Origin of the sequence: Rahnella sp. BIGb0603 (assembly GCF_024808755.1) — a bacterium.
GTDB classification, from domain to species: domain Bacteria; phylum Pseudomonadota; class Gammaproteobacteria; order Enterobacterales; family Enterobacteriaceae; genus Rahnella; species Rahnella contaminans.
Map to the genome: position 1 here is coordinate 458,397 of NZ_JANUEX010000005.1, position 57,671 is coordinate 516,067.

Annotated in this window: 47 protein-coding genes and 2 pseudogenes (2 of these 49 cut by a window edge); 21 read left to right on the top strand and 28 right to left on the bottom strand. The window is 53.4% G+C overall.

Going from position 1 to position 57,671, the window contains the following annotated elements; translation table 11 throughout:
- The 5 genes from M2403_RS16215 to M2403_RS16235 all read right to left on the bottom strand — a co-directional run.
- Positions 1-70 carry the start of an ABC transporter permease gene (locus tag M2403_RS16215; RefSeq protein WP_259230071.1) on the bottom strand. It extends 905 nt beyond the left edge of the window, so the window shows 70 of its 975 coding nt (coding positions 1-70); it begins with the start codon at positions 68-70; its stop codon lies beyond the left edge, outside the window.
- Positions 67-1,017, bottom strand: a complete 951-nt coding sequence (locus M2403_RS16220; protein ID WP_259230073.1) for a nucleoside hydrolase — start codon at positions 1,015-1,017, stop codon at positions 67-69. Before M2403_RS16220 ends, M2403_RS16215 begins: the two co-directional genes overlap by 4 nt.
- A gap of 4 nt (positions 1,018-1,021) precedes the next feature.
- Positions 1,022-1,972, bottom strand: coding sequence for a nucleoside hydrolase (locus M2403_RS16225; RefSeq protein ID WP_165059876.1), 951 nt, complete (start codon positions 1,970-1,972; stop codon positions 1,022-1,024).
- Positions 1,969-2,853, bottom strand: coding sequence for a dihydrodipicolinate synthase family protein (locus M2403_RS16230; RefSeq protein WP_152326722.1), 885 nt, complete (start codon positions 2,851-2,853; stop codon positions 1,969-1,971). Before M2403_RS16230 ends, M2403_RS16225 begins: the two co-directional genes overlap by 4 nt.
- A 98-nt stretch (positions 2,854-2,951) precedes the next feature.
- The gene (locus M2403_RS16235) at positions 2,952-4,514 is read right to left on the bottom strand and encodes an ABC transporter substrate-binding protein (protein WP_152326721.1); all 1,563 of its coding nucleotides are present in this window, start codon (positions 4,512-4,514) and stop codon (positions 2,952-2,954) included.
- Between the two features lie 141 nt (positions 4,515-4,655).
- Between M2403_RS16235 and M2403_RS16240 the strand changes: the two genes are divergently transcribed.
- On the top strand, positions 4,656-5,543 hold the full coding sequence (locus M2403_RS16240; protein ID WP_165059880.1) for a LysR family transcriptional regulator: 888 nt from the start codon (positions 4,656-4,658) through the stop codon (positions 5,541-5,543).
- A gap of 421 nt (positions 5,544-5,964) precedes the next feature.
- Positions 5,965-8,442, top strand: a complete 2,478-nt coding sequence (locus M2403_RS16245) for a membrane-bound PQQ-dependent dehydrogenase, glucose/quinate/shikimate family (RefSeq protein WP_259230075.1) — start codon at positions 5,965-5,967, stop codon at positions 8,440-8,442.
- A gap of 80 nt (positions 8,443-8,522) precedes the next feature.
- Here the strand turns inward: M2403_RS16245 and M2403_RS16250 are convergent, their stop codons facing one another.
- Together M2403_RS16250 and M2403_RS16255 are read right to left on the bottom strand one after the other, a co-directional pair.
- Positions 8,523-9,818, bottom strand: coding sequence for a type II toxin-antitoxin system HipA family toxin (locus M2403_RS16250; RefSeq protein ID WP_208950719.1), 1,296 nt, complete (start codon positions 9,816-9,818; stop codon positions 8,523-8,525).
- 3 nt (positions 9,819-9,821) lie between these two features.
- Entirely contained in the window at positions 9,822-10,073 is a 252-nt protein-coding gene (locus tag M2403_RS16255) for a helix-turn-helix domain-containing protein (RefSeq protein ID WP_152326717.1), read from the bottom strand.
- 207 nt (positions 10,074-10,280) lie between these two features.
- On the opposite strand from M2403_RS16255, the gene M2403_RS16260 reads away from it, so the two are divergent.
- Complete coding sequence (locus tag M2403_RS16260) at positions 10,281-10,991, top strand: GntR family transcriptional regulator (protein ID WP_152326716.1); 711 nt, start codon at positions 10,281-10,283, stop codon at positions 10,989-10,991.
- On the opposite strand, the gene M2403_RS16265 is transcribed toward M2403_RS16260, so the two are convergent.
- Positions 10,988-12,187 carry an enolase C-terminal domain-like protein gene (locus M2403_RS16265; protein WP_259230078.1) on the bottom strand — a complete coding sequence of 400 codons (1,200 nt, stop codon included), beginning with the start codon at positions 12,185-12,187 and terminating at the stop codon, positions 10,988-10,990. The two genes, M2403_RS16260 and M2403_RS16265, sit on opposite strands and share 4 nt — an antisense overlap.
- A 322-nt stretch (positions 12,188-12,509) precedes the next feature.
- On the opposite strand from M2403_RS16265, the gene M2403_RS16270 reads away from it, so the two are divergent.
- Positions 12,510-13,898, top strand: coding sequence for a PTS transporter subunit EIIC (locus M2403_RS16270; RefSeq protein WP_259230179.1), 1,389 nt, complete (start codon positions 12,510-12,512; stop codon positions 13,896-13,898).
- A gap of 2 nt (positions 13,899-13,900) precedes the next feature.
- Here the strand turns inward: M2403_RS16270 and M2403_RS16275 are convergent, their stop codons facing one another.
- The gene (locus tag M2403_RS16275; protein WP_259230079.1) at positions 13,901-14,752 is read right to left on the bottom strand and encodes a fumarylacetoacetate hydrolase family protein; all 852 of its coding nucleotides are present in this window, start codon (positions 14,750-14,752) and stop codon (positions 13,901-13,903) included.
- A gap of 158 nt (positions 14,753-14,910) precedes the next feature.
- On the opposite strand from M2403_RS16275, the gene M2403_RS16280 reads away from it, so the two are divergent.
- Entirely contained in the window at positions 14,911-15,834 is a 924-nt protein-coding gene (locus tag M2403_RS16280; RefSeq protein ID WP_259230080.1) for a LysR family transcriptional regulator, read from the top strand.
- Positions 15,835-15,862: 28 nt separating this feature from the next.
- Here the strand turns inward: M2403_RS16280 and M2403_RS16285 are convergent, their stop codons facing one another.
- The 10 genes from M2403_RS16285 to M2403_RS16330 all read right to left on the bottom strand — a co-directional run bounded on the left by M2403_RS16285 (position 15,863) and on the right by M2403_RS16330 (position 29,320).
- On the bottom strand, positions 15,863-16,828 hold the full coding sequence (locus M2403_RS16285) for an ABC transporter ATP-binding protein (RefSeq protein WP_152326818.1): 966 nt from the start codon (positions 16,826-16,828) through the stop codon (positions 15,863-15,865).
- Between the two features lie 14 nt (positions 16,829-16,842).
- Positions 16,843-17,847, bottom strand: coding sequence for an ABC transporter ATP-binding protein (locus tag M2403_RS16290; RefSeq protein ID WP_217152783.1), 1,005 nt, complete (start codon positions 17,845-17,847; stop codon positions 16,843-16,845).
- Positions 17,844-18,791 carry an oligopeptide ABC transporter permease gene (opp4C, locus tag M2403_RS16295; protein WP_259230081.1) on the bottom strand — a complete coding sequence of 316 codons (948 nt, stop codon included), beginning with the start codon at positions 18,789-18,791 and terminating at the stop codon, positions 17,844-17,846. The genes M2403_RS16290 and opp4C overlap by 4 nt, the downstream gene beginning before the upstream one ends.
- Positions 18,791-19,750, bottom strand: coding sequence for an ABC transporter permease (locus M2403_RS16300; RefSeq protein WP_152326710.1), 960 nt, complete (start codon positions 19,748-19,750; stop codon positions 18,791-18,793). The genes opp4C and M2403_RS16300 overlap by 1 nt, the downstream gene beginning before the upstream one ends.
- A gap of 51 nt (positions 19,751-19,801) precedes the next feature.
- A complete protein-coding gene (locus tag M2403_RS16305) occupies positions 19,802-21,421 on the bottom strand; it encodes an ABC transporter substrate-binding protein (RefSeq protein WP_244370450.1) in 1,620 nt (539 codons plus the stop codon).
- 407 nt (positions 21,422-21,828) lie between these two features.
- On the bottom strand, positions 21,829-22,815 hold the full coding sequence (locus tag M2403_RS16310) for a replication initiation protein (RefSeq protein ID WP_104925214.1): 987 nt from the start codon (positions 22,813-22,815) through the stop codon (positions 21,829-21,831).
- Between the two features lie 1,369 nt (positions 22,816-24,184).
- Positions 24,185-24,394: a plasmid partition protein ParG gene (locus M2403_RS16315; RefSeq protein WP_101078106.1), complete on the bottom strand. Its 210-nt coding sequence runs from the start codon at positions 24,392-24,394 to the stop codon at positions 24,185-24,187.
- The gene (gene parA / locus M2403_RS16320) at positions 24,391-25,017 is read right to left on the bottom strand and encodes a ParA family partition ATPase (RefSeq protein ID WP_014341720.1); all 627 of its coding nucleotides are present in this window, start codon (positions 25,015-25,017) and stop codon (positions 24,391-24,393) included. Before parA ends, M2403_RS16315 begins: the two co-directional genes overlap by 4 nt.
- A 1,410-nt stretch (positions 25,018-26,427) precedes the next feature.
- A complete protein-coding gene (locus M2403_RS16325; protein WP_165059893.1) occupies positions 26,428-27,513 on the bottom strand; it encodes an ABC transporter ATP-binding protein in 1,086 nt (361 codons plus the stop codon).
- 250 nt (positions 27,514-27,763) lie between these two features.
- Positions 27,764-29,320, bottom strand: a complete 1,557-nt coding sequence (locus M2403_RS16330; RefSeq protein ID WP_235937399.1) for a PLP-dependent aminotransferase family protein — start codon at positions 29,318-29,320, stop codon at positions 27,764-27,766.
- Positions 29,321-29,465: 145 nt separating this feature from the next.
- Here M2403_RS16330 and M2403_RS16335 point away from each other — a divergent pair, with 145 nt between their 5' ends.
- The 8 genes from M2403_RS16335 (at position 29,466) to M2403_RS16370 (ending at position 38,917) form a co-directional block, all read left to right on the top strand.
- Entirely contained in the window at positions 29,466-30,734 is a 1,269-nt protein-coding gene (locus tag M2403_RS16335; RefSeq protein WP_259230092.1) for a 4-aminobutyrate--2-oxoglutarate transaminase, read from the top strand.
- Positions 30,735-30,742: 8 nt separating this feature from the next.
- Positions 30,743-32,197, top strand: a complete 1,455-nt coding sequence (locus M2403_RS16340) for an NAD-dependent succinate-semialdehyde dehydrogenase (protein WP_152326706.1) — start codon at positions 30,743-30,745, stop codon at positions 32,195-32,197.
- A 269-nt stretch (positions 32,198-32,466) separates the two neighbouring features.
- Positions 32,467-33,495 carry an ABC transporter substrate-binding protein gene (locus M2403_RS16345; protein WP_152326705.1) on the top strand — a complete coding sequence of 343 codons (1,029 nt, stop codon included), beginning with the start codon at positions 32,467-32,469 and terminating at the stop codon, positions 33,493-33,495.
- A 170-nt stretch (positions 33,496-33,665) separates the two neighbouring features.
- Positions 33,666-34,931 (top strand): ABC transporter permease, encoded by a 1,266-nt coding sequence (locus M2403_RS16350; protein ID WP_259230095.1) that lies wholly within the window; start codon positions 33,666-33,668, stop codon positions 34,929-34,931.
- Between the two features lie 12 nt (positions 34,932-34,943).
- On the top strand, positions 34,944-35,783 hold the full coding sequence (locus M2403_RS16355) for an ABC transporter permease (RefSeq protein WP_371819750.1): 840 nt from the start codon (positions 34,944-34,946) through the stop codon (positions 35,781-35,783).
- A gap of 86 nt (positions 35,784-35,869) precedes the next feature.
- A complete protein-coding gene (locus tag M2403_RS16360) occupies positions 35,870-36,604 on the top strand; it encodes an SDR family NAD(P)-dependent oxidoreductase (RefSeq protein WP_152326703.1) in 735 nt (244 codons plus the stop codon).
- Positions 36,597-37,664: a phosphotransferase gene (locus M2403_RS16365; protein ID WP_259230097.1), complete on the top strand. Its 1,068-nt coding sequence runs from the start codon at positions 36,597-36,599 to the stop codon at positions 37,662-37,664. The genes M2403_RS16360 and M2403_RS16365 overlap by 8 nt, the downstream gene beginning before the upstream one ends.
- Positions 37,658-38,917, top strand: a complete 1,260-nt coding sequence (locus M2403_RS16370; protein WP_259230099.1) for an aspartate aminotransferase family protein — start codon at positions 37,658-37,660, stop codon at positions 38,915-38,917. The genes M2403_RS16365 and M2403_RS16370 overlap by 7 nt, the downstream gene beginning before the upstream one ends.
- A 2-nt stretch (positions 38,918-38,919) precedes the next feature.
- Here M2403_RS16370 and M2403_RS16375 read toward each other — a convergent pair whose 3' ends face one another.
- Entirely contained in the window at positions 38,920-39,591 is a 672-nt protein-coding gene (locus M2403_RS16375; RefSeq protein ID WP_259230101.1) for a GntR family transcriptional regulator, read from the bottom strand.
- Between the two features lie 292 nt (positions 39,592-39,883).
- Here M2403_RS16375 and M2403_RS16380 point away from each other — a divergent pair, with 292 nt between their 5' ends.
- Genes M2403_RS16380 through M2403_RS16395 form a run of 4 tightly spaced genes read left to right on the top strand, consistent with a single transcriptional unit; the run spans position 39,884 to position 44,605 of the window.
- Positions 39,884-42,265 (top strand): DMSO/selenate family reductase complex A subunit, encoded by a 2,382-nt coding sequence (locus tag M2403_RS16380; protein ID WP_259230103.1) that lies wholly within the window; start codon positions 39,884-39,886, stop codon positions 42,263-42,265.
- Positions 42,262-42,882, top strand: coding sequence for a DMSO/selenate family reductase complex B subunit (locus tag M2403_RS16385; protein WP_152326699.1), 621 nt, complete (start codon positions 42,262-42,264; stop codon positions 42,880-42,882). The genes M2403_RS16380 and M2403_RS16385 overlap by 4 nt, the downstream gene beginning before the upstream one ends.
- Before the next feature lie 2 nt (positions 42,883-42,884).
- A complete protein-coding gene (locus tag M2403_RS16390; protein WP_152326698.1) occupies positions 42,885-43,733 on the top strand; it encodes a DmsC/YnfH family molybdoenzyme membrane anchor subunit in 849 nt (282 codons plus the stop codon).
- A complete protein-coding gene (locus M2403_RS16395) occupies positions 43,733-44,605 on the top strand; it encodes a 4Fe-4S binding protein (protein WP_259230105.1) in 873 nt (290 codons plus the stop codon). Before M2403_RS16390 ends, M2403_RS16395 begins: the two co-directional genes overlap by 1 nt.
- A gap of 33 nt (positions 44,606-44,638) precedes the next feature.
- Here the strand turns inward: M2403_RS16395 and M2403_RS16400 are convergent, their stop codons facing one another.
- Positions 44,639-46,111, bottom strand: a complete 1,473-nt coding sequence (locus M2403_RS16400) for a sugar porter family MFS transporter (RefSeq protein WP_152326815.1) — start codon at positions 46,109-46,111, stop codon at positions 44,639-44,641.
- A gap of 345 nt (positions 46,112-46,456) precedes the next feature.
- Between M2403_RS16400 and fabV the strand changes: the two genes are divergently transcribed.
- The gene (gene fabV / locus M2403_RS16405; RefSeq protein ID WP_259230107.1) at positions 46,457-47,653 is read left to right on the top strand and encodes an enoyl-ACP reductase FabV; all 1,197 of its coding nucleotides are present in this window, start codon (positions 46,457-46,459) and stop codon (positions 47,651-47,653) included.
- Between the two features lie 73 nt (positions 47,654-47,726).
- On the opposite strand, the gene M2403_RS16410 is transcribed toward fabV, so the two are convergent.
- Together M2403_RS16410 and M2403_RS16415 are read right to left on the bottom strand one after the other, a co-directional pair.
- A complete protein-coding gene (locus M2403_RS16410) occupies positions 47,727-48,032 on the bottom strand; it encodes a hypothetical protein (RefSeq protein WP_259230108.1) in 306 nt (101 codons plus the stop codon).
- A 323-nt stretch (positions 48,033-48,355) separates the two neighbouring features.
- Positions 48,356-48,724, bottom strand: coding sequence for a hypothetical protein (locus M2403_RS16415; RefSeq protein WP_259230109.1), 369 nt, complete (start codon positions 48,722-48,724; stop codon positions 48,356-48,358).
- Between the two features lie 94 nt (positions 48,725-48,818).
- Between M2403_RS16415 and M2403_RS16420 the strand changes: the two are divergent.
- Positions 48,819-49,408, top strand: a pseudogene (locus M2403_RS16420) (sodium/glutamate symporter); the annotation flags it as partial.
- Positions 49,409-49,493: 85 nt separating this feature from the next.
- Here M2403_RS16420 and M2403_RS16425 read toward each other — a convergent pair.
- The 3 genes from M2403_RS16425 to M2403_RS16435 all read right to left on the bottom strand — a co-directional run bounded on the left by M2403_RS16425 (position 49,494) and on the right by M2403_RS16435 (position 50,858).
- Positions 49,494-49,796, bottom strand: a complete 303-nt coding sequence (locus tag M2403_RS16425) for a TM2 domain-containing protein (protein ID WP_152326695.1) — start codon at positions 49,794-49,796, stop codon at positions 49,494-49,496.
- 197 nt (positions 49,797-49,993) lie between these two features.
- Entirely contained in the window at positions 49,994-50,299 is a 306-nt protein-coding gene (locus tag M2403_RS16430; RefSeq protein WP_165059914.1) for a DUF1471 domain-containing protein, read from the bottom strand.
- A gap of 298 nt (positions 50,300-50,597) precedes the next feature.
- Positions 50,598-50,858, bottom strand: coding sequence for a helix-turn-helix transcriptional regulator (locus tag M2403_RS16435; protein ID WP_259230110.1), 261 nt, complete (start codon positions 50,856-50,858; stop codon positions 50,598-50,600).
- A gap of 741 nt (positions 50,859-51,599) precedes the next feature.
- On the opposite strand from M2403_RS16435, the pseudogene M2403_RS16440 reads away from it, so the two are divergent.
- Positions 51,600-52,131 (top strand): annotated as a pseudogene (locus M2403_RS16440) (ferritin-like domain-containing protein).
- A 48-nt stretch (positions 52,132-52,179) separates the two neighbouring features.
- Complete coding sequence (locus M2403_RS16445; RefSeq protein WP_152326692.1) at positions 52,180-52,695, top strand: ferritin-like domain-containing protein; 516 nt, start codon at positions 52,180-52,182, stop codon at positions 52,693-52,695.
- A gap of 78 nt (positions 52,696-52,773) precedes the next feature.
- On the opposite strand, the gene M2403_RS16450 is transcribed toward M2403_RS16445, so the two are convergent.
- Both M2403_RS16450 and fhuE read right to left on the bottom strand, forming a co-directional pair.
- Positions 52,774-56,496 (bottom strand): autotransporter domain-containing protein, encoded by a 3,723-nt coding sequence (locus tag M2403_RS16450; protein WP_259230112.1) that lies wholly within the window; start codon positions 56,494-56,496, stop codon positions 52,774-52,776.
- 390 nt (positions 56,497-56,886) lie between these two features.
- Positions 56,887-57,671, bottom strand: partial view of a ferric-rhodotorulic acid/ferric-coprogen receptor FhuE gene (gene fhuE / locus M2403_RS16455; RefSeq protein ID WP_259230114.1) — the 3' end only. 1,417 nt of this gene lie beyond the right edge of the window; only the last 785 of its 2,202 coding nucleotides appear in the window; the start codon falls outside the window, past its right edge; its stop codon occupies positions 56,887-56,889.

Consider the following 57,671-nt stretch of genomic DNA (forward strand, 5'->3'; position numbering starts at 1 on the left):
ACACCAGCAGCGACATCACAAACAGCGTCAGTAACGTTTGTCCGAACCGGCCGAGCAGATATCGGCTCATTTTAGGGCAGTACCATAGCGGGAAATCACGCGGCGCAGCAGGCTGAAGAATCCGTATTCATCGACGGTCTGCATGACGTGCGCATTGGGCGGTGTCGCCAGTTTTTGCCAGAAATCAGCATAGGTATAACCGGCGGTTTTGCCGGAGATCTCAACGCCCACGCGGGCAGGTAAACCATCGAACAGCCCCGGCTGTAGCAGCCAGGCGATCGCGGTGGCGTCATGAACCGGCCCGCCGTCCCGGCCAAAACGGCGTAAATCGCTGCGATCAAACGCGCCCAGCAGCGCCGCAATAGCCTGCCCCGGAAGGCCGCCATCCTGTTTCAGGGCGTCAATATCATCGGTGCCAATCAGCGCCTGAAACGTCATATCCAGCGGCATGATCACCAGCGGAACGCCGCTGTTAAACACTTTTTCCGCCGCGTGCGGATCGGCGTACACGTTAAATTCAGCCCAGGGCACGCGGTGCCCGAGCGCGGTAAACGCGCAGCTCATGGTGACGATTTGTTTAATGCCTCGTGCCACGTCCGGGTGCATCCCGAGCGCCAGCGCAATATTGGTCATCGGGCCAATGACGCACAGAGTCACCGGGTCGTTGTCTCCGGCAGCTATTCTCAGCGTGCGCACCAGAAAATCGACGGCGTGTTCCGCCTGTGGTTGCAGTTCGCAATCCGGCACCAGCTCATTTCTGAACGCGCCGATATGTGCGTATTTGCCGTAAACCTGTTCACGCACCAGCGGACCGGGCGCACCGGCAAACACCGGCGTCGCAGTTTTTCCCGAGAGCGCGACAATTTTGCAGGCATTCTGTACGGCGTCTTTCAGCGCCACATTTCCGGCGACCACCGTCACGCCGAGCACGTCCAGTTCCGGCGAAGCCAGCGCCAGCCACAGCGCAATGGCGTCATCCACGCCCGGATCGGTATCAATAATGATGCGCTGCGTCATAGGATTATTTCCCGGCATAGCGTGAGAGCAGTTCGTAAAACAGCGCGAAGACTTTGTTCGCATCCACGCGTGTCACAATATCGACGTTCGGGGTTTCGCCCGATTTTCCGTACCAGTCGGCGACGGTCTGCCCCAGACATAACTCACTGTTATGTTCGATAAAGACCCGTGCTTTTTCCGTGCCGAACAGCTCCGGCGCAAGGACATACGCGATCACCAGCGGATCGTGCAACGGCCCGCCGCGGGAACCATAACGGCGCACGTCGTTGCGATCCCAAAACGCCATCAGCTCACCGAGTTGCGCAGAAATACGGCCGGAAACTTTCACAAACTTCGCCACATGTTCCGGCGTCAGAATAACCTGATGCGTCGCGTCGAGCGGTAAAACCGTGATGTTAAGCGGGCTGGAAAAAACGATATGCGCGGCGTGCGGATCGGCCAGCATGTTGAATTCGGAAGTCATGGTGCGGTTACCGGCTTCGCGGTACGCGCCGCCCATCAGCACCACGCGGGAAATACCGGCGGCGATGTGCGGTTTGATGCGCAGCGCCGTGGCAAGGTTGGTCAGCGGCCCGAGTACGCAAAGCGTCAGCGGCTGATTATCCGCAATCGCCTGCTCGCAGCTGTCGATAAGGAAATTAACTGCGTGCTGAGTTTCAGGCTGCTTTTTGGGTGCCGGAAACGCGGTATTCCCCAGGCCGTTTTCACCGTGGAACTGGCCGTGGATGGGCGCGCGCAGCATCGGCTGATGGCATCCGGCAAATACCGGAATGTCCACACGATAACCCAGTTCGGTAATTTGCAGCGCGTTGCGGGTGGTATTCATCAGCGGCTGATTACCGCACACCGTGCAGATGCCGAGAATGTCCAGCTGCGGTGCAACAAAAGCACTGAGCAGCGCAATGGCATCATCGATGCCCGGATCGCAGTCAATAATCACTGGCAGAGTTTTCATAAGGCACCGACCGAACGCAGGACTTCTGCAATTTCCTGACGCGCAGAATCATTGAGCGGAATTTGCGGCGGGAGCGGATCACCGACTTCAAATCCCTGCAATTGCAGTGCGGCTTTGATGCATCCGGCAATCGAATATTTGGCGAAGATTTCGTTGATGCGCCACAGCGGCCGTTGCAGTTCCATGGCTTTTTTCCAGTCGCCCTGGCGTGCGGCTTCATAAAGCGCGAGGCTCTGTTTCGGGACAATACAGGCCGGTCCGGCCATCCAGCCCACGCCACCAATCATCATCACACACACCGGAATATGCGCCGACGCGGCAAAGACCTGCATCCGCCCTTGCGTGCGTTCAATGATCGACAGCAGCCGCCCGGTGTTGGTCGACGCATCTTTAATATAGTTAATGTTTTCAACATGGCTCAGCCGCTCAATCACCGGCAGGCTGAGATCGGAACGCTGGAATTGCGGATTTGTGTAGAGCACGACGGGCAGTTTTCCGGCGGCCAGCGCGATGGCGCGGAAGTAATCTTCCACGCCCTGTTCGGGCACCGGGAAATACGCCTCCAGGATCGCCAGAATACCGTCGGCACCCAGAGCGGCGTAGCGAGCGGTTTGCGCGACGGCGTCCTGGATGGTGGTGGCTGCGACTCCGGCGATTACCGGAACGCGGCCCCGAGCGGCTTCGACGACGGTTTTGACTATCTCAGTGCGCTGCTCTGCGCTGAGATAAGCAAACTCACCTGTACTGCCCAACGGCGTCAGACCGTGCACGCCGCTATCAATCAGATGCCCGACCAGTGCCGTGAGCACCGGTTTGTCTATCTGGCCGTCGGGGGTAACCGGCGAAACCAGATAGGGATACACACCGCTAAAAGAAGTCATAGCTTCTCTCTCTTTTCTTAGAACAACCCTGGTGTTGGTGCTCTATTCCCGCCTTGGTTCGGTATGCACGTTGTCCGTGTTCTTATGCCGCTGAACACTTACTTTTGATGGACAAAGTACGGCAATGTGTAGCCATCAGATCGGCCGGTGTAGCTGTAAGGGGTTTTCATCGCCCAGGTATACGAGAGGAACAGCAGCGGAATGGTGCCTTCGTCCTTCATCGCAATCTCTGTGGCCTGTTGCAACAGCTTTTCGCGCTGGCCGTCGTCGAGGGTTTCCCGCGCTTTGGCCAGCGTTTGATCAAATTCAGGATTCGAGTAACGCCCGCGGTTACCCTGCCCGCCGTTCGGCCCGAAAGTTTCGAGCAACGGCCCGAGTACACCGGACGCCTCACCGGTTTCGATCGCCGCACCGCCCATAATCAGACTGAAATCGCGTTTGGATGCACGCGAAAAATACACGCTGCCCGGCATGGTCACGACGTCGGTTTTAATGCCAACGCGGCTGAACATCTGACCCAGCGCCTGCGCAATTTTAGAATCGTTCGGGTAACGATCGTTTGACGCGTGGAACGTCAGGGTAAACCCGTCCGGATATCCGGCCTGCGCGAGCAGCTGTTTGGCTTTTGCCGGATCATAAACCGGTGCGGCAATCGACGGCGTGTAACCGAAATACCCTTTCGGCACCAGCTGTGACGCCGGAACGCCCTGCCCGTCCATAATGCGGTCAACGATTGCCTGACGATTAATCGCCAGCGACATCGCCTCACGCACTTCCCGTTTTTTCAGCGGATTGCTACCGTCCGGCCCTTTGGCAAACGGCGACACATCGCGATCCTGATCCGGGTGTAAATACAAAATGCGGTTACCGGCGACAGATTCCAGACGCAGGCTGGTTTGTTTCGCCAGATCCCGCCCGTCCGCCGTCGGCACGCTTTCAATTAAATCCACGTCACCGGAACGCATCGCGGCCACGCGTGCGCTCGGGTTTTTGAAGACGCGCAACGTGACTTTGTCCCACTGCGATTTTCCGCCCCAGTACTGGTCATTGCGCGCCAGCACCACGTTGTCGTCCGGCGTCCAGCTGACAAATTTGAAAGGCCCGGTACCAATAACGTCTTTCCCTTCGTTCAGGGTTTGCGACGGCACCGTTTCCAGACGTGCCGGTAAAATTGCCACGCGACTCAGGTTGTTAAGCAATAAAGGTGTAGGCGTTTTGGTGACAATTCTCACCGTTAACGGGTTCACTTCGGTGACGTCAGCAATGTCGTTGACGTAAGGCGTGTAGGCGCTTGGGCTGTTTTTAGACGCCAGTGCCACGCGTTTGATGCTGGCGATCACGTCTTTGGCGGAGAAGTCACTGCCGTCGTGGAATTTAACGCCGGGACGCAATGCGAATTCCCAGGTGGTGTCGTTGATAACTTTCCACGAGACGGCAAGTGCAGGCGAAATGTGTTGTTTTTCGTCCTGATTCACCAGGCCGTCGAAGATGTTGCGGGCCATCGCGCTGTTGGCACCACCCACGTAAAACTGAGGATCCATCGAAGTCGTTGACGCAGCAAGACCAATATTCAGGTCAGCAGCTTGTGCCGCAAAGGTTTGAAACCCTGAAATGGTGGCCAGCGCCGAGGAAAACACTGCGGCCAGAACGGACTTTCTCATGCATTTAACCCTTAATTTTTTTAGATTTTCAGGCAATGTGTGACAGATCGTAAATTGGAGTCTAGGGGGTGGACTTCTGGATTGAAAATTGTATTTTGTGTTACATCCATAAACAAATGTTATGGATTCTGAGGAAATATTATGAAAATTAATCCCCGACAGGTCGAAGCCTTTCACAAAGTGATCCTCACTGGCGGGATTACGGCGGCGGCGAATATGATGAATATCACGCAGCCCGCGGTCAGCAGGCTGATCCGTGACTTTGAATATGCCATCGATCTGAAGCTGTTTGACCGCGACGGGCGCGGGCTGATTCCGCGCGACGATGCCATCAAGTTGTACCGTGAAGTCGAACGTCTTTACCTCGGACTTGAACATATTTCACGTATCGCCGACGAAATCCGTCATTCAAAAGGCAGTGTTTTGCGCATCGGCAGCGTCGCGGCGCTTTCGCCGTTGTGCGTCGAACACGTTCTGCCGCCGCTGATTGAAGAGATTGCGGATATCTCGCTGTTTCTCGATATCGAAAGCACGACGCACATTATGGATGTGGTGACCGGCAACCAGTACGACGTAGGGTTTATCTTCGGAAAGCCCGATGTGAAAGGGCTGGAAGCCGAGATGCTGGCAACCGCCAAAGCCGTGGCCGTGATGTCGCCGAGGCATCCGCTGGCGAAACAGGATGTGGTCACCGCCATGGATCTGACCCGCTATCGCCCCATTATTCCCGGCCGGAAAACGCCGCTGCGAGAACAGCTGGATCAGGTCATGAGCCGCCTCGACTTGTATATGAACAACCCTATCGAAACGTCGCTTAATAATTGCTGCATCATGGCGGGGAATAATCTGGGCATCGGCATCGTTGATTACATTACGGCGCGCAGCCACAAGAGCGATATTGTGCTCAAGCCCTTTACGCCAGACATAAGTATTGCCTATCTTGCCGTATTCCCGCCGCAGATCCCGAAAAGCCGTCTGGTAGAACATATTACTAAAGAAATGAAGACCTTAATCGAAGGCTATCTGTAGCTACTTGCAGCCCACGTCAGTAAAACTCACCAAAAGGTTCACACAAAATCATACTTCTTAGTGATCTCTGTCACATTCCTCACACCAAACGACGCTCTCGTGGGCAAATAGTGCGCCCATATAGACTTAAAAGCTATAAATCAGCGTTTAAATATCATTTATTTGAATAAGTTAAATTATTTAATTATTAAATATCAATGCCATACCTGGTAGCCGCACAAAGAGTAATCTCACTTATAATAATTTACCTAATTTCAAACTCTTCGTTACACATTCACAACCCCGATGAGAAGTATTACTATTTGCGCGAAATTGTCCTATCTGGTTCATTTGATAACGGGTGTTCATTACGTGTTTCCAGCTTTTCCCACATCTTGACTACAATATTTTTGTCGACAACATAAGTGCAGTGAGATAAATCATGCCAACAACTAAGAGTAAATGGACCTGGCTCCTCTGGCTGCTGAGTGCGCTGATGGCCGTTATCGGCCTGACACTCGGCATCGGCGGTGCGTATCTGGCCACATTGGGAGGAAGCATTTACTTCCTGCTGATGGGTCTGGCCCTCGTCGTTTCCGCCGTTTTAATTTTCAAAGGCAAGCCTTCGGGCGCGTGGCTCTACGCCGTCGCCTTCGTGCTTTCTGTTATCTGGGCTATCTGGGACGCCGGTTTCACCTTCTGGCCGCTGTTCTCCCGCCTGTTCACGTTCGGCGTTCTGGCCTTCCTCGTCGCACTGGCGTATCCGCTGCTGAAAACGCGCGCGGGCCTTGTTGCCCGCAAAGGACCGAGTTTCTCGCTCGCCGCCGTGCTGGCAGTTGCCCTGATCGCGGCATTCGGTAACACGTTCGTCCCGACGCCAATCATCAGCGCCGACAACGATCAGGTTCCGGTCAAACCGGTTGATAAAGGTGCGGAACAGAAAAACTGGGCGAACTGGGGTAACACCACCGCAGGCGACCGTTTTGCTGCACTCGATCAGATCAACAAAACCAACGTCGATAAACTGCAGGTGGCGTGGACGGCTCATACCGGCGATATCCCGCAGAGTAACGGTTCCGGCGCTGAAGACCAGAACACCCCGCTGCAAATCGGTGACAAACTGTTTGTATGTACCGCGTACAGCAAAGTGATCGCCCTGAATGTGGATGACGGTAAAAAGCTGTGGTCTTACGACTCCAACTCTACCGCGCCGAACTGGCAACGTTGCCGTGGTCTGGGCTATTACGAGAACAGCAGCGTAAATAGCGCAGCGCCACAGGCTCAGGCTGCCATTCCTGCGGCTGAACCGGCCACTCCAAATGCCGCTTCAGAAGCTGCCGCGCCTGCAACAGATGCGCCGCAAGCGCCTGCTGCCACCGGCGGTACCGTCAGCGCGACCTGCGAACGCCGTCTGTTCCTGCCAACCATTGATGCGCGTCTGATCGCCATCAACGCCGACACCGGCAAGCCTTGCGCTGATTTCGGTGACAACGGCGTGGTTGACCTGAAAGTCGGCATGGGCGAAGTGAAACCCGGCTATTACCAGCAAACCTCTACCCCGCTGGTCGCGGGTAATGTCGTGGTTGTTGGTGGACGCGTGGCGGATAACTTCTCCACCGGCGAACCTCCGGGCGTGGTGCGTGCGTTTGACGTTCACACCGGCGCACTGGTATGGGCATGGGATCCGGGTAATCCGAACATCACAAAACTGCCACCGGAAGGTCAGACTTACACCCGCGGTACGCCGAACGTCTGGTCTGCGATGTCCTACGATCCGAAACTGGGTCTGATTTATATGCCAACCGGCAACGCCACGCCTGATTTCTTCGGCGGCACACGTACCGAGCTGGATGATAAATACAGTTCCTCTGTCGTCGCAGTAGACGTGGCTACAGGTAAAGTTCGCTGGACGTTCCAGACCACGCATCACGATCTGTGGGACTTCGACCTGCCGTCTCAGCCGCTGCTGTATGACCTGCCGGACGGCAAAGGTGGCAGCACGCCGGTTCTGGTGCAGACCTCCAAACAGGGCATGATCTTCATGCTGAACCGCGAAACCGGCCAGCCGGTCGCAAAAGTGGAAAACCGCGAAGTGCCGCAGGGTAACGTCCCTGGCGAACGCTACTCCAAAACGCAGCCTTTCTCTGTCGGTATGCCAAACATCGGCAACCAGACGCTGAAAGAATCTGACATGTGGGGCGCGACGCCGATGGATCAGTTGCTGTGTCGCATCGAGTTTAAAGGAATGCGTCACGAAGGCGTTTATACGCCTCCGGGTCTGGATCGTTCCCTGCAATTCCCGGGTTCTCTGGGCGGCATGAACTGGGGCAGCGTGTCGGTTGACCCGAACAACGCCATCATGTTCGTGAATGATATGCGTCTGGGTCTGGCGAACTACATGGTTCCGCGTGCACAGGTTCCGACCGGCGCAAGCGGTATTGAGATGGGGATGGTGCCGATGGACGGTACGCCGTACGGCGCAGTCCGCGAGCGCTTCCTGTCTCCGCTGGGCATTCCTTGCCAGAAACCACCGTTTGGCACCATGTCTGCGGTTAACCTGAAAACCGGTAAAATCGTCTGGCAGGTTCCTGTCGGTACGGTAAAAGACACCGGTCCGCTGGGCATCAAAATGCGTATGCCAATGGAAGTCGGTATGCCAACGCTGGGCGCAAGCCTGTCAACGCAATCCGGTTTGCTGTTCTTCGCCGGTACGCAGGATTTCTATCTGCGCGCATTTGATACCGCAACCGGTAAAGAAATCTGGAAATCCCGCCTGCCGGTGGGCAGCCAGTCTGGCCCGATGACGTACGTTTCACCGAAAACCGGTAAACAGTACATCATCATCAGCGCCGGTGGCGCACGTCAGTCCGCAGAACGCGGCGACTACGTGATCGCCTACGCATTACCTGATCAGAAGTAATTCGATTTAATTTTGTCGAAAAACAAAGCCCGCCGGTGTGAACTGGCGGGCTTTTTTGTTTGGGGATGTTTATGGGGTGTTCAGGGAAGCCTTGATGCCTGACTCTTTAATCCTGCGAATATTGCTTCGCTGATTTTTACAGGAAAACCGGCGGGCAATAAAGCCGCGACGTCCTTAATCACCTGCGGAGTTTTTTCTTTCATTTCCGCCATCATACGGACCACACTCTCTTGCGGAAAATCGACCCGCAGCGCCGTTGTGCCAAAATGCCGGGGAAGGATCCTGTCCCAGTGAAAATGCCGGTTTATCCCCAGAACAGCCATCGCCATTTTGGCTTTTTTCGCCGGTATACCTTGCGGATGCATAAGCGGGAAAGCAGACATCACGTCATACAGTGGCGTCATCCGGTATGCGCTTCCGGGTTCAATATACACGCTAAAGTTCTTCGCATGACCGTCAATGGCAGCGAGCATCCAGAACAGAATCTGACTCTTAAAAAACAGTTCCCGATCACGTAAAACCTGCTGTGATCCAAGCAGAAGTTTCATTGCCGCCGCGATGCCCGGACCACCATCAGACTCGTATTTCAGCGCCGGAGCCACGCCCAGCGCCTGACAGAAATCTTCCTGCGGCAACCGCATCAGCCAGGAACCATCCTGTGACCAGCGGCGATCAAAGCGCTCAACCACTAACACTTTTTGCGTACCGAAACGGGCAATTTCGGCACGGGCGGCGGGGAGCCCAAACTGTTCCGCAATCTTCAGGCACAACCATTCATTTTCAACACTTTCGCTTAAATCGATTCCATTGTTTGCTATATAGCCAATGGGAAGTTTAAGAATATGGCTCGTCGGCGTGCTCCCCTGCGGACGATGCCACTGGTCGCGATACCATAACAGGGCTGTTTTTTCCTGAGCTCCGGCCAGCGAAATACGAAAGTCATCGACTTCCGCTTCCATGCCCAAAGGGGCTTCTTTATAGCCCTGAAGAAGATGTTCCACTTCTTCATCGCTTAGCGGTTGGGCATGAATTTCAGTTACCGGCGTGACCTGGCTGTTCTCCGGATACAACTGAACTGCACCGACACAATCGCCCCCAATGCGAGAAAGCAAATCGAAAGGCTGCTTCGTCGGAATGGCAAAACGCGCCTGAATACGGCTTCGGATTTGCTCATTATCGGGGAGAAGGTTATCAAAAAAGTTGTATACCACGGCACCACGAAACTTTGCAGTTTGCAGCGGAAGGGATAACGAAATAGCACGAGCTCCCGCCCGGTTCAGCCAGCTTTCGTGATACACAAATGACATTTCACCGCCACTGGCTTTCTCTAACGTCCCCACCGTAATGCCATTTAACGCGAGCGTTAACTTATCCATGTATTACCACTCCTGATCCCACGACGTTTTGTCCTGTGGATCACTGTTTCTTGGTGCTATCTGCAGCTCTAAATCCAGCGCAGCGAGCAGTTTAAACAGTGTTTCCAACCGCGTTCCATCCGGGTAATTTTCAAATTCAGAAACCGTGGACTGTTTCAGGCCCATTGTCTCAGCGGTTTTACTCTGGCTCAGTTTGCGCTTTTTACGCTCATTCCGCAGTGCATTGGCCAACATTTTTGTTGAAGTTATATTCATATTATCCTCCCTGGCGGATATTTTCAGTATATCCCCTGTAAGGGATAAATCAATTTCTATCCTCTAAAGCGGATAATATTAAAATATCCTCTACACCCTGTAAGCTGTAAAAATCTAATACAGCCTTCAGGCTGTAATTTGCCCTTTCTGCCTGTCGCATGTTTCAATGCGTTCCCGATCTCCCTGTCTCAAATAAGCCAGACGCCCATGAAAAAAAGTGAATTTATCGCTCAGGATTTACTGAGCAAAATTTATCAGAACAGCGGATCGTTGCCGGAAAAGCTGCCACCGGAACGCCAGCTGGCGGAAGAATACGGGGTTTCGCGGTTTACCGTGCGCAAGGCGCTGGAAAAACTGGTGAGTATCGGTGCGGTCCGCATCGTGCAAGGCTCGGGGATTTATATCAATGCGGGCGTCAGCAGTAATCCGCTGGTATACAACTCGATTACCGAGAAGAAATTCACCGAAATCAGTTTCAAAATGCTGGAGTTACATAAGCGGCGGCCTGACCGTGAAGAGCAGCAGGTTTTCGATATAACCGCGGATGATTTTATCTGGGCGTTTACTCGTCTGCGACGCATCAGCCAGCGCAACGTACAGATTGAGTATTCGCGGATGCCCGCCGAAGGTTTTTCGGATCTGAATCAGAAAACGATCGAGCATTCCATTCAGCAATACGTTCTGAATAAAGGCTTCGCGATTTCGCATTCCCTCACCCGTTATCAGGCGGTCAGCGTCAGCAAAGAGCAGGCGCAGCTGCTGGGCTGCAAGAAAGGCATCGCCGCCATGCAGATCACCAACAGAGGGATTTTGCAGGGCGGCCGCGTTTACGCGTTCAGCGATATCCTCGACATCGATTATTCATGTACTTACGTCATCCCGTTTAATCAGGATAATCTGGCGTTTCGGCAGACTTAAGGCGTGTGGATCACGCCGTCGGGCAGGCGGCTTTGCGTCCATTCATGCGGGCGATACACCACAGGAAATTCATTCGCCGCCTCGCTGTTGAAATCCACGCCGATCCCGGCTTCTTCACACGGATAAAAATACCCGTTCACCGGGGCCTGTGCGCCGGGGAAAACCTGCTGCGTATTGGGCGGATAAGCAACAAATTCCTGAATAGCCCCATTATGCAGATGAATATTCAGGTGCGTATTCACCGCCGCGCCGACCGGCGTCATGTCCGGCGGGCAATGCCAGGCCAGCCGCACGCCAAAACTCTGGCAGAAATGCGCCAGTTTTAAAGCCGGTGTGATACCGCCGATTTGTGAAACGTGACAGCGGATAAAGTCGATCCTGCGATTAATGATCAGATCCTTCCATTCCGCCGGATTATTGAATAATTCGCCGGTTGCCAGCGGCACGGCGGTCTGGCTGCGGATCTGCGCCAGCCACTCGTTCTGATCGGGCGGCAAAATATCTTCAATAAAGTAAGGCCGGTATTGTTCCACCGCTTTGGCAAACTGCACCGCCTGTTGCGGGAACAGGCGCTCATGAACGTCGTGCAGAATGTGGAACTGATTGCCGTACCTTTCACGCAGCGCTTTAAACATGGCGAGCGTGTTATCCATGTACTGATCCTGATCGTAATACGCGCCCGCCGCCGGTTCGCGCGTGGTGTGGAAATCGCGCGCGTTGCCACCGTAAAAGCCCAGCTGGCAACGGATGTGGCGATAACCTTCGCCCAGAAGACGATCCACTTCGCCGTAGAGATCTTCCAGCGTTTCCCCCGCCGCGTGGCTGTACGCGGTGACCGCATCTTTCGATTTACCGCCGAATAAATGATACAGCGGCATATTCGCCAGCTTGCCTTTGATATCCCACAGCGCCATATCGATGCCTGCGATGGCGTTGTTGATCACTGGCCCGTTACGCCAGTACGCGTTCACCATCATCATCTGCCACAAATCTTCGATGTGATTCGCATCGCGGCCTAACAGCAGCGGTTTGAGGTATTCATCGACCATCAGTTTCACCGCTAGCGGACGCTGCTGGAATGTGGCGCAGCCGAGGCCGAAAACACCGCAGTCAGTTTCAATTCTGACGACCACCAGATTATGGCGATCGGGGCGCGTTATCTGGCATTCAATATGCGTAATCAGCACAGGTTTCATGGAAAATCCTTAATAATGGCCTTCAGCTCTTTTAAGGAAAAGAGTGCGGGAATATTCGTATTGCGGTTATTTCACCGTATTTTACGCCCGGCTGTAAACCTTAATTTCATGCATTTATTTTGGTATGAAAGAACGGTCATTTACTGAAAAAAACCAGACCAATTATCATAAAACCCCGTCTGAGCAGGCTTAGAAGGCGGATTATGTGACCGGGATCCTGTTTTATTGGTTTGTTTTTAAAAACCACGCTCATTACACTCCCTTCCCATCTGAGAATAAAAATACAATTTCCGTCGCGGGGTTCAGGGTGAATACAGAAATAATGCAGTCCGTTATTAAAGGCGTCGGCGGTGCAGAAAATATTAATAAAATCTGGCATTGCATGACCCGTCTGCGTTTTGATTTAGCCGACGAAAATAAAGTGGCGTGGGATGAGATAAAAAATCTGCCCGGCGTTTTGGGCGCGCAAAGCCAGAGCGGTCAGGTGCAGATTATTGTCGGGCCGAAAGTGAATACCTGGTACGAAGCGATTGTTTCGCAGCTGGATCCGGCGTCAAAGCCAACAGGAAATGTTTCCACAAATGCGCGCAAAAGTCTGATCTCGATGTTCATGGATACGGTGTCCGGCGTGTTTGGCCCGATCGTTCCGGCCATTGCGGGCGCGGGAATGATCAAAGGTTTGCTGGCCGGTTTAATCGCCCTCAAGGTGATTTCGGCGAAAAGTGAAACCGTGATGATCATCGATCTGATTGCCAGCGGCGTTTTCTATTTTCTCCCGTTCTTCCTCGCTGTCTCTGCCGCGAGAATCTTCAAAACCAATGAATATCTGGCTGCCGCAGTCGCCGCCTGTCTGATGTATCCGACGCTGATTGACGCCGCAAAAGCGCTCGCCAGCCATACTGCGGATGCGCCAACGGCGTTGTATTTCATGGATATCTTGCCGGTTTCGGTATTTAACTATTCGGCCAGCGTGATTCCGGTGATTTTCTCGGTGCTGGCGCTGAGCTACATTCACCGCTGGGTGGACAAAATCATGCCGGACGTGCTGAAAACCGTTTTCACGCCAACGCTGACGTTATTTATTGCGGCGCTGGTTTCACTGACGGTGATTGGCCCGGCCGGAATTTACCTCGGTAAACTGCTGGCGCTGGGTATTCAGGGGCTGTTTGAAGTGTCATCGGTGTTCGCCGGTTTTATTGTTGGCGCGATCCGCCCGGTGGCGATCCTCACCGGAATGCACCACGCCATGACGCCAATTGCCTTGCAGAACTTCACCGATCAGGGCTGGGACATGCTGATGCCGATGATGTTTATGGCCAACATGGCGATTGCCGGTTCGACCTTCGCGATTTATTTCCATGTGAAAACCCGCGAGCAAAAATCAGTCGTGCTGTCGGCGGCGATTTCCGGGCTGCTGGGGATCACTGAACCGGCGCTGTTTGGCGTGCTGACACGCTATAAAAAAGCGTTTATCGCCACCACGATCAGCAGTTCTGTGGCGTCGGCATTTATTGCATTCTTCGGGGTGCGGTTGTACGGCTATATTCTGTCGAGCATTTTCAGCCTGCCCGCCTACATCGGTCCGTACTTCATTTATATCGTAATGGGCGTGGTGTTATCGCTGGGGCTGTCATTTACGCTGACATATCTGATGGTCGTTAAAAACAAAGACACCGAAAAATCGGTGCCTCTGGTCAGTCAGGTGCGTTAAATTCAGGCGGCGGCGCTGGCTGCTGCCTGGATTTTATTAGTCAAACGACCGATGTTCTCAATTTCCACTTCAATCGTGTCATTGTCATTCAGGTACAACGGCGGTACGCGGCTTTTGCCCACGCCGCCCGGTGAACCGGTCATGATCACATCCCCCGGCGAAAGCTGCGTAAACGTGCTGATATAGGCAATCATCTGCGGAATGCTATGCACCATGTTAGCCGTGGTGTCGTTTTGCACCAGCCGGTCGTTCAGCCAGGTTTTAATGCTCAGATTCTGCGGATCGCCCACTTCATCCGGCGTCACCAGCCACGGCCCGAACGCGCCGGTGGCAGGCCAGTTTTTCCCGGCGGTGTACCACTTATGCTGCCAGTCGCGCACCGAGCCATCCATATAACAGCTGTAGCCCGCAATGAAATCCAGCGCATCTTCGGCCGGAATATTGCGGCCGGTGCGGCCGATAATGATCGCCAGTTCCCCTTCGTAATCGAACTGGCTGGAAGAGGCGGGTTTGATAATGATGCCGTTATGGCCAACCTGCGAATCGGCGAAGCGGACAAATAACGTCGGCGCGTCGCTGGTTTCATTGAACTCTTTGCGCTTTTCGGCGTAGTTCATGCCGACGCCGAAGATTTTGCCCGGACGGTCAATCACCGGCAGAAAGCTGATGTCGCTCAGCTGAAGATCGGCCGGAAGCTGCGCATAGCGCTGCAATTCGTCAAGCTGATGATGCGCCATGAATTCGTTAATATCCCGGCAACCTGAGTGACGGCCGACATCAATAATGCCGTCTGTATGGAAGATGCCGAAGCTTTTGGTGTGTTCTTTACTGAGGGTGAAATTAACAATTTTCATAGATGCGCTTAGTTTCTTATTTTACATAAAACAGGTGAATTCACTGGCGTTCAGATTGCGGAGACGCTCACGCCCCTGCAAAGATCGCGAGATTATTGACCGCGCCTCTCATGCCTTCTACTATATTTTTTTACCAAATCGATGAATTTCAGGAATGTATGATTAATAACAGGGACTTAGATTATTTCGTCACCGCTGCGGAGATGATAAATTTGAGACTTGCGTCACAAAATTTAAATATTACGCAGCCCGCGCTATCGAAATCCATCACCCGTTTGGAGAAAGAACTCGGCATTAAATTGTTTAAAAGAGTCGGCCGGGGTCTGGAGCTGACCGAGGCGGGTCGCATTCTTTATCAGCGGGGCCTGGCGCTGCAAAATTCCTATCATGAGATGGCAGAAGTCATGACGGAACTGAGCAGCGGCGCGGGCGGGATTGTGCGTGTCGGCGTGTCGGGTTCCGCGACACAATTTTTACTGCCGGAAATCTGCAAAACGCTGCAATTACAGGTTCCCAACGTAAAACTGGAAATCCAGATCGGCATGAACGACGTGCTGTTTACGCTGATGGAGCGCCACGTCATCGACATTATTATCGGGCCGCTGGTGAACTATGAAAGCCCGGTGGTTCAGGTGCCGGTTACCGCCGATCGCGTGGTCGTCGCGGCGTCACGCGACCATCCGCTGGCGGGCAGGCCGGTTTCGCTGCGCGACATGAGCCGTTACGGCTGGATTTTACCGGCCAAAACCGTGTCGATGCGCCAGTGGCTGGACAAGATGTTCTATGAAAATCATTGCCCGCTGCCGGACGTTAAAGTGGAAATCAGCTCGCTGGCGTCAGTGCCCGGTCTGATCGCCAAAAGTGGCCTGCTCAGTTTTCTTTCTGAAAACATTCTGGTCGAGGAAGAGTTTATCTCCCGCCTGATCCGGATTGATAACGATCAACTGATGATGCCGCGTCGTGTGGGGATTACCTGGCGGGAAGGCGCATTTCTTTCACCCGCGACGCAAAAGGTAATTGAAGTGACGCAAAACGTCGGGAAGAAAATGCAGAGTGAAGCCCGCCGCATGCTGGAAGACTAGGCCAGCCGCGGCGGGAAAGAGCCGGAAATTACACCAGATGGCAGGCGACGCGGTGGCCGCTTTCCACTTCACGCAGTAACGGAATTTCAGCGCGGCAACGTTCGGTCGCGCGCGGGCAGCGGGTATGGAAGCGGCAGCCGGACGGCGGTTTTGACGGATCCGGAATTTCACCGCTGACCATTGCCACCGGTTCGCTGTCAGGATCAAGCGTCGGCACGGCGGCCAGTAACGCCTGCGTGTACGGATGCAAAGGCTGGCGGAATAAAGCATCGCGGCTCGCGGTTTCCACCAGTTGCCCCAGATACATTACCGCCACGTCGTCGCACAGATGTTCCACCACGCCCAGATCATGTGAGATAAACAGAAACGTCACACCGTGATCGTCGCGTAAATCCGAGAATAAATTGATGATCTGCGCCTGAATCGAGACGTCGAGCGCGGAGATCGGCTCATCGGCAATAATGAATTCCGGTTGCAGGATCAGCGCCCGCGCAATGCCAATACGCTGGCGTTGCCCGCCGGAAAACTCATGGGGAAAGCGGTTGTAATGCAGCGGCGACAGCCCGCAGATTTTCATCACTTCCACCACTTTGCCGTGCAGTTCAGCGCGTGAGCAGAGTTTATGTTCCAGCATCGCTTCGCCGATCGCGTCACCAATACGAATACGCGGATTCAGCGAACTGTAGGGATCCTGAAACACCAGCTGGATTTTCGGTCGCAGCGCTTTAAGCTGTTTCGGCTTGAGCCGGTGCAGGTCTTCACCACGAAACTTCACGCTGCCCGCCGTTTTGTCGTACAACCCGAGAAGCGTTCTGCCGACGGTGGTTTTGCCGCTGCCGGATTCGCCCACCAGCCCGAAAATAGTGCCTTTGCGGATGTTAAAACTGACACCATCTACCGCGCGCAGCTGGCCGGTTTCCTGCCCGAATACGCCGTCGCGGATCGGAAAGTGTTTCTTCAGGCCATCCACTTCTATCAGGTAGTCAGTACTCATCAGATTTTCAGCACTCATGGCTGCAACTCCTTCTGCGTCATTTCATTTGCCGGACTCAGCCCGCTGTAAAAACAGGCCGCCTGCCGCGACCGCCCTTCCAGCGGTGGGATCCCCTGACGACAGCGGTCGGTGGCACGTTCACAACGCTCGGTAAAAGCACAGTACGGCGGCAGCGCAGCCAGATCCGGCACCTGACCGGGAATGGAATACAACCGCCGGCGACGCTCGCCCGGCGTGGGCCGCGACGCGATCAACCCCTGCGTGTACGGATGCAGCGGATTGCGAAGCACCTCCGCCGTTGCGCCCTGCTCAACAATTTTCCCGGCGTACATCACCACCACGTGATCGGCCATCTGCGCGATCACACCCAAATCATGCGTAATGAGCATCAGCGCCATGTGATTTTGCCGCGCCTGATCGCGTAACAGCCGTAAGATCTGCGCCTGCACGGTGACGTCCAGCGCGGTGGTCGGCTCGTCCGCAATCAGCAACTGCGGCTTACAACTGAGCGCCATCGCAATCATGATGCGTTGTAACATGCCACCCGAAAGCTGGTGCGGATAACTGGTCATCAGGCTTTCCGCGCGCGCCAGACCAACGTCGGTGATCATCTTCGTTGCCTTTTCCCAGGCCGATTTTGGCGATTCCCCGAGATGGCGGATCAGCGGCTCAACCAGCTGCTCACCAATGGTCAGCACCGGATTGAGCGCGGTCATCGGTTCCTGGAAAATCATCGCCAGCTGGTTGCCGCGTAGATCTGCCATTTGTGATGCGCGCAGTTTCAGTAAATCACGCCCCTGAAACAGGATTTCGCCGCCATCAATGCGCGCGGCCTGTGGCGGCAGTAATCCCATTAGCGACATCGCCGTAACGCTTTTTCCGCAACCGGATTCGCCCACAATGCCGACGGTTTGCCCGGCCTGAACGTCAAACGTGACGTCCTGCACTGCACGCACACGCCCCTGATCGCTGGAAAAAGACAGCGCAAGCTGATTAAAACGGATCAACGGTTCTGTCATTTTTTACTCCGTTTCATCTTGGGATCGAGCGCATCGCGCAGGCCATCGCCCAGTACGTTAATCGCAATAACGGTGATAAAAATCGCCACGCCCGGCGGCATCCATAACCACGGACGGCGCTGGAAGTCGATCAGGCTGTTGGCCGCGTCCATCATGTTTCCCCATGAAGGCGTCGGTGGCACCACGCCCAACCCGAGATAGCTAAGCGCCGATTCACTGAGAATGGCGTTTGCCACCGCCATCGTCGCCATCACTACCAGAATGGGCACGGTATTGGGCAACAGATGGCCGAACAGACGACGGCGCGCGGATAACCCGAGCACCTGCGTCGCCAGCATAAAATCGCGCTCGCGCAGGGACAGAATTTGCCCGCGCACCAGACGCGCCAGCTTCGGCCATTCCAGCAAACTGAGCATCACGATCACCATGTAGACGCGCGAATCCGGCGAGAAATCCAGTTCCGAGAGCATCGCGCCCATCACAATCAGCAGCGGCAGGCTCGGAATGGTCATCACCAGATCGGCAAAACGCATGATGATTTTGTCAGCAACGCCGCCCAGATACCCCGAAACCGCGCCCATCAGATAGCCGAGTGTCACGGAGAGCAACATGGTAAGCAGGCCGATGATCAGCGAAATACGCCCGGCCAGAAGCAGGCGCGTATAAACGTCGCGCCCAAGAAAATCGGTGCCCAGCCAGTGATCGGCATTTGGCGCTTTATTAATCATCAGCGCATCGGTAGCGTCATCGCGCCATGGCGAATAGTAAGGGCCCACTATGCACCAGACCGCCATGACCAGCAGAAGGATGAGGCAAAACATCGCCAGCCGGTTCTGTCGCAACGATTTCCAGGCCTGCTGCCACGGTGACGGTGTCACCTGCGCCATCGCCGGTATTTCCGCTTCACGAAGCCGGCGGTGGGTTGAAAATAATGATCCAAACATCACGACCTCACACGAATACGCGGGTCAGCCCACGCATAAAGCACATCGGCAATCAGGTTGCCCAGAATGGTGAGAACCGCCAGAAACAGCGTGAATCCCATCAGCACCGGATAATCGCGCGCTGCCAGCGAATCAATATGAATGTGCCCCGCGCCCGGCCAGTTAAAGACCTTTTCGGTGATCAGCGCACCGGAAAACAGCCCCGGCAGCTCGAATCCTAACAGCGTGATAATTGGCAACAGCGCGTTCCGCAGCGCATGTTTGAGGATGACGGTGCGCTCGCGCAGCCCTTTGGCACGCGCGGTGCGGATGAAATCCATGCGTACGACGTCCAGCATGCTGGCGCGGAAATAGCGCGTCAGGCTGCCCGCCTGAAGCATCACCAGCGCAATCACCGGTAATACCAGGTGCGCCGCGACCTGCATCACCCAGGCCCAACCCGTGGCGTCGCTGCCGGTATTGGTCATGCCGCCAACCGGCAACCAGTGGAGATCAACCGCAAACCATTTGATCAGCAGCAGGCAAAGGAAAAACGTCGGAAATGACATCGCCGCGAATATCACCACGCTGACGACGTGATCAAACAGCGAATAGGGTTTCATGGCAGAAACAATGCCCACAGCCAGCGCGATCCCCCAGTACAGCACCATGGCGATAGTCGCCAGCAGGAAGGAGTTCCAGATGTACTGATTCAGCAACTGACTCACCGGGATCTGATATTGCAGCGAAAAACCCAGATCGCCCTGGAGCAGGTTCCCCAGCCAGTGCAGATAGCGGCTAAGCAGAGGCTGATCGAGGCCGTATAACGCTTTGAGTTCGGCGGCACGCTGAGCGGTCAGGGTAATATTGCCGTCGATAAAATCGCCCGGCGTTTTGGCAAACAGCATAAAGATGAGCAGCGAAGCGAGGAACAACATCGGGATGGTTTGAAGCAAACGACGCAGAATGAAATTTCTCATGACTTTCTCATTGAAGCTGCCGGTAAGGACCGGCAGCAACGTGATTTCTGATTATTTGACGATTTTGACATCCGGCAGGCTGCCGGTCAGGCCGTTGTAAATATCCGGTTTGAAACCGGTCACGCGGGCACTGCTGGCCGACAAAATTTTACGGTTGCCGAGCAGGATCACCGGCGGATCGTTCGCCAGAACTTTGTACAGTTCGTGGTAAACCGGCTTACGTTTTTCGATGTCGAGGGTCGCATTACCTTCGTTGATCAGCTTATCCACTTCCGGATTGTTGTAACCCTGCTCCGTGGCCTCTGTGCTGTAGTAATCCCAGACGCCGTCGTGCGGATCATTGAGCGTGCTGGTGCTGAATGACGCCAGATCGTAATTCCCCGCTTTACGTTGCGACATCAGCGCGTTGAAATCCACAACCTGTGGTTTCAGCAGCACACCAATCTTCTGGTAGTCCTCTTTGGCGATAGGGATCAGGGCGTCGTTCAGTACTTTTTTGCTGACCAGCAGCGTCAGTTCCAGACGTTTGCCGTCTTTCACACGAATGCCGTCAGCGCCGGTTTTCCAGCCCGCTTCATCCAGTAATTTACTGGCCTGCGCCGGATCGAATTTGTACGGATTCACGCCTTCAGTGTTATACGCCCAGGAGATTGGCGCGATCGGCTCGATAGCCACGGAGCCGTAGCCCTGATACACCACGTCGATCAGTTTCTGGCGATCCAGACCGTAGATCAGCGCCTGACGAACTTTCACGTCCTGCAATACCGGGCGATGAAGATTGAACTCAATCTTGCTGTAATCGCTGGATCCGTACAGGTTGATGTTCGCAAAACCCAGCAGTTTCAGCTGTTCGATATCATCAGGGCGTGACGTAAAAGCGTCGTAGTCGGTATCGCCGGTCTGGAATAACTGGAAGTTCGTCGACGGATTGGTGACACGATAAATGAAACGTGGCGTCGGAGGCGTACCGCGGTAATAGTTTGTGTTGGCGTGGAAACGGATCTCCTGCCCCGGAATGTATTTGTCGTAAACATACGGGCCGTTACCCAGCGGTTTGCCGTGCAGCGTGCGCAGTGTATCGAGATTTCCACGCTGATAATCTTTGCCGTAATAGGCTTTCGACAGCACCGGCCCGCCGATTTTTTGCAGCGTGGTCGCGCCCGGTTGCGTGGTTGTCACCTGAAGGGTCAGCGGGTCGATAACTTTCAGACCACTGACGCTGTCCGCTTTGCCCTGCTTATATTCATCACCGCCGGCAATGTGTGCCAGCGTGATGTCGGTGTCGCCGTCATATTTCGGGTCGTACAACACGGTCAGTGTGAACGCGACGTCTTCCGCCGTCAGCGCTGAACCGTCGCTGTACTTGAGGTTCGGACGCAGTTTGATGGTATACGTTTTGCCGTCCGGGCTGACCGTCCAGCTCTCCGCCAGACCCGGAACCAGTTTGCCCTGACTGTCCCAGTCAATCAGGCGGGCGAAGATCACGTTGGTGACGTTTTCATCCCAGCCATTCACGAAGAAGTAAGGGTTAAAAATGCCCTGCGGTTCGGAGATCCCGGCGATCACGGTGTCCGTACGCAGTTTCGCGGCAGCAGGCACCTGGCTGGCGTCTGTGGCCGGAGTGATGCCTTCTTTAAGAACATCGTCCGCAAAGGATAAAGAAGAAAACATCACCGCGCTGGCCAGCAATGCGATTTTAAAAGAAGCGGTGCGGCGCGCGCGGGAGACGGATTGCGCGGGGGCAGAAGTGAGTAACGTAGCCAAGTGACATCCCTCATCAATAAGTGTGCAATAGGTTTACAAAACATGACGAAGAGTAAGGTTGGGGTTTGTCCTTGTCTAACAACGAAAAAATATGGCTTATAGCTTTTGGGCAGTACGCTGAAAAAGCCGCCAAAACGGGTAATGTGGAATGATTTCCTGCCCATACCCAGTAAGCACTCACTAACCATTCAGGTCAGGATAATCAGTAAGTTAACTGTAATGGACGTCGGAATCCTCCGGATCCGTACAAAGAAAAACGGCGTATCTCATCGAAGATACGCCGTTCATTTCGGAATGCTTTCCGGCCGGGACTGTCAGGCAGCGGTTTTCTTACTGCGGGAACTGACCTCAGAGAGGATCTCTTTTTGTTTGCTCTTCTCGCCGATCAGCTTGTACCAGCCTGAAAGCTTGCGCAGATCCGGCAACGTCGCCTTTTCTTCAACGTCGTAAGCGCTTAATTTCTCACGATACTCTTCGAAGATGGTGATACAGCGGCGTGCCCACTCGCCTTCCAGCGCCGAACCTGCCACTGCGCGCGGACGGCGAGGTAAGCGCGGGCGCAGTGGTTTACTGGCTTCTGGCGCTGACTCATCGACATACGCGAACTTGATCGAAACAACGGTTCTGCCCTGCTTCACCGGCTCCCAGACCACGGAGATATCGGTATTGGCGTTGATCCGGTTGATCGTCGGTTCAAGCAGCTTCTGGCGGAAGTCACGGTAATCCTCGTATTTGCCTGCCAGACCGGCCTTCTCGCGCATCCAGTTGAGATCCAGGGTCACTTCAATGGCTTTACCGCTGCGTCTGCCGTAGAGGTTTTTGGCTTTGATTAACCAGCCATACAGACGCACGGAGAACGGCGTATCCAGTTTGGCGATATTAGCAAAATTGAGTTTGGTAAAAGACTCTTTTAATTCATATAGATACGGTGCAACGTCCTGACCAAATCTCAGTACAACGGCGCTGTGATCATCACTGCTGACGTATTCCAGCCGCGAGAACCACGAAAGCTGAACGGTACGCACCTTTCCGGTTTTCGTATCCGGTTTGTAGATGGTGACCGGCTTTTTCATCAGGCTTTCTGCAGCTTCACGCAACTGGCGGTGGCTGCTGGTCGGGTTTACCCCGTAGATCCGCTGGTAATCCTGAGGGAAAAGTCGATATAACGTGTCCGGTTGAGGTTTCCTGCTATCAATTTGTGCCAGCGCCAGGTTAAGCAAGCGCATTTCATCCAGAGTAACGCTGTAGGCGCCTTCAAGAAGATCGTTCCCCTGAACTACGGTGAGTTTATTCAGTTCCATGTAGCAGGATCCATAAGTGGAAAGTAGGTAAATTATTCCACATAAAAAATACTGACGTAAAGTAAAAACAAAGCTTATTTATTCCTTTATTTTCAAATTGTTATAAGAGAATCCTAAAACATCGATCAGGAAAAACTTCCACATATGATTTTCCACCGACTCCGGGATCCTTTTTTTAACATGCTGGATCGGCTCGCTTTTTACAGGAAATTACTCCACTTATCGGACTGAAGATCTCCAGCCCGGAATGTCTGAGATACTCGCTGCTCTCCCCTGCCGATCAGAAAATTCTTCCACATATAAGTCCATACTGCACGTTAACTGACCGTAAACGGCTTTGTGATCCCGTTCTCATTTCAACATACCGGCCCGTTCCCTGTCTGAATCGGGATCTACAGGAAAAATTTCCACGTATATGTGTCCGGGGATCAGAAAATGTCTCCACATTTAGGGATACACGATCGGCGATCAGGAAATAACTCCACATATAGGGGGCGTTTCGATCTCAGGAAATCTTTCCACGTATAGCAATGCGTGGGATCAGGAAATACTTCCACGTATTCCATCGTAAGGTGTTAACTGACGGCACAGTTACCGTGAATTCACGCACGTTTGATCAGATAATTCTTCCACATATAGGCAAGTGACAATGTCACGTATTTTCTAACCCACTGTTTATAAAAGATTATATTTCCAGAGTTCGTTTGAATAGCGTTAATCAGATCAGAAAATGTCTCCACATAACCGCTGATTGGATCAGGAAAATCTTCCACATATGCCCTGCTCTGCTGCCCGGATATCGATTTCTGAAGCCGATTATGCCTGACCAGGATGATCCTCTCCCTGCTGCGTGACACAACGTGACGCTGTCACAGGAAATGTCTCCACATTAGGGCTCGTTCTGGGATCAGGAAATTACTCCACCTATCATAAAAATGAGTTGTGGCAATATGTTAGTGTTAAATCTAAGCTGATGTTCATGACATGGGTTCCCAATGGAAACTGTCCACAGAAAAAAGCTCCACGTATCCAGTGGACTGATCTGTAAGGAAATTATCCACAGGAAAAAGCTCTACATTCATCATGAAAAGGATCCACATCCAACAGGAAGGATCTCCACTCCGGGCAGGAAATATCTCCACAAGACGCGTTGTATTCTGCTGATTTACATAAGAAAAAACATCTCTTAAAGAGAAAGATCTAAACTTATAAATAAAACAAAACACTATTTGATCTTGGGATCCTGATAAGGACTGGTGACGTTAATACGTAAGGGATCAGGAAAAGGAAACACCAGAAGGGACAATGTTGTGCAGGCTTCAGAAACAAAAGCGGGCCTGAAAAGGCCCGATCCAGACGGAACAAACGATCAGGAACGTTCGTTGGTGATTAGCCAGGCATTGATCAGCTCTGTCAGAACGTCTTTCATCTCGCGATCTTGCAGAAAACAGCTGGTTTTGAAACGACGATGCAGCTCTTCATCGATGTTAGTCTGTAACTTCTTCACTGAAGCGGGCGGCTTTGCAACAGCGTCCAGTGCTGTAGTCAGTTGTCTGTGCTGGCCAAGTTTCATTTTCATTTCAACAACTCCGTAATTTCTTTGGTCATAATTTCAATCTCGCCTTTCGCATTACCGTCCGTTGTATCGAAGACTGTTCCGCCATCCATCATGGTACGGATGTATACCTGGCGCTGAGTGGTGCCTGTGCGCAGTGCCGGAACGCCTGTATCAGCAATCGATTCTTTCAAGACTTCCAGCATCTTAGCGGATGCGACTTTCTTGGTGATCAAAAAACGCGCGATGACAGGCTGTAAATTTTCACGCGCCTCAACAACGGCAAGTATAGCGCCACAGGCTGCAAAATCTAAAGGTGACGGTGTCACGGGGATCAGGACTAAATCACTGACCATCACCGCTGCTGATGAAATTGCCGAGATTGCTGCTGCACCGTCGATGACTACGTAGTCATATTCTTTCAACTGCTTACGTACGGTATAAACTTCTTTTTCTGATGCGGCTTCCGCCAGGTCGAACTGGCATTTGCTTTCGTCGTACCAGTTGCTGATGCTTCCTTGTGGATCGGTATCGACCATCACGACTTTATGACCTTGTCGTGCAAGACAGGTTGCGATGTTAATAGAAGTCGTGGTTTTCCCTACCCCGCCCTTCCCGTTCAGGAAAGAAATAATTTTCGCTGCCATAACAACCTCTTGGTGAAGCGCTAAATGAAGATTATTGAATCCCGTAATCATAAGGTTTCGGGATTCATTATTTATGTAATCATAGGATTCTGGGATTTAAAAATCCATGAATCACAGGATTGAAGCACTACTATAAAGTTTACATCCGATGATTTCAATATTTTAGGATTACCGAATTATATTATCCTGTGATTTCAGGATTACGTGATTACCGGTTGATTGATTACGGCGGTAACATAATGTTCAGGATGTTATGATTTTTGAATCCCATCATCCCAGGGTTTTGGGATGTCAGGATTGCAGGCGGATAAGGCTGAAGTATCGATCTCAAAGAATAAGGGTGCAAAATGGAGCTACAAGGATTTCGCTATCTTGTGATTTTATGATTCTGCGTTCTTGGGATTTTCGCGGGGATGCATCATGCCAATGAGAGCGCCAAAAAGTTTCGGCTGGTGTTGATGTTCAAAACAGTAGCCATGAAAATCTCACCATCTCACCATCTCACCATCTGATGATTCCTGTATTCAGGGATTTGTGCATCTTTGGATTTCAGAAGCATGTGATGCCAGATATGTATCTTATGATTACAGGATTAAATGATTCTTGCACGCCTGAGATTACAAAATCCTGAGATGTGCAGATATAAATCGTAGGATTACGGGATTAAGTAATCTTTGAATCATTAATTATCAATAGAAGAGCAAACAGGTATGTACGGCACAACAGGATTCCAGGATGACATGCTTCCGTAATCTTAAAGAGGATTACAGGAGTATAAGATTACACGTTGATGAGTGCTCAATGGACTTAACTTATTATGTGTATCACGTAATCCTGGGATGTAGAGTGAATCTCAGGATTACATGATACTGTTTTGGATTCTGTGATTCCATAATCATTTTAATAAAATCAATTATTTATCAACACGAGGTGGAGCTGTGTCTAATCAGCCTTCAGAGGATGTCAGGATTCAATGATTTCCACTAGGATTTTGAGATTACAGGATATCCATAATAAATCACGGGATTATTGGATTATCGTGACGCGCTGGGATTCAAAGATTCCATGATTATGGAGATAATGAATCCAGAATATTAAGATTCAAGGATTCTGGGATTTATAGATTGAATAAGATTACAGAATCTTAAAATCTCAGAATTGTCACGGCTCGTGATGGATGTTGGGATGCCGGGATTTTAGGATGGTGTGATTTAATGATTATGAAATACAGGTCTTAAGGATGTTGTGATTATAAGATTCTGGGATTTATCTTGTGATGACAAGATGACAAGATGACAAGATGACAAGATGACAAGATGACAAGATGACAAGGTGCAGGAAAAGCAAATCCCAAGATTATAATATCTCGGGATTTGGGGATTGTAAGATTCAGAGATTTTAAAAGCAGAATTAATGAGTTACCACATCCAGTGCGCGCAGGTGTTCGGGCAACCAGGAAAGCAGAACTTCTGATCCGGCTTTCCAATCCGGATTCATGTGTGCGGCAGAAAGCTTAACCATGAAATTATCCTGACCAGCAACTTCAGTCATCATACGGACATGGTCGCCGAGATAGATGAACTGTTTAATCCGCGCTTTGACCTGTTCCATACCCGGCTGAGGATTGTTGATACTGATCCGCTCGGGGCGGATTGAGAGCAAAATTTTCTTACCGGGTGAACTCGGGCGAATTTTAACGGCGCGAAGAATTGTGCCGTCATCGAGAGATGCGCGATAAAAATCACCTTCGGCTGCCGTATTGGTTGCCAGCAGACTGTTATTTTCTCCAATGAACTGTGCAACAAACGCATTATCCGGTTTTTCATAAATCACACTCGGGCTGTCCATCTGCTGGATAACGCCGTCGTTAAATACCGCAACGCGGTCAGACATGGTCATCGCTTCGCTTTGATCGTGTGTCACATAGACAATCGTCAGATCCAGCATCTGGTGCAATTGCTTGATTTCCATTTGCATATGTTCGCGCAGTTGTTTATCCAGCGCCCCGAGCGGTTCATCCATCAACACCAATTTCGGTTCGAACACCAGAGCGCGGGCGAGGGCGACACGCTGCTGTTGCCCGCCGGACATTTGCGCCGGATAGCGATCTGCCAGCGGTTTAAGTTTGACCATATCCAGAATACGGTCAACTTTCTCCTTGATATCCGTCTTGTTAAGACGACGTATCGTCAGCGGAAACGCCAGATTTTCGGCCACCGTCATGTGCGGGAACAAGGCGTAATTCTGGAAAACCATTCCGATATCACGCTGATGCGGAGGCAAATTATGCAAAGGTTTATCGCGTAGCAGAATTTCTCCTTGAGTCGGCGTTTCAAACCCTGCAAGCATCATCAGGCTGGTTGTCTTGCCGGAACCTGACGGGCCAAGCAGCGTCAAAAACTCACCCTCATGGACATCAAGATTGAGGTTTTTAACGACCAGTTTATCGCCGTCATAGCTCTTCTTGATATTTTTGAAGCTGACATACGTTCTCATAACAGGTACTCCGCGAAGAAAAATACTGGAAAGTGGATGACGCAACCCGGCACAAATCATGCATAAAACATCCTCAGAAGGAGTGTTTGTGTGGCGTTATTAAAAATCTTTACCACCCGTCCGAAACGCTAACAAGCATTTTTTAGCAAAAAACCACAAAAAACGAGCCTGAGAGAAATCTCGCAGGCTTATGAATTTTATTGCTATTTTTAAAAGTCTTCTGCTTATTGCTAGCAATATGAAAGGGGGATTACGCAGGATCAGGCAAGTCGTCAGCTTCCGTTTCGGTGATCTCAATCATCGCCTCCTGCGCACTACAAGATTGCAGCCTGCGCCGTAAACAATCCACGATATGCCCAAACGCGGGCACAATTTCTTCCTCCGAAACACCACCATAACCGAGCAAAAGCCCGCGCCGCGGGGCCGGACGCAGGTAATAAGCGGAAAGCGGGCGGGTCAGCACACGCTTTTGCTCCAGCTCAGCGCTCAGCGCTACGTCATCAATCGAATCCGGCAACGACAAAATCAGATGCAATCCGGCATTGCTGTTTTCGCTTAAAAACTCCGGCCCGAGCTCCTGCTCAATCAGCTTCGTCAGCACATTACGCCGCTTGCCGTAAATCAGCCGCATCCGGCGGATATGTGCCGCATAATGACCTTCGCGTATAAATTCCGCCAGCGTAAGTTGCGTCAGTCCGTTACCCGCCCGGTACAACTCGGAATGTGCAATCTTGAGGCGCGAAGCCAGAGGGCGCGGCAAAACGACGTAACTGATTCGCATCGCCGGGTACAGCGTTTTGCTGAACGTCCCGATATAAATCACAGGTGCATCGCTGCTCAGGCCTTGCAACGCGGGGATCGGACTGCCGGAATAACGAAATTCGCTGTCGTAATCATCTTCCACCACCCAGCTGCCTTGCTGGCTGGCCATCGCGAGAATTTTTTGTCTGCGCGCCAGACTCATTACCGCACCCAGCGGATAGTGATGTGACGGTGTCACGCATATCAGTTTAGGCGCGCGGCTTTCTGGCGGATTTTCAGGCGGATCCATACCGTTTTCATCCACCGGAATTGGCTGAATATCCACGCCGTTGATGGTTAGTACATTGCGAATGCCCCAGTAGCTGGGTTCTTCAATCCAGGCGACATCGCCCGGATCGCAAAGCATTTTTGCCAGTAAATCCAGAGCCTGATGCGTACCGGCGGTGATGAGGATCTGGTCGGCAGTGCAGTCCACCGAGCGTGCAATACGCAGATAATCAGCGAGCGCATGCTGAAGTTCCGGGCAGCCACCGTGGCGCGAATAGGTGAGATATTCCGGATGCAGACGGCGGCTCAGGCGGTTTTGCAGCTTGCGCCAGATGTCATGAGGAAACTTTGTGACATCCGGTACGCCCGGCATAAACGCGCCCCACTGGTGCGACGCCACGCCGGTGCGCGTCAGCAAATTTGAACCGCGTTTGGAAAGTGAAACATGGCTGCGGAGCGGGGCACAGCGTGTGGTGTTTTTGTCGGCGATCACGCCGTCTTCCGGTAAATCGGATGTGACGAAGGTACCACTTCCGGTACGCGTCTGAATGTAGCCCTCAGCCTGCAATTGCTCGTAGACCGCCAGCACCGTATTGCGCGAAATATCCAGTTCTTTGGCCAGGTCCCGGGATGCGGGTAAACGGCTGCCGGGGCTGATGCTGCCGTCAAAGATAGCCTGTTGTAATGCCTGATAAACGCGCCTGTTCAGCGTGCCTCCGGAAGATTCAGAAAGCCCGGTGAGACGCTGAAAAATGAGGTCAGAGAGCAGTGAGCGCAAAAGTGGATCCTCAAAATAATTAAAACTGGTTCTGGATTATAGAACCGCTGACAGGATAAAAAACAAGGACAGATTGCTATTTCGACAAATTGTTCACCTTGCAACCGGCAATCTCCAAAACATAACCCTCAGGCAGGAGCGAAAGATGAGTCACAGCGAACTGGAAAAACGCCGTAAAGAAGCGACACCGCGTGGTGTCGGCGTCATGTGTGATTTCTATGCAGCGAAGGCGGAAAACGCAACGTTGTGGGATGAGCAGGGTCGGGAATATATCGATTTCACCGCCGGGATCGCCGTGCTCAATACCGGTCACCGCCATCCGAAAATTGTCGAAGCGATCCGCAAACAGCTCGACCTTTTCACGCACACCGCCTACCAGATTGTGCCTTATGCAAGCTTTGTCACGTTGGCCGAATGCATCAACGAAATCGCTCCGGTGACAGGAAATGCGAAAACCACCTTCTTCAGTACCGGTGCCGAAGCGGTAGAAAACGCGGTGAAAATTGCCCGCGCTGCCACCGGTCGCCCCGGCATTATCACTTTCTCCGGTGCATTCCACGGCCGCACCTTACTGACCATGGCGCTGACCGGAAAAGTCGTGCCATACAAAGTGGGTTTCGGTCCATTCCCGGCATCAGTATTCCACGGTCAGTACCCGAATGCGCAACACGGCATCAGCACCGAAATGGCGCTGGAAAGCATCGAACGAATTTTCCGCAGTGATATCAGTCCGCAGCAGGTTGCCGCCATTCTTTACGAACCGATTCAGGGCGAGGGCGGTTTTAATATTGCGCCGGAAGATTTTGTGAAAGGTCTGCGCGACATCTGCGACCGTCACGGCATCGTGCTGATTGCGGATGAAGTGCAGAGCGGCTTTGCGCGTACCGGCAAAATGTTTGCATCTGATTACTACCCGAATTCCCGACCGGATTTAGTCACCATGGCGAAAAGCCTGGGCGGAGGGATCCCGATTTCAGGCGTGACCGGTCGCGCTGAACTGATGGATGCGCCGGAACCGGGCGGTCTGGGCGGCACTTACGCGGGCAACCCGCTGGCGGTGGCGTCGGCGCTGGCGGTTCTCAAAATCATCGAAGAAGAAAAACTCTGCGAACGCGCGAGTCGTCTGGGTGCGGAATTGGTTGAAACGCTGGAAAAAGCCAAAGCGAAATGCCCGGCGCTGGTTGATGTGCGTGCGCGCGGTTCCATGGTCGCGGCAGAATTCAACGATCCGGCGACAGGCAAACCGTCGGCAGAACTGACAAAACAGTATCTGCGTAAAGCGCTGGATGCCGGATTGCTGATGCTGAGCTGCGGCGTCCACGGCAACGTGATCCGTTTCCTGTATCCGCTGACCATTCCTGATGCGCAGTTCAAAGACGCACTGACTATTTTGTCCCGTGTGCTGGCTGACTGAGGAACGCTATGCAACTCAAACATACTGAACTCCTGCGCCAGCAATGCCTGATCAACGGTGAATGGGCCGACAGCGAAAATGGCGAACGCGAGGACGTCATCAACCCGGCAACGGGCGCGGTAATCGGCAGCGTACCGCAGATCACCACCGCGCAAACGGCGCAGGTTATTGCTTACGCCGAACAGGCGCAGGCGGTCTGGCGGGAAAAAACTGCCAAACAACGTGCCGCGCTGATGCAGAAATGGGCGCAACTGATGCTCGAAAATGCGGACGACCTGGCTGCGTTGCTGACCGCTGAACAGGGCAAACCGCTGACGGAGGCAAAAGGCGAAATTGTTTATGCCGCATCGTTTATCGAATGGTTTGCCGAAGAGGCGAAACGCGTGGAAGGCAGTGTGCTGGCACCGGTTCAGGCGTCACAACGCATGCTGGTTCTGAAACAACCGGTTGGCGTTTGCGCGGCCATCACACCCTGGAATTTCCCGGCGGCGATGATCACCCGTAAAGCCGCACCGGCGCTGGCCGCAGGTTGCGCGATGATCGTGAAACCCGCAGAACAAACGCCGTTCAGCGCTTTAGCGCTCGGGCAACTGGCGGTCGAAGCGGGCATTCCGGCGGGGGTATTGCAGGTGATCACCGGTTCCGCGCAAAAAGTCGGCAAAGTGCTGTGCGCGAGTCCGGTAGTTCGCAAACTGAGCTTTACCGGATCCACGGAAGTCGGGCGCATCCTGATGGCGCAAAGTGCGCCGACGGTGAAAAAACTCTCTCTCGAACTGGGCGGTAACGCGCCGTTTATCGTGTTCGATGACGCCAATCTCGAGCGCGCCGTGGCCGGTATTATGGCTTCGAAGTTTCGCAACAGCGGGCAAACCTGCGTCTGCGCTAACCGGATTTATGTCCAGCAGGGGATTTACCCGGCGCTGGTGAAACGGCTGGTAGAAGAAGTGGAAAAACTGAAAGTGGGCGAGGGTTCTCAAACCGGCGTCACGCAGGGGCCGCTGATCGACGACGCAGCCGTCAGCAAAGTGCGTGAGCATATCGACGATGCGCTCTCACACGGGGCAACAATACTGACCGGCGGCGAGCCGCACGCGCTGGGCGGCACGTTCTTCCAGCCTACCGTGGTCGGCGGTGTGACATCTGCGATGAAATTTGCGCGCGAAGAAACCTTCGGGCCGGTCGCGCCGGTTTTCAGTTTTACCGATGAAGCGCAGGTGGTGGCGATGGCGAACGATACCGAATTCGGGCTGGCTGCTTATCTCTTCACGCGTGACGCTGCGCGCCAGTGGCGGGTACCGGAAGCCCTGGAATACGGCATGGTGGGCATCAATACCGGTCTGATTTCCAACGAAGTCGCGCCGTTCGGCGGTATTAAACAGTCCGGTCTGGGGAGGGAGGGGTCCCGCCACGGTATGGACGACTATCTGGAAATGAAATATCTGTGCATCGAACTGGGTGAGTAATCCTGACGCACAACGTCCCGATAGGGTGCAGAAATGCACGTCAGCTGTGCAAGGTTCATTAATAAAAAGAAACTGAGTGGTCATGAGGCACAAAAAAATCACATAACGCCTCTGCAAAACCTGTCCGCCCGTCATTTGCGGCGTGGCGGACGGACTCAACAGTAATGGCATGGTTTATGCTTCGTTATAAAATATGATGCATCATGTTTTTAACAATGCCGTTACCTTAGCGCTTTCCTTACTTTTTTAGTTAACCCAGGAGTCACAGCATGTTTAAAAAGATTGCCCTTACCACTCTTCTCGCCGGGTTGGTGTTTCAGGCTCAGGCTGAATCTCTGACAGTGATCTCTTTCGGCGGTCTGAATAAAGACGCTCAGGACAAAGCGTTTTACAAACCTTTCGCAGCAGCCGGTAAAGGCACCATTGAGCCGGGCGAATACAACGGTGAAATGGCCCGTATCCGCGCCATGGTAGAAACCAAACAGGTGGGCTGGGACGTGGTGGAAGTCGAAAGCCCCGAACTGATCCGTGGCTGTGATGAAGGGCTGTTTGAACCGCTGGACTGGAGCAAACTGGGCGACAAAACGCAGTACGTGCCGGGCGCGGTAACCGAGTGTGGTGCGGGCATTTTCCTGTGGTCAACTGTGCTGACGTATGACGCCAGCAAACTGAAAAAAGCGCCGACCAGCTGGGCTGATTTCTGGGATGTAAAAGATTTTCCGGGCAAACGTGCGCTGCGTAAAAGCGCGAAATTCACGCTGGAAATCGCCTTACTGGCCGATGGCGTGAAGCGTGAAGACATCTATAAAGTGCTCGCCACGCCAGCCGGTGTGGAACGTGCCTTCAAAAAACTTGATCAAATCAAACCGAACATTCAGTGGTGGGAATCCGGCGCGCAACCGCTTCAGTGGCTGGTGTCCGGGGACGTTGTGATGACTTCCGCCTACAACGGCCGCGTGAGCGCCGCGCAGGGTGAAGGCCATGATTTCAAAATGGTCTGGGACAACAGCCTGTATGACCTCGACAGCTGGGCCATCGTGAAAGGGTCCAAACATAAAGATCTGGCCGAACAGTTCATCGCTTTCGCCAACAAACCTGAAAACCAGAAAGTCTTCGCCGAAACCATCCCCTATGGGCCGACTGAAAAATCAGTCACCGGCATGATTGACCCTAAATATGCGCAGAACTTGCCAACTGCCGAGAAAAACCTGGCAGGCGCTTTGCAGGTAGATACTAACTTCTGGATTGAGCATGGCGAAGATCTGGAACAGCGCTTCAACGCCTGGGCTGCTAAGTAACTACCCGTCATCCTTCGGTCTGACTCAGCTTTGGCTTCGCTCACGAACCCCGGTCACAGTCTTTTGTGTGCTCCCGGGGACTTGCTCACTCGCCGCCTTGATTCAGACCGAATGATTTTGTGCTCAGCACCTGTGAAAAAAGAAATCAGAACCCGCAGCGGGAGAAAATTATGAGCCAGACCGAAATGCTGACGACACCGGTGCCGGACGACGCCGCTTCAGGGCCAACGCTGCGTCAGCGCCTGCGCAAAGTAGAAGCAGCGTATACGCGACGTTCTTTGTTGCTGATTGCGCCACTTTTGTTATTTGTGATTGTCAGCTTCCTGTTCCCGATTGCGTCCATTTTGGGCAAGAGCGTGACCAACCCGGAGCTTGGCGAAACCCTGCCGGAAACCGTGGCGCAGCTTGCGCATTGGGAAGGCAAAACTGTGCCGGATGAAGCGACGTTTTCCGCGCTGGTGACGGATCTGCGCAACGCCCGCAACAGCGGGCAGATGGCGACTATCGCCAAACGTCTGAGCTATGAGGATAACCGCTACCGGAGCCTGATCACCGGCACATTACGCCATGTGCCCGAAGGTACCGCGCCGGTCAAAGATGCGCTGATCCAGAGCATGCCGCTGTGGGGCGAAATGAGCACCTGGCAGACGTTGCAGCGCGCGGCGAAACCGCTGACTTCCTATTACCTGCTGGCTGCGTTTGACCGCAAAGTTGACGTCGATACCGGCAAAATTACTGCGCTGCCGCCGGACCAGGCGCTGTATGTTAACGTTCTTCTTCGCACCTTGTGGATGGCGCTGGTCGTCACGCTGTGCTGCGTTGCACTCGGTTATCCGCTGGCGTACTGGCTGGCGAAACAACCGGCCGGTCGCGCCAATCTATTGATGATTTTGGTGTTACTGCCGTTCTGGACATCGCTGATTGTCCGCACCGCCAGCTGGATTGTTTTGCTGCAATCCGGTGGTCTGATCAACCGCGCGCTGCTTTCCACCGGCATCATCGATCATCCGCTGGTAATGGTGTTCAACCGTCTCGGCGTTTACATCTCGATGACGCACATCATGCTGCCGTTCATTGTTCTTCCTTTATATGCCGTGATGAAAAGTATTTCGCCGAACTATGTTCGCGCGGCGATTTCACTCGGCGCGCATCCTTTCTCCGCGTTCTGGCGGGTGTATGTGCCGCAGACCTATGCCGGGGTCACGGCGGGTGCGCTGCTGGTATTCATGATGGCAATTGGTTACTACATTACGCCCGCGCTGCTCGGCGGGCCGGGCGATCAGATGGTCAGTTATTTTGTGGCGTTCTTCACTAATACCACGATGAACTGGGGAATGGCGGCGGCGCTCGGGAGCCAGTTGCTGGTGATTGTTGTGCTGCTTTATATCGTTTATATCCGCGTGACGCGCACCAAAGCCGAAGTGGCTGCGAACTAAAGGGGCCTGACCATGAAACACAGTATGAAACAAAAAGGGGCGCTGATTTTGCGGTTGTGGCGCTGGTGTTTCAACTTCTACAGCGCGGCAATCTTGCTGTTTCTGATTGTGCCGGTGCTGATCATTGTGCCGCTGTCGTTTAATTCCGGCTCGTTTCTGAGTTATCCGCTGACCGGTTTTTCGCTGCGCTGGTATCACACGTTCTTCCACTCGGATGAATGGCTGAGTTCGCTGGGAAACAGCCTGCTGATTGCGCCGCTGGCGACGATCCTGGCCACCGTTTTGGGTGTTCTGGCCTCTGTCGGATTAGTGCGCGGGGAGTTTCGCGGCAAATCTCTGGTGATGGCAATTCTGATTTCGCCAATGATTGCGCCGGTGGTGATCATCGCCGTCGGGATGTTCTTCTTCTTTGCCCGCGTTTCCCTGCTCAACAGTTATCTGGGGCTGGTGCTGGCGCACGCGCTGCTCGGCGTGCCTTTTGTGGTGATTACGGTTACCGCAATCCTCAAGAACTACGACCGTAATTTATCGCGCGCCGCCGCCAGTCTGGGCGCTTCGCCGTGGCGTGTATTTCGCAAAGTGACGCTGCCGCTGATTGCACCCGGCGTATTTTCCGGTGCGCTGTTTGCGTTTGCGGCCTCGTTTGACGAAGTGGTAGTGACATTATTCCTCGCCAGCCCGCGTCAGCGCACGTTGCCGATCCAGATGTTCGCCGGTATCCGCGAAAATCTTGACCCGACGATTGCCGCTGCGGCGTCGCTGATGGTCGGCGCATCGCTGATTTTGCTGCTGGTGATGGAACTGCTGCGCCGCCGGGGCGAACGCCTGCGCCATTCTTTCGCCGCACATTAAACATAAATGACTCAGAGGACTTTACAGGTCCTCTTTTTTTGATTATTCCTGATGCATCAAATATCAAAACGACAAGGACCTTCATCATGACTGAGAAAAAAACGTTACTGCTGACCGGGGCAAGCCGCGGTATCGGTCACGCAACGGTGAAACATTTTTATGCTGCAGGATGGCGGATTTTCACCGCGTCGCGTCAGAACTGGGTGGATGAATGTCCGTGGGCAGAAGGTTTTCTTAACCATATTCATCTGGACCTGGAAGACATCGACAGCGTGCAAAAAGCGTTGCCGATGATTAAAGAGCGCCTCGGCGGACGGCTCGATGCGCTGGTAGATAACGCCGGGATTTCGCCAAAAACGCCGGCGGGCGGGCGCATGGGCGTGCTCGGCAGCGATTACGCCACCTGGTTGCAGGTGTTCAACGTCAACCTGTTCTCGACGGCGATTCTGGCGACCGGATTATTTGATGAACTTAAGGCCGCGCAGGGCAGCATCATCAACGTTACGTCGATTGCGGGCAGCAAAGTGCATCCGTTTGCGGGCGTGGCGTATGCCTGTTCCAAAGCCGCACTTTCCACGCTGACCCGTGAAATGGCGCATGAGTTTGGCCCGCACGGCGTGCGCGTTAATGCGATTGCGCCGGGGGAAATCGATACCGCCATTCTGTCGCCGGGCACGCAGGAAATCGTCGAGCGCAGCGTGCCGTTACAGCGTCTGGGCAAAGCCGAAGAAGTGGCGTCGCTGATTTATTTCCTCTGCACGTCGGGCGCGTCTTATGTGAACGGCGCGGAGATCCACGTAAACGGCGGTCAGCATGTCTGAAACACCGTCACTGCTGACTACCGAAGTGCCGCGCGTCAGCCCGTTGCAGGCCGAAAACATCGCCGCGCAAATCTACGGGCTGGAAGGTTCCGCGCAGGTTTTGGGCGGAGAGCGCGACAGCAATTTTTGTCTGACCACGCTTTCAGGCCGCGCTTACATGCTGCGGTTTGTGAATCCGGCGGAAGTGCCGGAAGAAGTCGATTTTCAGACCGCTATTCTCAGTCATCTTGCCCGGCGCGACAGCCAGCTGCCGGTTCCGCGTTTGCAGGAAAGCCGCAGCGGCGAACTGACGCCGCAGGTCAGCGTCGCCGGGCAGAACCTGACTTTACGCGCCGTCAGTTATCTTCCGGGCACTGCGCAATTTCAGGTTCCGCGATCTCAGACACTGATGCGCGAACTTGGCGATACGCTGGCGCGTCTCGACATTGCGCTCAGCGATTTTGAACATCCCGGCGCAAAACGGGATTTATTGTGGGACATCAGCGATATGTCACGCCTCGAAGGCTGGATCCCGCATCTGACTGACCCGGAGCAGCGCCACACCATCAGCCGCGTGCTGGATATCCATCAGCAAAAAGTGGTGCCCGCCAGTCGCTTTTTGCGCAAGCAGGTGATCCACAACGATTTGAACGCGCACAACGTGCTGGTAAAAAGCGCAGACCCGCAGCGTCTGGCGGGGATTATCGATTTTGGTGATGCGCTGCGTGCGCCGCTCATCAACGAACTGGCAACGGCGCTGGCGTATCAGCTCGACAGCCAGGGCGAAAATCTCTTCCAGTATTGTCGCCCGATGATTGCGGCGTACACCGCCCGTCAGCCGTTGAGCGAGGCAGAACAACACGTTTTGCCTGAACTGGTGGCCTCGCGTCTTGCGCTGAGTCTGCTGATCGCCCAGCACCGCGCCGTGTTATATCCGCAAAATCGTGACTATATTTTGCGTAATCAGGCGCACGCGTGGGGCAGCTTATCGCGTCTGATGACGCTGTCGTTTTCGCAGACTGGCGAGATTTTCAGTCAGTCTTGTACGTCTGATTGGCCGTATAGGGAGCAAAAATGCTGACTCAGCAACAGGTTCTGGAAGGCCGCCAGCAGTGGCTGGGCGGCGGTTATCGTCTGTTTTATCAGGAACCGCTGCACGTCGTGCGCGGCGAAGGCGTCTGGCTGTACGACAGCGAAGGGCGTCGCTATCTGGATGCTTACAACAACGTGGCGTCCGTTGGGCATTGCCACCCGGCCGTTGTCGAAGCGATTGCCACGCAGGCGGCGCAGCTCAACACGCACACGCGGTATCTTAATGACGCCATCGTAGAGTTTGCTGAAGATTTTCTGACGGAATTTCCGCCGGAACTGCGCAATCTCACCATGACCTGCACCGGCAGCGAAGCCAACGATCTGGCGCTGCGCGTGGCGCGGCAAATCACCGGCGGGCAGGGCGTTCTGGTCACGCGCTGGGCGTATCATGGCGTCACCAGCGCACTGGCCGGACTTTCGCCTTCACTCGGTGACGGTTTTGAGCAGGGCAAAAATGTCTGGCTGATTGATGCGCCGGATACTTTCCGCCGCAAGGGCGCTTTCGCCGATGGCGTGGAACGGGCGCTGGAAGAAATGAAACAGGCTGGCTTAAAACCGGCTGCGCTGCTGCTGGACACTATTTTCTCCAGCGACGGCGTTTTCAGCCCTGAACCAGCCGAAATGCAGCGCGCGGTGGCGCGGGTGCGTGCGGCGGGCGGATTATTTATCGCCGACGAAGTGCAGCCCGGTTTTGGCCGTACCGGCAGCCAGCGCTGGGGCTTTGCCCGTTACGGCGTGATGCCGGATCTGGTGAGTCTGGGCAAACCGATGGGCAACGGCCATCCGGTCGCCGGGCTGGTTGGCAGGCCGGAACTGTTCGCGGAATTTGGCCGTCGTCAGCGTTATTTCAACACTTTCGGCGGCAATCCGGTTTCGTGCCGTGCGGCGCATGCGGTTTTGCAGGTTTTACGACGTGAAGAGCTGCAACAAAACGCGCAACGGACGGGGGAAATTCTGCGGGAAGGGCTGCTGAAACTGGCGGCGCGTTATCCGGTGATCGGCGATGTGCGCGGTGACGGTTTGTTTATCGGCGTGGAACTGGTGAGCGATCAGCACAACACGCCCGCGCCTGAGCTGGCAGCATTTGTCGTTAACCAGATGCGGCACAAGCAGATCCTGATCAGCGCTACCGGCCCGGCGGCGAACGTCCTGAAAATTCGGCCGCCGATGGTCTTTCAGCCCGAACACGCCACGCTGTTGCTGGAAACGCTGGCGGGCGTACTCGCAGATATCCCGCTCTAAAATCACCTTTCCCGGCTGGCGGCCAGGAATTTGACCATCTTCTGGCTGCCGTCGAGAATGTCTTCCTGAATGGCTTTTCTTGCCGTTGCGCTGTCGCCTTTGCGCAGTGCGCGCAAAATTTCTTCGTGATGTTCGATCGCCATCCGCTCGGAAAAATGTGCGTACGCCTGCGCAATCAGCGGGCCAGTGCGCATCCATAAACTGTCGATGAAATTACTCAGCAGCGGCATGCGCGCGCTTTCGGCCAGCATCAGATGAAATTCACTGTTGAGGCGCAGCGCCTCCGGCAAATCTTCACTACTGATGGCTTTGCGGTTGTTTTCAATGTTCTGTGCGATGCGCTGTAACTCATATTCGGTGACTGTCTGCGCCGCTTTTTCCGCCCCGAGACCTTCGAGATCTAAACGCAACGTGCGGATTTCCTGATACTGCTGTTCATCCAGCTGCGGAACACGAATATCTTTCGGTGTGCGCATTTCCAGCGCCTGCTCTTTTGCCAGCTGCAAAATCGCATCACGCACCGGCGTCACGCTGGTGCCGACCTGTTCCGCAAGTTCGCGGATCCGCAGACGGTCATTGGGTTTCAGGCGGCCGGTAATCAGGGCTTCGCGCAAGGTGGCGTAGACGCTGCTGCCCAGATAGGCGTGGTTAATTGAGCTGATGGGATAATTCAAAGTTCACCGTAGCAATAGAGTGCGCGCACCCGGATTAAGGAAGAATTCGTGGAAGCCGATTATACAACATGATGCATCAAATGTGACGGGCAGAAATACTCCGAAGTTTAATACCTATTCCGGGTGATGAGTAATGTGCGATACATCACGGTAATTAATACATAACCTTATGAAATTAAAAAATAATGCGCGTATACCCCGAAAGGAGAGGCCACCTGCGTGCGCGTTGATATCACACAAGGAAAAATTTGACTTACGCATGAGATGATTTTTTCTTTTGCGAGCTAATGTTATGAAAAATAATGAAGATTGTAAGGATCCCTCAGGCGTTAACCGCCGGGATTTTGTCAAACTCAGCGGCATGGTGGCTGCACTTCCTCTGATCGGCTTTAAATTTGCACATGCAGGCGGGAAAATCTCCGTCGCCTCACAGGAACTCCCCTCCTCACCGGAAAACATCGTTCCCACCTGTAGTTCATTCGACTGTGGTGGCAAATGTGATATCCGCGCCCATGTTCAGGAAGGCGTCGTTACCCGCATTTCCACCCGTCCGGATGCCGATCTCGACCCGGAAATGCCCATCATGCGCGCCTGCGTGCGCGGGCGCAGTTACCGGAAGTTTGTCTATCACCCTGACCGGCTGAAATACCCGATGAAGCGCGTCGGCAAGCGCGGCGAAGGCAAATTCGAGCGGATCAGCTGGGACGAAGCCACGACGCTGATTGCGGATAATCTCAAACGCATCACGGAAAAATATGGCCCGGAATCGCGCTATGTTCACGTCGGCACGGCGGTCAGCGGCAGCCCGTTCTCCGGCGATACCATGGTGCGCCGGTTGCTGAACCAGACCGGTGGTTATCTCAATACTTATCACTCGGTGAGTATGGGCAATACGGCGGCGGCGACGCCTTACACCTATGGCGCGGCAGCCAGCGGCAATACGCTGGATACGCTGGCGGACACGCCGCTGGTGATTTTGTGGGGACATAACCCGAATGAAACCATATTCGGGCATACCAACCACTATTTTCAGAAAATGAAACAGAACGGCACCCGGTTTATCGTGGTGGATCCGCGCTATTCGGATACGGCGGCTTCTCTGGCGGATCAGTGGATCCCGCTGCTCCCCTCCACCGACAATGCGCTGATGGACGCGATGATGTACGTCATCATCACGGAGAACCTGCATGATAAAGCGTTTGTTGAGCGTTACACCCTGGGTTTTGACGAACGTTCGATGCCAGAAGGCGTTCCGGCCAATGAGTCGCTGGTGGCGTACCTGACCGGCGCGAAAGACGGCGTGAAAAAGACGCCGGAATGGGCGGAAAAAATCACGCATGTGCCTGCGCAAACCATCCGCCAGCTGGCGCGTGATTACGCCACCACCAAACCGGCGGCGCTGATCCAGGGCTGGGGCCCGCAGCGTCACAACTGCGGCGAACGCACTGCGCGCGGTTCGACATTACTGGCGACGATCACCGGAAATGTCGGCGTGAAAGGCGGCTGGGCAGGCGGTTATGGCGGTGACAGCAGCCGTAAATTCACCGCCGGCGTGGAAATGCCGGACAATCCGGTATCGAAGAAAATCTCGGTGATGAACTGGGTGCAGGCGGCGGATGACGCCAGTAAAATCACGCCAGCGGACGGGCTGACCGGAGGCGACAAACTGGACAGCAATATCCGCATCCTGTTTTCGCTGGCGGGGAATTATCTGGCAAACCAGAACCCGGATATCCATCAGGCCGTCAAGGTTCTCGAAGATGATTCCAAAATTGAATTTATTGTGGCCAGCGACCTGTTCCTCACGCCCAGCGCGAAGTATGCCGATCTGCTACTGCCGGAAACCAGTTTTATGGAACGCTGGAATATCGGCGAGTCGTGGGGAACCGGTAACTACCTGATCCTTTCTGAAAAGCTGATAGAGCCGCAGTTTGAAAGCCGTACCGACTACGACTGGTTACGGGAAGTCGCGGGCAAACTAGGCGTTGAAAAAGAGTTCAGTCTCGGACGTACGGAAAAAGACTGGATCGTCAGCATCTGGGAGAAAACCCGTGAATCGATGCCGGAGGAGAAACTGCCGACCTTTGACGAGTTGCTGATCACCCGCCGTTATCTTTTTAAAGACAAACCGCATATCGCATTCGAAGCGAATATCCGCGATCCGCAAAACAATCCGTTCCCGACGCCTTCCGGCAAAATCGAGATTTTCTCAAAGCGTCTTTACGACATGCAGCACCCGGAAATCCCGGCGTTGTCGCATTACGTTCCGGCGCACGAAGGCCCGGAAGATGAACTTTCTGCCCGCTTCCCGTTGCAGCTGATCACCTGGAAAGGTAAAAACCGCGCGAACTCGACGCAGTACGCCAACCCGTGGCTGAAAGAAGTCCAGGAGCAAAAACTGTGGATCAACCCGGCTGATGCCATGCAGCGTGGCATTGCGCAGGGCGACAGCGTGCGCATTCACAACGATCGCGGCGTGACGCTGATCCCGGCGGAAGTGACGCAGCGCATCATGCCCGGCGTGGTGGCTTTACAGGCGGGCGCGTGGTGGCAGCCGGACGAAAACGGCGTTGACCGTGGCGGTTGCGCCAACGTGCTCAGTTCGGCGCGCATTACCGCGCTCGCAAAAGGGAATTCTCATCAAACCATGCTGGTGGAGGTTGTTAAAGCATGAGCCAATTTATAGATTACGCGCCGGTCAGTGACCGCCAGCTGGGTTTCTTTATCGACTCTTCCCGTTGTTCTGGCTGCAAGGCCTGTCAGGTTGCCTGCAAGGATAAAAACAATCTGGAAGTGGGCCGCCGTTTCCGCCGTATTTACGAAGTGAAAGGCGGCGGATTCGTACCCACCGGGCAGGGTGGCGTTTACAACAACGTCTACGCCTACACGCTGTCGATTTCCTGCAACCACTGCAAAGACCCGATCTGCACCAAAAACTGCCCGACTACCGCCATGCACAAACGTCCTGGCGACGGCATTGTGCGCGTCAATACCGACAAATGTGTCGGCTGCGGCTACTGCGCGTGGTCGTGTCCGTACGGTGCACCGCAGTTAAATCAGGAAACCGGCCAGATGTCGAAATGCGATTTTTGCGTCGATCTGCAAGCCGCCGGAGAACAACCGGTTTGCGTCGCGACCTGTCCGCTGGGCGCGATCAAATTCGGGCCAATTGACGAGTTACGCGCGCAATACGGCGACCTGTGCGACGTTCAGGGTTTGCCGGAGTCCACGCTGACGCAGCCCAGTCTGGTCATCAAACCGCATCAGGGCGCTGAAAAGGGAGGTAAATAATCATGCACGAATGGCCACTTATTATTTTCACTCTGCTGATCCAGAGTTCCGTCGGCATCACGCTGTTCACCACGCTGATCCTGATTTCCGGCGCGGACAAACTGAGCGCCAGAGAAAAGCATCGTCTTGCGCTGCCCGCCATGCTGACGGCGTTTATTGCCGGTGCGCTCGGGCTTATCGCGTCCACCGCGCATCTCGGGTATCCGCTCAACGCGTTGCATGCACTGAGCCATTTCAGCAGTTCGTGGCTGAGCCGTGAAATCGTTTTTGCCAGTGCGTATCTGGCGGCGCTGGGATTGGCGACGCTGATTGCGCTTCTGACCAAACGGGTGATCGCGCTGTTAATGGTGATTGCCGTTGCGATGGGCGCGGTGGATATCTTCTGCATGAGCGCGATTTACGTTCACGCTTCCGTTGTCACGTGGATGCACTTCAACACCTACGTGATGTTTGGCGGCACCGCGCTGACCCTCGGCGCGGTCAGCGGAATGTGGACACTGGCGGCTCGTCCGATGCTGGCGTGGGGAACGGTGCGCAGGCTGGCGGTGATGTCGATTGGCGTGCTGATCGCGATCACCGTTTTGCGCCTGCTGGTTCAGCCGGTTTACGGCAACTATCTGGCGAGCCTGGGCGGCGCGGATCTCATCACGTTCCCGCATCAGCCCCTGGAAGCTTACGGGCAGATGGCGGTCACGCGTTTTGCGGCCTGGGCGTTACTGATTGCAGGTGCGTGCGTGACGGCATTGTCTCTGCACACGCAGCGGTTCAGCCGCCTGCGGTTGCTGGCGGGCGCGGTGCTAATCCTTATTGCCGAAGTGATGTTGCGCTTTAACTTCTTTAGCATTCATTAATGAAACTGTTTTCGCTCAATGCCCGTCCGCCCGAAGCCGGTGCCGGACGGGCCTGCGTTCGTAACCAGCTTCCCCTCAACCCTTGCCAGGCCTGCGTGGATGTCTGCGGCGCGGGCGTCATAAAGGTAAACAACGGAAAGATTGAAATAGAAACCGCAGGCTGTACGGCCTGCGGGGCCTGTCTTTTTGCCTGTCCGGCCGGTGCGATTGAAGGCATTACGCCGCCGGAACGTGCTTACCGCGACGGCTGTCTGACGATGCCGCTGAGCCTGAGCGCGCCGTCAGTTAACGAACTGCTGATGTGGCACGTGCAACACCAGATACGCGGCGTCGAGATGGAGACCGGTGCGCATTCCGGCTGGCTTATGGCGGTTGCCGCGCTGAATATCTGGCTGAAAAAAACCGGTGAACCGCTGTGGAATCTACAGCCGCCTTCTGAAGAGACTCAGCAGGGATCGCGCCGTCACTGGCTGCGGATTAAAGACGATTCCCGCCAGACCGGCTACGTTACACCGGGCGGCAGGGCAAGACGCGCCAGCTTCCCGCAGGTCACTGAATATCGCATCGTGCTGGATCGCGAAAAGTGCTCGTTGTGCGGCGCTTGTGCGCGGGTTTGTCCCGAATCAGCGATGCATATCAGCAACACGTCTTTTACGCTGAACGCGGAGAAATGCACGGGTTGCGGCAACTGCGAAACCCTGTGCTTCGAAAAAGCGATCGGCGTGGAGAAAGATATCGCGGCGGGTTTAGAAATTTTGGAAACAACGGGCGCGGTGTGTACGACATGCCGCCGCCCGTTTACGGCATGGTCAGCAGATGAAAAACGGTGTCCGGTATGCCGGAAGCACCGTTTTAATATGCGTGAGGCGTGAGTGAAAGGCGCATCCCTGCGCCGGTGAAAAGGTTTAAACGCCTGCCTGCTCTGGCGCAGGGTCATCCTGTAAATGCTTTTTGAAGTGTTTCTCGATCTGTTCCAGCGTTTTACCCTGGGTTTCCGGGGCGAAAATCACCGCGAATATCCCGCCCGCCACGCCGATGGCGGCGAACGTGAAGAAGGACCAGGTCAGCCCGATGCTTTCGAGCATGATCGGAAACATAAACGCGATGGAGAAGTTCGTCATCTGCATGGCAAATACCGAGACGCCGTTCGCCATACCGCGGATGCGCATCGGGAACATTTCCGACAGCAACAACCAGGTGACCGGCGACAGCGCGCCCTGCTGGAAGCACAGGAAAATCAGCATCCCGCCGAGCACCAGATAACTTCGCACCGCATCAGGATGGCCGTTGACCGTTTCCGGCATCAGCCAGGTCACCAGCCCGATGGCAAGCAGCGTACAGGTGCAACCAATTTGCCCGGTGAGCAAGAGCGGACGCCGTCCGAAACGGCTCAGCAGCATGATCCCCACGAACGTCATGATCACCGAAATCACGCCGTTCGCGATAGTCGCCATGAGCGACGCATTGGTGCTCAGGCCGGTGGCCTGCAACATCGTCGGCGCGTAGAACATAATCGTGTTTACGCCCGACAGTTGCTGAAGCATCGCGACCCCGATCCCCAGCGCGACCAGCCGCTTCATCCACACGGAAATGGTCTTCTGGCGGCGTGAGTGTTTCTCACTTTTAGAACTCATGGAACTGCGGATTTCGCTCAGTTCTTTCTCGACTTTGCCCGCTTTACGGGTGCGTTCCAGCACGTCGCGCGCCTCGCGGTAGCGGCCATGCATGGCGTACCAGCGCGGTGTGTCAGGCAGGAATAACATGCCCACCCACAAAATCACCGCCGGAACGCATGCCACGCCGAGCATCCAGCGCCACGTCGTTTCGCCGCCCCAGACTTCGTTAATCGCCGCATTACTGGTGTATGCAATCAGCTGGCCGGAAACAATCATCAGTTCCTGCAAGGTTACAAACTGCCAGCGGCGGTTAGACGGCACAATTTCGGCGATATAAATCGGCACAATCGCCGCTGCGCCGCCGACGGCCAGCCCGAGAATGAAGCGGAAGATAATCATCAGCACGACGTTCGGTGCCAGCGCACAACCCAGCGAGCCGAGCATGAAAATCAGCGCCATTACGAGGATGATTTTCTTGCGGCCAAACCGGTCAGCGACACGTCCGGCGCAGATGGCTCCGATGGCGGAACCCAGTATCAGAAAACTGGTGACCATCCCGGTGGTCACCGAGGTCAGGTGAAGGTCGTGCTTCATAAACAGCAGCGCGCCCGCGATCACCCCTGTGTCGTAGCCAAAAAGCAAACCACCGAGGGTGGCGATGAACGCTATTACTTTTACCAGCGGTTCGGTCGGCTGCGGCGTTTTCTTCGCCTCGCTTTCCTGTCCGTCTTTGAGTTTGTCAGTCACAAGTGCTCCCTGTATTTCATTATTGTCGTTATGGAGTGTGATGCAGATCACACAACTATTAAACGTAATGCATGTTGAGGATTTTGGTAGGAAAAAGGGAAAATGAGTGGTTTGTGGCACGCCGGATGCTGAAATTTCGGAAAATACTGAACAGCGCGCAGGAGCGGGACGTGAACTGGATTACACTTGCTCACAGAGGATAGTCCGGTGGTTTTTTTATCCATTCGGGTAAAATTGAATCAGTTTTCACTTAAGAGAAGTCTGTTTACGATGGGATAAAGCAGCAGGTTTTGCCTGAAACGGCGCAAACCTATATTCTATCGGCCAATTTACTGAGACAGTTGCAACAATGAGGTCTATATGATTATCAAACCACGCATTCGTGGCTTTATCTGTGTTACTGCCCATCCGGAAGGTTGCAAGGCGAACGTTAAAGAACAAATCGATTACGTGACCGCACAGGGTAAAATCGACGGCGGCCCGAAAAAAGTCCTGGTGATCGGTGCCTCCACCGGTTACGGCCTCGCTGCCCGCATCTCCGCTGCTTTCGGTTCTGACGCTGCCACACTGGGCATCTTCTTCGAACGTCCGGGCGATGAATCTAAAACCGCCACTGCGGGCTGGTACAACTCTGCCGCATTCGAAGAATTCGCTGAAGCAAAAGGCCTGTATGCTAAAAGCATCAACGGCGACGCGTTCTCTGATGAAGTAAAACAGAAAACCATCGAACTGATTAAACAGGATCTCGGTCAGGTTGATCTGGTGGTTTACAGCCTGGCAGCGCCACGCCGTACCCATCCGAAAACCGGTGAAGTGTTCAACTCCACCCTGAAGCCAATCGGTAAGCAAGTGACTATCCGTGGCATCAACACCGATAAAGAAACCATTAACGAAACCACGCTCGAACCTGCAACGCCGGAAGAAATCGCCGGGACTGTTGCGGTGATGGGTGGCGAAGACTGGCAGATGTGGATTGAAGACCTGAAAGCAGCCGGTGTGCTGGCGGATGGCGCGAAAACCACGGCCTTCACCTACCTGGGTGAAGAAGTGACGCAGGACATCTACTGGAACGGTTCTATCGGCGAAGCGAAAAAGGATCTGGACAAACGTGTTCTGGATATCCGCAGATCACTGTCAGAACAGCACGGCGACGCACGCGTTTCCGTTCTGAAAGCCGTTGTGACTCAGGCGAGTTCTGCCATTCCTGTGATGCCGCTGTACCTTTCCCTGCTGTTCAAAGTGATGAAAGAGAAGGGCACCCACGAAGGGTGTATCGAACAGGTTTACGGCTTGTACAAAGAGAGCCTGTACGGCGCTTCTCCGCTGCTGGACAACGAAGGCCGTCTGCGCGCTGACCTGAAAGAGATCGCGCCAGAAGTGCAGGAAGAAGTCGGTAAACTGTGGGACGAAGTCACCAACGATAACATCGCTGAACTGACGGATTTCGCAGGTTACAAAAGCGAATTCATGCGCCTGTTCGGCTTCGGCCTGAACGGCGTTGATTACGCCGCCGACACCAATCCGGACGTGAAAATCAAACATCTGATCCAGATGTAATCTGATTTAACGCGCAACGATTGCTGAAAACCCGGTTCTGCCGAATGGCGGAGCTGGGTTTTTTTGTGGTATATCAGGATGTTGAAACAACTCCAGTTTTGGGTGGAATAAATAGTAATGATATAACGGCAATGAGAGTTAAAAAATCAACTCCCAAAGAGATGAGGTTAACGCCGGCTAAATAATTGATTCGTTCAGAAATAACAGAAGCAATTGAAATAATTAGCGAAATCAATACCGGTTTTTTTACACCAATATCATTAAGTCGTTGGGACATGATGATAAAATAAGCAACAATTGCTGCTGCATATATCACAGTTAGCGTCATTCCATATCCATAAGAGATTTCGAATGCTTGTTCCAGGTATTTTTTTTGCATCTGTGATTCCGTTCTGCCAGATGAAAAAAACTGTACAGCAAAAGATGTGAGTATTAATGCAGCAATAAATACGCCTGCATAGGATAGAAAGAAGGATGTCCGATTTCTTTTTTTTCTAAGAAGATTCATTTTATGGAGGTTTCTCGTTGGTGAGTATTATGTGGTGAGTGAAACTATTATTTTGATTGAAATTCAAACACTTAGTGTTTTTGACTTTTTCCCCATAAATAATTACTGGAAGCGAGATTACATTTAATTGTTAATAATCCAACATATCCAGACTACCGAAGCGTTTTAATATCAGACTCACATTGTGATGAGAGTTACTTTGCAAGGTTATGTTCACTTACTCTAATCAAGGCCTGATGAAATTGACCTACGGTTAAATCTACGATAACAGGGGGTTTTATTCCGCGTAGCCAATCTATAAGGCAATTAATCCCAAGGAGGTCTAAACCTTCCGAGTGGAAAAGGTATTCGTTATCCTGTAAGCCAAAAAGAGATCTGAAACTTAGTTCTTCTGTATCGAGGCTAACTCCGAAAAACTTTTGTGCTGCCTCTAAAAAATATTCTCCATCATCCCCGGAAACTCCGAGGTCATGTTCAATACGGGTGTTTTCGTCGATAAAATCATTACGGCACCCGGTTTCCTCCCTGATGAAATCAATGACGTCACAAAGTGATGGTTTCAAAACTGAATTCCTTTTGCATTAAGTCAATTTAAGCCTGCATATGCTAAGTGAATGCTTGCTGTATCGCAACTTAAGTCAAATTATTTTGCGATGAATTGATGGTTTTACAGGGAGTTTTCAGATGAGCCGGTGCGCCGTTTCCGGCGGCGTCGCGGACGATACCGCGGATCCGATGTTATTTGAAAAACCGGGAGCTGCGCGCGAGATCACGCCGTTAATATTTGTGGAAACCATAGCGTTAATCGCGATTTGTCTGAGCGCGGGAAGGTTTGTATCAGACCTTATGCAAGGCTACTCGCTTGAGGTGCCCACTTTCGTTTATGTTTTATTTATCGGCGTGATACTCAGCAACACGTTGTCCTGGTTGGGTTTTATCGTGTTTTTGAACACGCTGTCTCGATTTTCGGGAATGTGAGTTTGTCTCTTTTTCTTGCGATGGCGCTGATGAGCCTGAAACTCTGGGAGATTGCTTCGCTGGCGTTACCGATTATGGCGATCATGTTTGTTCAGACCGTCACCATGGCGCTGTATGCGATTTTTATTACGTACCGCGTGATGGGTATAAATTATGATGCGGTTGTTTTAGCATCCGGACACTGTGGCCTCGGGCTGGGCGCGTTCTTTATCGATATCGTTAATGTCATCGTGATTAAGTTATTTTTACTGCTGCCTATATATTCTTAGTGTTAGAAACAGATGAACAATGCTTTAGGCACCAAACAAAAAAAGCCACTTAATCAGTGGCTTTTATCGTGACGGATGAGTCAGTTCAGCCGTATTTCTTGGCAAAATTCTCATCTGAATCGCATAAGTAAATAATGAACTCAATGAATGCGATTATTGACGGAATAAACGTCCAGCAGAAAATGAGGTATAAGAAACCTTGCCCGATTTTGCCTAAGTAAAACTTGTGGACGCCGAAACCCCCTAAAAAGAATGCTAATAAAGCTGCCGCAATTCTGCTTTTAGTCCCCTGCGTATTAATGCCTTGAGTGGCTCCGCAGTGAGGACATGCTTTGGCAGACTCGTGGATCTCCTTTCCGCATCCTCTACAAAAAACCATCGATCCCATTTCCTATCCCTTTCCTTATTTGTTGTTATTCGGGCTAATCTTACCCGTTCTTTACATTAAGAAAAAGAGAATGATGGGCGTTGATGGCGCAGAGTGTTCCCTTCAGTTGATGGCAAATAGCCATTCTGAGAATTAAAAAATGCCGCAAACCTTCCCGGTATGCGGCATTTTCATTTCAACACTGCTGTTGTAATCCATTAGCCATAAGCCACTTTGTGGTTGATATGGTAGAAGGTCGCCGTTGCGGTCATAACGTGCTGATCTTCCTTGCCCGGTTTGTGCGATTCCACATTGGTGATGTGGTAGCCGACGGCACCGGCGTCTAACGCTTTTTTAACAAACGCGCTGTTGAGTTCTTCCATGGACGTAGCCCAGGAAACCGTGGTCACGCCGACGGCTTGCAGGGAGGCTATTTCACGATGCGATAATCCGGCGCGCACCAAAACAGGCTTAACAGCTTTTGGATAGAATATGGATAAAACATCATTTACTAAGCCTTTCATGGATTTACTCCTCACTAATACAGTCTCTATACCCGGATGATTCGGGTATTCAGAATGTGCCGTAATAATCAGAGGCGATTGCGCACTTGAGATATTTATCCGGCACAATGCCAATAAACACCTTTTCATGTTGCGACCTTTAGCTTTAATTGCTAATTCATTGTTAAGCAAACTTCCGCCACAATTAACGCAGTATTTAAAGAGGATATTTACAGTGGGTTACAGGTTCGGTGTTTTTGACATGAACAAATAAAAGGGCGCATTTAGCACCCTTAATCTTATTTCCTCAAACCTGTTTTTAAATCGGGTTCGCCGCGCGCGGCGGTCGCTGCATCAGCTCATGGGTGACAGGATGGTAATAGCGACCCGGCCAGATGACGGAAGGGGGAATACCCAGCGCCTGACCAATCAGCATTTCACCTTTGGGCCACGGTCTGGAAAGCGCATTTGAAAGCGTCGAAGAACTCAGACCGGCAGCGCGGGAAACGGCGGCAAGCGTCGTGCCTTTCTTGCGTAACGCGGCAATGATATCGGCCTGATGCCAGTCCTGATTAGTCATAACGGTTTGCTCCTGTGTTGGCTTGCGCAGGAACCGCGGTGCAGAAGGGCAGAAAAGTGGGGCTATGCGATAGTTTCATTGTCTTACTCTCTGGTTTGTTAATTTAACCACCGCCAGAGCTGCGAAACTCTTAATGGTGGTAGCTCAGACAAGGTTCGCAGTACCGGTACAAACCAGAAACCCGGCCAACCCGAGGGTTGCCCTGCCTGAGCCACCATTGAATGTGCAAACACGAAATCGGTGTTTGACAGGTACAAGGAAGCCCAACACATAATTATCACATATGTGTTACTGGTTTAGTATTCAGGCTGCGAAACCCGGCTGCGGATTTTGCCGCAGCGGGCGCACTATAGCGTAATACAAAGAAGTAAACCAACAGGCTTAATGCGAAATTGAGGTTTGCTTTCCAGAGAAATTTCAAGCGTTGCAGTGAGTTACATTCTTTACTTCCCATTGCAGAAAATGCGTTTGACGGTGAACAAACAAAACGAACGCACTTCCTGTATTCATGACGTCATGAATGGATGTTTGCTTTTTAATATAAAAGCGATGTTATTTTTTTCTGTTGTCGGTAAATAATATTATCGTCATAGCAGGCAGGGAGTTAGCGTATTTAGTGATGAATAAAAAACGATTTTTATTTTATATTTCTGATGAGATAAGTCTCAAACAAAATTTACGGGGCTCAAAGGGGCTACGCTTAATGAGTTAATAAATTCGCCTCCATAAAAAGGAACTATAATGTCTATTACAACCTTAAAAGAATTATTTATTCATGATTTATCTGATGTTTATAGTGCTGAACGTCAGATAACCAAGGCGCTGCCTAAAATGGCCCGTGCCGCCACTGACCCTAAACTGGTCGATGCTTTCAAAACACACCTTGAAGAAACGCAGGGACAGATTGAAAGATTAGATCAGGTCGTTGAGTCTTCTGATGAAATTCGCCTTAAACGTATGAAATGTCATGCGATGGAAGGGCTGGTAGAAGAAGCGCAGGAGCTGATTGATTCTGTTGAAAAAGGCGAAGTGCTGGACGCCGGGCTTATCGGTGCTGCCCAAAAAGTTGAGCATTATGAAATTGCGACTTACGGAACCAGTTGAGCATTATGAAATTGCGACTTACGGAACCTTAGCCGCGTTGGCGAAAAAACTGGGATATTCTCAGGCTGCGAAATTACTTGAAGAAACATTGCAGGAAGAAAAAGACACCGATAAAAAATTAACGGTTATTGCGGGTTCACAACCCGTGACTAAAACTGCAAAGAGTTAATTGCGCACGAACTATTACGTAACGTCCCCTATAATGAAAGGAATAACAATGAGCAAATCTAAAGCGCAGGAAAATTATATTGACTGGGTGCGTGACGCGCATGCAATGGAAAAACAAGCAGAAACCATGCTGACTAAAATGGCGGACCGGCTTGAACATTACCCGCTTTTACAGCGCCGCATCCAGGAGCACATTGTGGAAACACAGGGCCAGCAGAAACTGGTTCAGGATGTGCTGGATCGCCTCGATACTTCCCATTCGGTGATTAAAGATGTTGCCGCGAAAGCCACGGCGATGGGACAGTCGTTGAGCGGAATGTTTGTCAGCGATGAAGTGGTGAAGGGCGGGATCAGCGGCTATGTGTTCGAGCATTTCGAGATTGCCTGTTACAGCGCCCTGATTGTTGCCGCCGAAGCCGTGGGTGACCTGCAAGGCGCACAGACGTTTAGGACGATCAAAGTTCAGGAAGAGCAAATGGCGAAATGGCTGGAAGAGAATCTTCCTGCAGTAACGCAGCGTTATCTCGCCCTGCTTGAAAACCCGGATGTCGATGCAAGTCGCTAGTTCCCGGCCTAAACCACGCACCCAATCCCGCATAAAAAAAGGGCGCTTTCGCGCCCTGTAACTCTTTTCTTAAACGCCTCAGAATCCGATATTCACCCTTACCATGATCATCTGCGAACGGCTGCGCGCATCATCCAGCCCCAGCGTTCCCTGATACGCGATGCCCGGCGTAATGTTATGTGGCAGCAGGAAATCCAGCCCCATGCCCAGCACGATATTTTCCTGACTGTCGCCGAAAACATCTGCGCTCCAGCTGTCATTGCCGCTGTCCGCATACCCGAGACGGGCGCGTCCCTGATCGCTGAAGGCGTGCGTGTATTCGACACGACTTTGCCAGCGCAACATCGACCAGGTCAGCGGCAACGCGTACTGCGTCCGGATCCCAACGGCGCCGGTGACGTCATTCAGCACTTGTGAGGCAAAGGCTAAATCATAGGCGTCGGCGTTCGATTCGGTGTAGCTGTTCAGACGGGTGCGCGATAATTGCAGACGTCCGTAAGGGGAAATAAGCAGGTCTGGCAGGCGGTAATCGTAACCTGTGGTGACTGCGCCAAATACCTGATAACCACCACGGTCGCCGCGTGCGTAGTGATCCATTTCTGTTACGTAGCGGCGGCTGTCATAGTCCAGACGGCTATAGCCGAGCAGGCCATCGATAAAGTAGTTGTCCGGATGATAACTGCCATAAAACGCTGAACTGACGGAGCGCCCGTTGCTGCGGGAGCCGCTGTCCCCAATGTCGCTGACGTCCCGGCCAAAACCCATCCCCATACCTGCGGTAAATGCAGGGGTGAACTGATAGTCTGCGCCGGTGCTGATCCCCACCAGCGTATGGCTGAAACTCACGCCGTCTTTGCCGGAATGACCAAAGTCGACAAAGCCACCGGTCCAGTAATTGATGCGTGAATTATTGCGGTTGAGCGGATGCTGTGCGGAGGTTTTATCTGTCAGCTGGGGCAATTCGGGGGTCTGACGGTTATTTTCCCAGGCAGAATTCCACAGCGTATCGTCAAGTCCGCGTTCTTTTTTAGACGACGGCATGTTGAAGCGGATACCGTTCATCCCGCTGTGAACACTGGCCGGATTGTGCAGGGTTTCCAGACGATCGCTGAAGTTACGGATCTGAGCGCGCGCAAAATTCTGCGCCGACTGAATCTGGGCACTGACCAGACCGAGAACATCTGGATCTTTTGACGGATCAGGGCGTCCTGCGATGGTGAATGTCACTGTCGCAGGCGCAGATTGTGAATCTTGCCTCAGCAGCACATAACGCAGAGCCACGGTGCCGGAAGCCTGACTTGCAGCATCAAAATCCAGATAGACGCTGTTTTCACTCTGTCCGAGCGTGGCGTTACCTAATGTTTTTGGGGGTAAATCAACAAGGCGCGCGCCGGTGAACGGGCCGCCTGTGGCGCTTTCGGTCAGGTTAACGCGCACTGATTTACCGGCCAGTACGGAAGCGGCATGGCTCGCACCCACCGGCTCCGCAGTGATGATATTGAGTGTATACGTGACCTGACCGGTTACGCCGCTGGCATCCGTTGCCGTCAGCGTGAAATTGCTGTTGCCTGCGGCGGCTGGCGTCCCGCTCAGGGTATCGCCAGCCAGCGCTAATCCGGCCGGTAAAACCCCAGAAATGCGGTACTGATAAGGCGCTGTGCCGCCGGAAGCGCTGAACGTCTGACGGTAACTTGTGCCTGCACGACCCTCCGGCAACGCCCCGCTGGCGGGCGTAAATGCCAGCGTCGTGGCGGTAACGTTAAGTGTGACCGTCGCCTGTGCCGCGCCAAAATTGTTGGACGCGCTGTAGATGAAACTGTCGCTGCCGGAATATCCCGCGACAGGCGTATAGCGGATTTTCAGGCTTTGGATCCGCGCAGTGCCGTGTGCGGGTTGTTGCACAATGGCAAGCGACGTTACTGCGCCGCCGGATAACACCGGTTCAATCAGATTCTCACGGGTATTGGCGACCACGGATGATGACACCGCGCTGACGACCGGTGCCTGACCGGCAACGATAAGCTGATAACTGACCGTGCCGGTGATCCCGGAGTTATCCGCAGCGCTGACCTGAATTGTATAGCGACCAGATACCGTCGGCGTTCCGGAAATTTCGCCGGTGCTGGCGCTGATTGTCAGGCCGGCGGGTAGGCCGGACGCGCTGTAGGTGTAAGGCGAAGTGCCGCTGCTGGCCGTGATGGTCTGTGACCACGGCGTGCCCGCCGTGGCAGAAGACAATGTGCCGCTGGCCGGTGTGAAGCTCAGCGTCACGTTGGTCACATGGAGGCTGACGGTGGCTGGCGCAGAGGTTCCCCAGTTATTGCTGGCGGTATAGGTGAAGGTATCCGTGCCTGAATATCCGGCAACGGGCGTATAACTCAGGGATGTGCCGGAAGCGACCGCCGTACCATGAAGGGGGGCGGTGGCAACGGTGACCGACGCCGCCGCTCCGCCGGAAAGTGAGGGCACAATGGCATTATTGCTGCTGTTCCCGGTGACGGTCGTGCTGACCGCATTGGCAACCGGCGCCTGCCCGGAAACCGTTATTGTGTAGTTTTGCGTCCCCGACGCGGCGTTCGCCGTATCCTGCGCAATAATCGCAAAATGATAACTTCCCGCCGCTGCCGGTATTCCCGAAAGTTCGCCAGCCGGTGTGAACGTTAAACCTGACGGTAATGTGCCTGATATCGAGAAACTGTAATTGCCCGAACCGCCGCTTGCCGTGAATGTCTGGGCGTAAGCGGTGCCGGAAATCGCTGCTGCGAGCGTCGCGGGGGAAAGGGTTATCGTGGGCGCAGAAATTGTCAGGCTGATGGACGCCGGAGTGGACGTTCCCCACGAATTGCTGGCGGTATAACTGAAACTGTCCGCGCCAGAATAGTTGCTTGCAGGTGTGTAAGTGGCGGTGGTTCCCGTGATGGCAACGGAGCCGTGTGCGGGCGGAGACGTTACCGCCACCGATGTGGCTGTTCCGCCGGAAAGGGGCAGCGTGATGGCGTTATTGCTGCTGTTAAATGCCACGCTGGCGTTGTTCGAACCTGCGACCGGTGGCAGCCCGCTGCGTTGCACCACTACGGTATAGGCGGAAGTGGTTGTCCCGTCTCCCGCCGTAACGACCACGCTTAATGTGTTATTACCTTCGCTTAACGCAACCGCACCGGATGCGCTGCCCGATGTGACGGAAACGCCGTTCACGGTGACGGTTGCCGTGTTATTGCTGGTGGTTGGCGTCAGAGAAATGCGGGTGACGCTGTTGGCCACAACCACGTTGTAAGACGAGGTGCCGGAGGAAAACGCCGGAGACAGTGAACCCTGAGAGGCCGAAAGCGCCGAAAGGCTGGCGTCTGTTGATACGCTGGCCGCAGAGGTACAGGAAACCGTGAGCGGGCTGAGGTAGCCGTGGCTGGTCGTCATGCGAAACCGGAGTCCGGCACTCACCAGTTGCGAGCCCGTGACGGTATAAGTATGTGTTCCCGCCATACCGCCGGAGCCTGCTGTGGGGTAATAGGTTGTGAACGTGCTCATCCCGTAGTTCGTCAGGCCGAAACTGTCGGTATTCGTGTTGTCACTGTTCACGCCAGCACCGGAGTCGGTAAACGTCAGGGTCAACGTATCACCGGCGTCAAACTGGCTGGCCTGATAAGCCTGTGCAGCGAATGTCGCGGAGGTAAACGTTGCGTTATTCAGTGCGGTACAGCCTGCGGATTGTGCGAAGGCCGATGATACCGAAACTAAAGACAACAGAAGAAAAGTGCAGACAAAACGGGCACAGCCGCCTGTTGCGCGATGAAGGCGAGTCATGGTTATTCCCTGAGATAATCAGACGTGAGGCGTCGTTTTTGTTGGTTTATTTCAGGGATGTTATCGGAATGTTCCGAAAGCCAATCGCGCAATTACCGCATCAAAAGGGGGTTAATTACGCGATGGCGTTCGAAAGGTGAAAGCAGTCTTAGTACTGAAATCTCATTATTTCTTTGGCCGGTATTTGTGGATCATTTTGCGGAGAGTGCGTTTTTCAGGGGCGATGCGTTTACCGGTCATAGACGTAACCTGAAAATTAAGGTGTATCTATTAGACCTGTTCAAGTTTTTTCCGCAGATGACCTGACTCAATAATTCAGTTCATGAATGCTTTCTGGAGAACAGAAAGCCGCAGGCACAACGCCTGCGGCAAAACGTTCATCGGGTCAAATCAGAACGCGTAAGAAAGGCTGACGGAATAACTGCGCGGCTGGCCGTAAACGGCGTAATCGCTCAGCCATGAGTAATAGCTGCGGTCAAAGAGGTTATCGATATTCGCCTGCACCGCGAGCTGACGGGTGACCTGATAACGGGTGAACAAATTAACCAGCGGAACGCTGCCCTGATACACGCGCACTGTGTTGCCGTCTGGCCCGGTGGCATCCTGGAAGGTACGGTTTTGCCAGTTCACGCCTCCGCCGACGGTGAGATCCGGCATCCACGGCAACTGATAGCGGCTGAACAGTTTGAGCTGCGTCTGCGGCATATTGCTGTTGAGACGCCCGCCGGTGTTATCGCGCGCAACGTAGCGTGTGGCGCCGAAAGTCATTTGCAGGTTGTCGGTCACTGCGCCGTTAATCTCGAATTCTGCCCCTTTGCTGACCGTGCCCTGCGCGGCGTAGTAGGCCTGTTCACTGGTGTCATTGACGAAGTTGTCGCCGTCAGCTTCTGCGACATTATCCTGTTCGATGCGGAAAACGGCGAACGTGGCGGTCAGGCGGTCGTTCATCCAGCTGGATTTCAGGCCGGTTTCGTAGTTTTTCCCGGTGGCCGGTGCCAGATAATGGCCGTCGCGGGTGCGGTAGGTTTGCGGCTGGAAGATGGAGGTATAACTGGCGTAAGCCGACCACGTATCGTCAATGTCGTAAACCAGCCCGCCATAAGGCGTGAGGTTATTTTTACTCATGTTGCCGCTGCTGCCAACGGTGCTCCACTGCGTATAACGCGCGCCGATAA

Excerpts from the sequence above, each read along its gene's own strand:
- M2403_RS16385 (WP_152326699.1), top strand. The coding sequence starts at position 42,262 with ATGAGCCAATTTATAGATTACGCGCCGGTCAGTGACCGCCAGCTGGGT.
- M2403_RS16260 (WP_152326716.1), top strand. The coding sequence starts at position 10,281 with ATGAAAAAAAGTGAATTTATCGCTCAGGATTTACTGAGCAAAATTTAT.
- M2403_RS16410 (WP_259230108.1), bottom strand. The coding sequence starts at position 48,032 with ATGCAAAAAAAATACCTGGAACAAGCATTCGAAATCTCTTATGGATAT.
- M2403_RS16250 (WP_208950719.1), bottom strand. The coding sequence starts at position 9,818 with ATGGATAAGTTAACGCTCGCGTTAAATGGCATTACGGTGGGGACGTTA.
- M2403_RS16380 (WP_259230103.1), top strand. The coding sequence starts at position 39,884 with ATGAAAAATAATGAAGATTGTAAGGATCCCTCAGGCGTTAACCGCCGG.
- M2403_RS16225 (WP_165059876.1), bottom strand. The coding sequence starts at position 1,972 with ATGAAAACTCTGCCAGTGATTATTGACTGCGATCCGGGCATCGATGAT.
- M2403_RS16230 (WP_152326722.1), bottom strand. The coding sequence starts at position 2,853 with ATGACTTCTTTTAGCGGTGTGTATCCCTATCTGGTTTCGCCGGTTACC.
- M2403_RS16280 (WP_259230080.1), top strand. The coding sequence starts at position 14,911 with ATGATTAATAACAGGGACTTAGATTATTTCGTCACCGCTGCGGAGATG.
- M2403_RS16350 (WP_259230095.1), top strand. The coding sequence starts at position 33,666 with ATGAGCCAGACCGAAATGCTGACGACACCGGTGCCGGACGACGCCGCT.
- M2403_RS16240 (WP_165059880.1), top strand. The coding sequence starts at position 4,656 with ATGAAAATTAATCCCCGACAGGTCGAAGCCTTTCACAAAGTGATCCTC.
- M2403_RS16390 (WP_152326698.1), top strand. The coding sequence starts at position 42,885 with ATGCACGAATGGCCACTTATTATTTTCACTCTGCTGATCCAGAGTTCC.
- M2403_RS16355 (WP_371819750.1), top strand. The coding sequence starts at position 34,944 with ATGAAACACAGTATGAAACAAAAAGGGGCGCTGATTTTGCGGTTGTGG.
- fabV (WP_259230107.1), top strand. The coding sequence starts at position 46,457 with ATGATTATCAAACCACGCATTCGTGGCTTTATCTGTGTTACTGCCCAT.
- M2403_RS16395 (WP_259230105.1), top strand. The coding sequence starts at position 43,733 with ATGAAACTGTTTTCGCTCAATGCCCGTCCGCCCGAAGCCGGTGCCGGA.
- M2403_RS16365 (WP_259230097.1), top strand. The coding sequence starts at position 36,597 with ATGTCTGAAACACCGTCACTGCTGACTACCGAAGTGCCGCGCGTCAGC.
- M2403_RS16315 (WP_101078106.1), bottom strand. The coding sequence starts at position 24,394 with ATGAAAATGAAACTTGGCCAGCACAGACAACTGACTACAGCACTGGAC.
- M2403_RS16450 (WP_259230112.1), bottom strand. The coding sequence starts at position 56,496 with ATGACTCGCCTTCATCGCGCAACAGGCGGCTGTGCCCGTTTTGTCTGC.
- M2403_RS16220 (WP_259230073.1), bottom strand. The coding sequence starts at position 1,017 with ATGACGCAGCGCATCATTATTGATACCGATCCGGGCGTGGATGACGCC.
- M2403_RS16430 (WP_165059914.1), bottom strand. The coding sequence starts at position 50,299 with ATGAAAGGCTTAGTAAATGATGTTTTATCCATATTCTATCCAAAAGCT.
- M2403_RS16275 (WP_259230079.1), bottom strand. The coding sequence starts at position 14,752 with ATGAAAATTGTTAATTTCACCCTCAGTAAAGAACACACCAAAAGCTTC.
- M2403_RS16270 (WP_259230179.1), top strand. The coding sequence starts at position 12,510 with ATGCAGTCCGTTATTAAAGGCGTCGGCGGTGCAGAAAATATTAATAAA.
- parA (WP_014341720.1), bottom strand. The coding sequence starts at position 25,017 with ATGGCAGCGAAAATTATTTCTTTCCTGAACGGGAAGGGCGGGGTAGGG.
- M2403_RS16325 (WP_165059893.1), bottom strand. The coding sequence starts at position 27,513 with ATGAGAACGTATGTCAGCTTCAAAAATATCAAGAAGAGCTATGACGGC.
- M2403_RS16305 (WP_244370450.1), bottom strand. The coding sequence starts at position 21,421 with ATGTTTTCTTCTTTATCCTTTGCGGACGATGTTCTTAAAGAAGGCATC.
- M2403_RS16425 (WP_152326695.1), bottom strand. The coding sequence starts at position 49,796 with ATGGGATCGATGGTTTTTTGTAGAGGATGCGGAAAGGAGATCCACGAG.
- M2403_RS16310 (WP_104925214.1), bottom strand. The coding sequence starts at position 22,815 with ATGGAACTGAATAAACTCACCGTAGTTCAGGGGAACGATCTTCTTGAA.
- M2403_RS16255 (WP_152326717.1), bottom strand. The coding sequence starts at position 10,073 with ATGAATATAACTTCAACAAAAATGTTGGCCAATGCACTGCGGAATGAG.
- M2403_RS16245 (WP_259230075.1), top strand. The coding sequence starts at position 5,965 with ATGCCAACAACTAAGAGTAAATGGACCTGGCTCCTCTGGCTGCTGAGT.
- M2403_RS16285 (WP_152326818.1), bottom strand. The coding sequence starts at position 16,828 with ATGAGTACTGACTACCTGATAGAAGTGGATGGCCTGAAGAAACACTTT.
- opp4C (WP_259230081.1), bottom strand. The coding sequence starts at position 18,791 with ATGTTTGGATCATTATTTTCAACCCACCGCCGGCTTCGTGAAGCGGAA.
- M2403_RS16370 (WP_259230099.1), top strand. The coding sequence starts at position 37,658 with ATGCTGACTCAGCAACAGGTTCTGGAAGGCCGCCAGCAGTGGCTGGGC.
- M2403_RS16345 (WP_152326705.1), top strand. The coding sequence starts at position 32,467 with ATGTTTAAAAAGATTGCCCTTACCACTCTTCTCGCCGGGTTGGTGTTT.
- M2403_RS16300 (WP_152326710.1), bottom strand. The coding sequence starts at position 19,750 with ATGAGAAATTTCATTCTGCGTCGTTTGCTTCAAACCATCCCGATGTTG.
- M2403_RS16435 (WP_259230110.1), bottom strand. The coding sequence starts at position 50,858 with ATGACTAATCAGGACTGGCATCAGGCCGATATCATTGCCGCGTTACGC.
- M2403_RS16340 (WP_152326706.1), top strand. The coding sequence starts at position 30,743 with ATGCAACTCAAACATACTGAACTCCTGCGCCAGCAATGCCTGATCAAC.
- M2403_RS16335 (WP_259230092.1), top strand. The coding sequence starts at position 29,466 with ATGAGTCACAGCGAACTGGAAAAACGCCGTAAAGAAGCGACACCGCGT.
- M2403_RS16235 (WP_152326721.1), bottom strand. The coding sequence starts at position 4,514 with ATGAGAAAGTCCGTTCTGGCCGCAGTGTTTTCCTCGGCGCTGGCCACC.
- M2403_RS16445 (WP_152326692.1), top strand. The coding sequence starts at position 52,180 with ATGAGCAAATCTAAAGCGCAGGAAAATTATATTGACTGGGTGCGTGAC.
- M2403_RS16360 (WP_152326703.1), top strand. The coding sequence starts at position 35,870 with ATGACTGAGAAAAAAACGTTACTGCTGACCGGGGCAAGCCGCGGTATC.
- M2403_RS16265 (WP_259230078.1), bottom strand. The coding sequence starts at position 12,187 with ATGAAACCTGTGCTGATTACGCATATTGAATGCCAGATAACGCGCCCC.
- M2403_RS16290 (WP_217152783.1), bottom strand. The coding sequence starts at position 17,847 with ATGACAGAACCGTTGATCCGTTTTAATCAGCTTGCGCTGTCTTTTTCC.